The organism is Streptomyces sp. NPDC006476, assembly GCF_040612015.1.
GTDB classification, from domain to species: domain Bacteria; phylum Actinomycetota; class Actinomycetes; order Streptomycetales; family Streptomycetaceae; genus Streptomyces; species Streptomyces griseorubiginosus_B.
Genome location: NZ_JBEXPK010000064.1, coordinates 1 through 46775 on the forward strand (window position 1 = coordinate 1; position 46775 = coordinate 46775).

A 46775-nucleotide genomic window follows, 5' to 3' on the forward strand; every position below is an offset into this window, starting at 1 on the left:
ACCAGGGCATCATCCACGACTTCGTGATGCTCAACGCCCTGCGCGAGACCCACGCCGCCGAGGCCGCCATCAACCAGGCCGTCGCCACCCTGCGCACCGCGCTCGGCACCGCCTGACCACCGCCGCACCGGGGTACCCGGGGCCCGGACGGCGACGACCGGCGTCGCCGTCCGGACATCGATCCCAAGGCGAAGGAGAGGTACCCCATGCCCCAGCACGTCAGCGACATCATGACCGCCGACCCGGTCACGGTGGAGCCGCAGACCTCCGTGACCGCGGTGGCCCGCCTCATGCGCGACCAGGATCTCGGCGCCGTCCTGGTCACCGACGGCGACCGGCTGCGCGGCCTGGTCACCGACCGCGACCTCGTGGTGCGCGCGCTCGCCGAGGGCGGCGACCCCGAGCAGACCACCGTGGCCGGCGCCTGCAGCGACGACCTGGTCACCGTCGCCCCCGACGACGACCTCGACCGCGCCATCCGCCTGATGCGCGAACACGCCGTACGCCGGGTCCCGGTCGTCGACCACGGCCGGCCCGTCGGCATCGTCTCCCTCGGCGACGCGGCCATGGAACGTGACCCCCAGTCGGCCCTCGGGGACATCAGCGTGGCGAAGCCCAACGACTGAGCAACGCCCGAACGGGGGTTCCGCCCGACACCCACGGGTGTTTTCCGCCTCCCCGCTGCTCGCCACCGCCTCCGCGTGGGACGTACACCACGGCGGCGCGGAGCAGGGAGGCGGTCGGCCGTGGAGCGCACGAGGAGACATCCCGGGGAGCGGCTGGTCGATGCCGCCGACGCCCGCCTGCCCGTCCTCGACGGCGGCGGCGCCCTCCTGCGCAAGGCGTTCCCCGACCACTGGTCCTTCCTGCTCGGCGAACTCGCCCTCTATAGCCTCCTCGTGCTGCTCCTGACCGGGGTGTGGCTCACGTTCTTCTTCCACCCGGGGATGCGTGAGGTGGTCTACGCCGGCTCGTACGTCCCGCTGCGGGGCGTGCGCGTGTCGGAGGCCTTCGACTCCACCCTGCACATCAGCTTCGACATCCGCGGCGGGCTGCTGATGCGGCAGACGCACCACTGGGCGGCCCTTGTCTTCGTCGCCGCGATCGGCCTGCACCTGCTGCGGATCTTCTTCACCGGCGCCTTCCGCAGGCCCCGCGAGGCCAACTGGATCATCGGCCTCACCCTGTTCGTGATCGCCCTCGCCGAGGGCTTCGCGGGCTACTCGCTCCCCGACGACCTGCTGTCCGGGACGGGGCTGCGCATCGCCCAGGGCATCATGCTGTCGATCCCCGTCGTCGGCACGTACGTGGCCCTGTTCGTCTTCGGCGGCCAGTATCCCGGCCACGAGATCATCGGCCGCCTGTACTCCCTGCACATCCTCCTGCTGCCGGGCCTGCTGGTCGGCCTCGTCACCGTGCATCTGATCCTGGTGTTCCACCTCAAGCACACCCAGTGGCGTGGCCCGGGCCGCACCAACGGCAACGCCGTCGGCAAACCGCTCCACCCGCGGTTCGGCGCCTCCTCCGGCGGCCTGTCCCTGATCGTCTTCGGCGTCCTCGCCCTGCTCGGCGGCCTCGCCCAGATCAACCCGGTGTGGACCTACGGCCCCTACCTCCCCGACCAGGCGTCCACCGGCTCCCAGCCCGACTGGTACGTCGGCTTCCTGGAAGGGGCGCTGCGCCTCGTACCCCCGTGGGAGACCGACCTCTGGGGCCACACCCTGATGTGGAACGTGCTGCTCCCCGCCGTCGTCCTGCCGGCGCTGCTCTTCCTCGTCCTGTACCTCTACCCGTTCGCCGAGCAGCGCCTGACCGGCGAGGGACACCAGGAACGGCACCTGTGCGACCGCCCCCGCGACCGCCCCGTCCGGACGGCACTGGGCGTCGCCGGCATCACCTTCTACGGCGTGCTGCTGCTGGCCGGCGGCAACGACGTCGTGGCGCAGTCCTTCCGCGTCTCCGTGAACACCCTGACCTGGATCCTGCGCATCGCCCTCGTCCTGGCGCCCTTCGCCGCCTTCCTGGTGACCCGGCGGCTGTGCCACGCCCTCACGGACGCCGAACAGCAACGGCTCGTGCACGGCGTGCAGAGCGGCGAGGTGCGCCAGAGTGTCGAGGGCGGCTACGAGAGCGACCACCACCCGGTCACGGCCTTCCGGCCCGGCGCCCCGCGAGCCCCCCTCACTCCTGCGGACCGGAGCCCCGGTCCACGTACTGGAACACGAAGCCCGCGACGCCCCGGGCCAGCACCGCGAGGCCGATGAGGAACAGCCACAGCCCGTAGACCACGCCGGTCGCCGCCAGCGCGAAGCCGAACGCCGTGACGACCGGCCACCGGGAATCCGGCGGGAAGAACTCCAACGGCCCGGCGCCCTCGGCGACTTCGGCATCGGCGCGGTCCTGGGGCCGCCGCCCCTTGCGCCGGTACTGCACCGCGGTGAAGAACGAGATCAGCGCGGCCATCAGAAAGGCGACGACGAGCACCGCCGAACCGGCCGGCTCCCGCGCCCACCAGCCGTACAACGCGGCGCTGCCCGCGAAGAACAGCGCGACGCCCCCGAAGAACAACGACTCGGTCTTCACCGCAGGCCCTTCTCGCTCGCCGCCACGAAGTTGTGCCGCGGCGGCGGGCAGGCCGTCGCCCACTCCAGCCCGCGCCCGTAACCCCAGGGGTCGTCCACGGTGACCCGCCGTCCGTGCCGGGCGGTGCGCCAGACGTTGTAGAGGAACGGCAGGGTGGAGACGCCCAGCAGGAACGCCCCCACGGACGACAGGGTGTTGAGGAGCGTGAATCCGTCGGTGGGGAGGTAGTCGGCGTACCGGCGCGGCATGCCCGCCTCGCCCAGCCAGTGCTGCACCAGGAAGGTCAGCTGGAAGGCCGGGAACAGCAGCCAGAAGTGCACCTTGCCCAGCCGCTCGTCCAGCATCCTCCCGGTGAACTTGGGCCACCAGAAGTAGAACCCGGCGAACATCGCGAACACCACGGTGCCGAACAGCACGTAATGCAGGTGCGCCACGATGAAGTAGCTGTCGGTCAGGTGGAAGTCGAGCGGCGGGGACGCGATGAGCACCCCGCTCAACCCGCCCAGCAGGAACGACACCAGAAAGCCGAACGCCCACAGCATCGGCGTCTCGAAGGACAGCGAACCGCCGCGCATGGTGCCGATCCACGCGAAGAACTTGATGCCGGTGGGCACCGCGATCAGGAACGACATCACCGAGAAGAACGGGAGCAGCACCGCCCCGGTGGCGAACATGTGGTGCGCCCACACCACCGCGGACAGCATGGTGATCGCGATGGTGGCTCCGATCATCGGCAGATATCCGAACAGCGGCTTGCGGGAGAACACCGGGATGATCTCCGAGATGATCCCGAAGAACGGCAGTGCCACGATGTACACCTCGGGATGCCCGAAGAACCAGAACAGGTGCTGCCACAGCAACGCCCCGCCGTTCGCCGCGTCGAAGACGTGCGCCCCGAACTTCCGGTCCGCTTCCAGGCCCAGCAGCGCCGCCGTGAGGACCGGAAAGGCGGGCAGCACCAGGATCGACGTGAACAGCACGTTCCAGGTGAAGATCGGCATCCGGAACATCGTTATGCCCGGAGCCCGCAGACACAGGATGGTCGCGATGAAGTTGACCGCGCCCAGTGTGGTCGACACACCGGTCACCACCAGGCCCATCACCCACAGGTCACCGCCCGCGCCTGGGGAGTGGTAGGCGCTGTTGAGCGGGGCGTACGCGAACCAGCCGAAGGCGGCCGCGCCCCCCGGCACCACGAAGCCCGAGACGACCATCAGACCGCCGAAGAGGTACATCCAGTACGACAGCGCGTTCAGCCGCGGGAACGCCACGTCCGGGGCGCCGATCTGCAGCGGCATCACCGCGTTCGCGAACCCGGCGAACATCGGCGTCGCGAACAGCAGCATCATGACGGTGCCGTGGATCGTGAAGAGCTGGTTGTAGGTCTGCTCGTTCATGAACTGCATCCCCGGACGGGCCAGTTCGGCCCGCATGGCGAGCGCCAGCAGCCCGGCGAAGAGGAAGAAGCAGAAGCCCGTGACCATGTACAGGCGTCCGATCACCTTGTGATCGGTCGTCGAGGTCCAGCGCAGCAGCGAGGCGCCGAGCGCGTGGTCGGAGGCGCCGGCCTCCTGGGCGGAATGTTCCGACAGGTGCGTCATTGTCCTCCTCCGGCGGCCGCGGCGACGCTACCGCCGTGGCGCTGCGGCACCTTCGCGCCACGCCTTGCTGTGGGCCGTCAGCGTGGCGTTTGGGGGCCCGCGCCGCCGGGGACCCGGTCCGGGATCAACGAGTCAGAAGGAAGATGAACCGCCGTGACGACGCAGACGAGTGAGAAGGCCGTACCCCGCCGCCCCGAGACCGGCTGGTCGAAGGCCCGGCGACTTCGCGGGAAGGCCGTCCTGCGCACCTGTGTCCCGGCCGTCCTCGACGCCGGGGCCACCCGAACGGACCAGTGCGGGCCGGAGGGGAACATCGTGCGGGGCGAGGACTGAGCGGCCCGTAGAGCAGCGCCGACGAGCGTCACGACGTGGGAAACCGGCCATCTTGCCGACGGTCGCCGTACAGCGGCCGACACTAGTCTCGGACAGATGAAGGCTCTCGTGCTGTCCGGCGGTGCCGGTACCCGCCTCAGGCCGATCACCCACACCTCGGCCAAGCAGCTGGTCCCCGTGGCCAACAAGCCCGTGCTCTTCTACGGCCTGGAGTCCATCGCCGCCGCCGGGATCACCGAGGTCGGTGTCGTCGTGGGCGACACCGCCGCGGAGATCGAGGAAGCGGTCGGTGACGGGTCCAAGTTCGGCCTGGAGATCACCTACATCCCCCAGGAACGGCCCCTCGGGCTCGCCCACGCGGTGCTCATCGCCCGCGACTGGCTCGGGGACGACGACTTCGTGATGTACCTGGGCGACAACTTCGTGGTCGGCGGCATCACCGCTCTCGTCGAGGAGTTCCGCGACAGCCGGCCCGACGCCCGGATCCTGCTCACCCGGGTGGCCGATCCTCGCTCCTTCGGTGTCGCCGAACTCGACGCGGCCGGCCAGGTCGTCGGTCTGGAGGAGAAACCGGAGCACCCCAAGAGCGACCTCGCGCTCGTCGGCGTGTACCTGTTCACCCCGCTCATCCACGAGGCGGTACGCGCCGTCCGGCCCTCCTGGCGCGGCGAACTGGAGATCACCCACGCCATCCAGCACCTCATCGACACCCGTGCCGACGTGCGCTGCACGGTCATCGAGGGCTACTGGAAGGACACCGGCAACGTCGTCGACATGCTCGAGGTGAACCGGACCGTCCTGGAGGGCGTCGAGCCCAGGATCGACGGCGAGGTGGACGTCGAGTCCGAGACGATCGGCCGGGTCGTGGTGGAGGAGGGCGCGCGGGTCGTGCGTTCACGGATCGTCGGGCCCGCGGTGATCGGCGCGGGCAGCGTCGTCGAGGACTCCTACGTCGGCCCCTTCACCTCGGTCGCGGAGAACTGCCGGATCACCCACAGTGAGCTGGAGTTCTCCATCGTCCTGCGGGATTCGTCGATCGTCGGAGTGGGCCGGATCGAGAGCTCCCTCATCGGCCGGCACGTCGAGGTGACCCCGGCGCCGAGCGTGCCCAGCGCCCACCGGCTCGTGCTCGGCGACCACAGCAAGGTGCAGATCCGTCGGTGACGGGGGGTTCGACACGAGGTGGCCGACGAGTTTCATGAAGAAGGCATGATTGGGCGGAACAGCTTGGCTCACAGCGCGTACAGAGGTAGGTTCGTCGGCACGATGATCGCCCTGGAGCCCCGCCGCGAGCCCCGGGGTGTCGTCGACGACCTGCGCGGGCCGCCGGCCTGGAGCGGCGCCGGTGCCCCTGTTGCACCAAGCACTTTCCCGGATCCGCAAGGAGTCCCTTCGTGAATCGCCATGAGTTCCTGCGGGAGCTGCACAAGGCCACAGCCAACCGCAACTACCTGGAGATCGGAGTCAACGACGGCCGCAGTCTGAAGCTGTCGCGCGTACCGAGCATCGCGATCGACCCCGCGTTCAAGGTGGTCACCGAGCTCAAGGTCGACGTCCACCTGGTGCGGGCGACCAGCGACGACTTCTTCGCCCGCGAGAACCCCCTCGCCCACCTCCGCAGCGGCCGCCACCCCGTGCGCAACCTCCGCCGTGGCCGCAGCCCGCTCGGCTACTGGCGGCGCACCACCCTCGACCTGTCGTTCATCGACGGCATGCACCTGTTCGAGTACGCGCTGCGCGACTTCATGAACGTCGAGAAGCACTCCGACTGGGCCAGCGTGATCGCCTTCGACGACATGCTGCCGCGCAGCGTCGACGAGGCGGCCCGCGACCGGCACACCCAGTACTGGACCGGCGACGTCTACAAGGTCATCGAGATCCTGGGCCGCTACCGCCCCGACCTCACGATGGTGCTCGTCGACACCCAGCCCACCGGTCAGCTGGTCGTCTTCGGCGCCGACCACGAGAACACGGTGCTCAAGGACAAGTACGACGAGATCATGGCCGAGTTCAACGTCCCGGACCCGCAGAAGGTGCCCGAGGCGATCCTGGAGCGGGTGAAGGCGGTCAAGCCGGAGACGCTGCTGGAGGCGGACTTCTGGGCCCCGCTGGTGCGTGCCCGCAACCTCGGCCTGAGCCGCAAGCGCGGCCTGGAGGCGCTGCGCAAGGCCCTCGAGCCGTTCGCCGTCAGCCGCTGACCCGGTCGGGTGTCCGCTCCGCGCCGCGCCCCAGGATCGCGGCGAGTGCGCGCTTCGCCCTGCGGATAAGTCGGCGCAGGGGCGAGGCACGTGGGGTGCGGACCGCCCTGACCGTGTGCGCGTCCGCGTGCAGCGCGAGCGGCAGCGGCAGGAAGCGCGGGTCGGCGGCCCCGGGGGTCGCGCACAGGGCGGTACGCCAGAGCGCGCCGCTCAGCTCGCCGGTCGGCAGGTCGGCCTCCAGCAGGGCCCCGTCCGTGGCCGGCGAGAGCAGGGCCGGTGTGTCCAGCGACCGGTGCGCCGAGGTGAGCCGCAGCACCGCCCCGGTGTCGCCGGGGACGTGCAGTGGCAGCGGGGCGCGCAGCCGACCCCCGGAGACGGTGACGGTCTCGGGGGCGAGCCGGTCCAGGCCGAGCCTCCTGCTCGCGCGGTCGACGTCCAGGGACAGGTTGCCGTGCTGGTCCGTCCAGTACGGCAGCACCATGTGCCCGCCGGTCACCGCGGCCGACGTGGCGGCACGGGCCCTGCGCGGACCCGGGCCGATGCGGGCCTCCATGGTCCAGCCGCCCAGCCTGACCCGGGCGTAGGTGTCCCACAGCCCGGCGTGCAGCGGGCGGCCGGACACCGCGCGCGTCGGGTCGACGGCGGCCGTGGCCCGCAGCACCAGCCGGACGTTCCGGCTGTCCTCGACCGGCACGATCTCCCGGGTGACCTCGACCGGCTGGAAGTACTGGGCACCGCTGGAGCGCTCCCGCACCAGCAGGTCGAAGGAGGCCCTGCCGAACCGTCCGACGACGGCGGCACCCACCCAGCCCACCGCCGAGGGTACGTCCGGAGGGGGTCCCTCCAGCGGGGCGCCGATTCCGGCACCGGGGAACACCAGCGGCGCACCGTCCGCGGTGAGCTCGGCGGCGACCTCGACGCGCAGCACACCTTCGTGCCACTCGAGGCCGGCGGGAGCGGCCGCCAGGGCCAGACGCGCCTCCCACTCGGCGAAGGCCACGACGTCGTCGTACCGGTCGGCGGCGATCAGCGCGGCGACCACCTGCTGGGTCGGCGGCAGGCCCGCGGCGACCCCCGGGCCGAAGCGCTCGGTGGTGATGTGGTGGATCTCCTCGAACAGCCTGCGCCGGTGGTCGTCCGGCTGGGCGAGGAAGCGACGGCCGCGCAGCCGCTCCACCATCTCCACACGCAGCCACCGCCGGTGCAGCGAGTCCCGGACCCGGCCCGGTCCGGTGTACCGCTCCACGACGTCCAGGGCGTCCCGCAGGTCCTTGAAGTAGCCGACGGGGTCGATCCGCCGGGCGCTGTCGTCGGCCGCCGGATCGCGGTGGACGTAGTAACAGACGTAGTCGCCGAGCACCGAGACGTTGGCGGCCCGCAGATACGCCTCCACCACGAAGACGTGGTCCTCCAGGCGCCTGCGGCCCTCGGGGAAGCGCAGACCGGTCTCCTCGACGAACGCCTTCCGGAACATCTTGTGCGCGCTGAGGCTGTCGATGAGCGGGGCGTCGGCGACCGAGGCGCGCGGCCGGTCGCGGCGGAACAGCTCCACCGGCACCGAGCGGCCCCGTCCCGCCATCTTGCCGACGACCACGTCGGCGCCGTTGGCCACCCCGTAGTCGTACATCCGCTCCAAGGCCTCGGCGCCGAGGGAGTCGTCGGTGTCGACGAACATCAGGTACTCGCCCCGGGCGGCCGCGATGCCGACGTTGCGCGGCTTGCCCGACCAGCCGGAGTTCTCCTGATGGAGCACCCGGACCCGCGGCTCCGCGGCGGCGAGGGCGTCGAGCCGGGCCGGGGTGGGGTCGGCGGAACCGTCGTCGACCAGGACCACTTCGTACTCGTCCGGGGGGAGGGACTGGCCGAGCAGCGAGGCGACGCAGTGCTCGAAGCGGGGCCCGGGATCGTGGACCGGGACGATGACACTGACCTTGACCTGCATCGGGCTTCCGAGCCCCCTCGGGTCGTTCGCCGTGTGTGGTGCGGTGGCCAGATGCTAACCCGATCGGGGGCCCCGTCCCACAGCGCCCCGCCCGCTGATCGTTTCGCCGGATCGGCTCAACTGTGGGTCTTGGCAAGGCGTTCCAGGATCTCGTCCGTGGCGCCGGTCTCGCCCAGGGGGGAGCGCCTCAGTTGCGCCGGCCTGGAGGTCGATCACGACGAGGGTGCTTACGGCTTGGTGAGCCGCTCCAGCAGTGTCAGCCCTTCGAGGACCGTGCGCCGTTCGTCCTCGGTGTACCGGTCCTGCAGAGCACGGGCCAGCCACTCCTCGCGCGCCTGGCGGTCGCCCTCCACCCGCAGGCGCCCGGCCTCGGTCAGGGTGACGAGCTGGCGGCGGCCGTCGTCCGGGTCGGGACTGCGCCGGATCAGGTCCTGCCGGTCCAGTGCGGCGAGCGTGGTCGCCATCGACTGAGGCCGCACGCCCTCGGCTTTGGCGAGCGCGCTGGCCGTGGCCGCACCGTGCTTGGCGACCAGGGTGAGCGCGGAGACCTGCGGGGGAGTGAGCTGGTCGTCCTCCGCGACCTCCCTCAGACGCCGCCGCAGGCGGCTGAAGACGACCCGCAGATCCCGCGCGGCACACGCGGCGGACTCGGAGATGCCCTCGGGAGCGCCGGTGGGCTGTGCATCCATGCCCTCACCTTAGAACTACGCTGGTCGCGTGCGTCTTCTGCTGATGTCCGACACCCACCTCCCGAAGCGCGCCAAGGAGCTCCCCGCCCCGCTCCTCGCGGAACTCCCGCGCGCGGACGTCGTCTTCCACGCCGGGGACTGGGTCGACACCGCCACCCTCGACCTGCTGGAGAGCCGAAGCCGACGTCTCGTGGCCGTGTACGGCAACAACGACGGGCCCGAACTGCGCGCCCGGCTGCCCGAGGTGGCGTACGCCGGGATCGGCGGCCTGCGTTTCGGCGTGGTGCACGAGACGGGAGCCGCCCAGGGCCGCGAGACGCGCTGCGCCGCCCGCTTCCCGGACCTGGACGTGCTGGTCTTCGGGCACAGCCACATCCCGTGGGACACCACCGCCCCCGGCGGCCTGCGCCTGCTCAACCCGGGCTCCCCGACCGACCGTCGTCGCCAGCCCCACTGCACGTATCTGACGGCGGAGGCGGCTGACGGGCGGCTCACGGACGTGGAACTGCACCGGCTGCCACCGAGGTGACGGACGGTTTCACCGCGAGGGCGAGGGGCACCCGCCACCCTTGCCCGGCAACGGCGTACGGGCCACTGTCAGACCCCCCTGTTACGACAGAAGCATGGCTGATACAGCGGTAACGCTCCTCCGTCGCGCGGTCGGGACGGCTCGGCACGCCGGTTCACCGCGCACCGTCCTCGTCGTGATGTGCGCCGGGTACTTCCTGGTGCTGCTAGACGTCACCATCGTCAACGTCGCCCTGCCCGGTATCGGTTCGGCCCTGGGCACCGATGTGGGCGGCCTGCAGTGGGTGGTCGACGGCTATGCCCTGGCCCTCGCCTCCCTCATGCTCACCAGCGGGACGGCCGGAGACCTCTATGGGCACCGGCGGGTGGTGCTGGGCGGCCTGGTCGTCTTCGGTGCCGGCTCGCTCGCCTGCGGACTCGCCCCCGGGGTGCCGGTGCTGGTCGCGGCCCGGGTGGTGCAGGGCGTCGGGGCGGCCCTGCTGCTGCCGGGCACGCTGGCCGTCATCAGCCGCGCCTTCCCCGACGACGCGGCCCGCGCGCGGGCGATCGGCGTCTGGGCGGGCATCGGCAGCCTGGCCCTCCCGGCCGGCCCGCTCCTCGGAGGCGCGCTCACCGACGCCTTCGGCTGGCGGGCGATCTTCCTGCTGAACGTGCCGATCGTGCTGGTGGCCCTGGTGTGGGCGGCGGCGGTCGTCCGCGAGAGCCGGGAGGAACGGGCCCGCCGCCTCGATCTGCCCGGCGTACTGCTGGGCAGCGTGCTGCTGCTGGCCACGACGTACGCCTTCATCGAGGGCGGCCGCGTGGCCGCCGGCGCTCCGCAGGTCCTCGCGGCCGCGGCCGTGGCCGTCCTCGCCGTGCCCGCGCTGGCCGTGGCGGAACTGCGCCGCGGGGACGACGCGATGCTGCCCGTCCCGCTGCTGCACAGGCCCGCCTTCGACGCGGCGAATGTCACCGCCGGGATCATGAACCTGGGCACTCTCGGCACCCTGTTCGTGCTGATGCTGTTCCTGCAGTCGGTCCAGCATCGCTCGGCGCTGCTCGCCGGTCTGGCGGTGGTCCCGCTGTTCGCCCCGCTCGCGGTCATCGCGCCCTTCGGGGGCCGCGTCACCAGCCGGATCGGCGCCCGCCTGCCGGCCACGGCGGGCCTGCTCGTGGCGACTGCGGGCCTGGCGCTGCTGGCCCGCGCCGGGGCGCACTCGGGCTACCCGGTCCTGCTGCCGGCGTTCCTGCTGTGGGGCCTCGGCATGGGCCTGCTGACCCCGGCGGTCGTGGCCGCGGCCATCGCCGCCGTTCCCGGTGAACGCGCCGGGCTGGCCTCCGCTGTGAACAACACTGCACGTCAGACCGGCGGCGCGATCGGCATCGCGGTGGCCGGCGCGATCGCCGGGCAGCCCGGCGACGGGGAGCGGTTCGTACGGGGATTCCACACCGTCGCGCTGGGAGCCGCCGGTCTGTACGCGGCCGCCGCGCTGGTGGCGCTGCTCATGCTTCCCGGGGCGCTGGTCCCGGGCCGGGAACGGTGATCCGCGAGGCGTGTCCCGACAAGGGTCCGGGCCGCTTCAGGCGTTGGGAAGCGGCCCGGGCGCTGCGAGTGTGCGCTGTCACGGACCTCCTTCCCGCAGAGGTGCTGTGCCATGGGAGGCGACAAAGCCTCCGTTGCGCGGCGACTACCCATCCAGGCGCGGCTCACACATGGAAATTCGGTGGAATCCCATCCGTCGCCCCGGTGAACTGGTCCGTGTGCTGATCGACGAGACGCTCATACGCCGTCTGCTCACCGCCCAGTTCCCGCAATGGCCCCACCTCCCCGTCGCACCGGTGCCGCAGTCCGGCATGGACAACGCGACCTTCCGGCTCGGCGACGACCTCTCCGTACGACTGCCCCGCTACGCCCACTGGGCCGGACAGGTCGACCGCGAGCACCGCTGGCTGCCACGCCTGGCACCGCAGCTGCCGCTGCCCGTCTCCGAGCCCGTCGCCAAGGGCGAACCGGGCGAGGGCTACCCGTACCCCTGGTCGGTCTACCGCTGGCTGGACGGCACGACCGCGACGCCCGAAGCCGTCGACGACCCGATCGGTGCCGCCCACGACCTCGCCGGATTCCTCACCGCTCTCCAGGCCGCCGACGCCACCGGCGGACCGGGCCCCGAGCAGAGCAACGCCTTCCGCGGAGTGCCCCTGGGCGACCGGCGCGACTCCATCGCGGCGGAGGCCCGCGTCCGCCCCAAGATCGAGGCGCTGCGGACCACGGGCCTCGTCGACGCGGACGCGGTCACCGAGGTGTGGGAGGCGGCCCTCGCCGCACCCGCCTGGCACAAGCCGCCGGTGTGGATCCACGGCGACCTCGACGCGGGGAACATGCTGCTGAACGACGGCAGGCTCAGCGCCGTCATCGACTTCGGCACGCTGGCGGTGGCCGACCCCGCGGTCGACCTGGTGCCCGCGTGGAAGTTCCTGCCCGCCCGGGCCCGGGACGTCTTCCGCGAGGCCGTCGGTGCCGACGACGCGACCTGGGCACGCGGCCGCGGCTGGGCCCTCGCGGGATCCCTCCCGGTCCGCGACGACCCCTACTTCCGGGACCACCCGGCCCGCATCACGGCGGCCGTCCACCACGTGGAGCAGATCATCGCCGACCACCGGCTCGACGCCGGCCGACGCCGGGCGTCAGTGGCGCCGTAGCCGCTGCAACCGACGCCGGGCGTCAGTGGCGCCGTAGCCGCCGCAGCCCCAGGAAGGCCAGGACCGCCAGCCCGAGCGCCGCCGCCCCGGCCGCTGCCCGCTTGGCCACCGGCACCCCGGCCGTGCGGAGCAGGTCGAGGGGTTCCGTCTCCGCCGGCTGCGTCTCCGCTCCCGGCGGCTCCTCGACCGCCGGGGCGGCGGGCCCGGTGATCTTCTCCGACAGGCACTGCGCGAACTGGCCGACGAGCCGGTCGCCCACCTCCGCCAGCACCCCACGCCCGAACTGCGCCGGCCGTCCGGTCACCGTCAGGTCGGTGCGCACCGACACGGCCGTGCCGCCGTCCCGCTCGCTCAGCGTGCCGGTCACGGTCGCGCGGGCGGTGCCCTGACCGCGGGTCTCCCGGCCGCTGGCGATCAGCACCATGCGATGCGCCGCCTCGTCCTGCTCCTCGAAGACGGCGGTGCCCTTGTAGGTCACCGTGATCGGTCCGACCTTCACCTTCACCGCCCCGGTGACGGTCTTGCCGTCGTACTCCTCGACGGTCGCCCCCGGCATACAGGGCGCGACCCGCTCGATGTCGAGGAGCGTCCGCCAGGCGTCGTCGACCGGGACCGGCACGCTGAACTCGTGGTGCAGTTCCATGACTTCCTCCAACGGGCGTTACGTCGACGGATGGATGGCCCCTCCGGTGGCCGCCAGCGGAGCCCCGGTGCCGCCCCAGCGCAGGGCGACGATCTCCGCGGCGACGGACACGGCGACCTCCTCGGGCGTCCGGGCCCCGAGGTCGAGGCCGACCGGTGAGCGCAGCCGGGCCAGCTCGGCCTCGGTGAGCCCGGCGTCGACCAGGCGTTTCATGCGGTCGTCGTGGGTACGGCGGCTGCCCATCGCCCCGATGTACGCGGCCGGGCGGCGCAGCGCCTCCTCCAGCAGCGGCACGTCGAACTTGGGGTCGTGGGTGAGCACGCAGATCACCGTGCGCTCGTCGGTGTCGGTGCCGCGCAGATAGCGGTGCGGCCAGTCGACGACCACCTCCACGGCGTCCGGGAAGCGCTTGGGGGTGGCGAACACCGGACGGGCGTCGCAGACGGTGACCCGGTAGCCGAGGAAGCTGCCGATGCGGGCGACCGCGGCCGCGTAGTCGATCGCGCCGAAGACCAGCATGCGCGGGGGCGGCGCGAAGGAGTGCAGGAACACGGTGACGTTGTCCTCGCGGCGTTCGCCGTGCGGGCCGTAGTGACGCAACCCCGTGGCGCCGAGGGCGAGTTCGCCGCGCGCGTCGGCGGTGACGGCCACGTCCAGACCGGTCGAGCCCAGCGTGCCGGAGACCTCCTCCGGCCAGACGGCGAGCGTCGCGCCGACGGCCGCAGGCCCGTCCGTCACCGTCGCCAGCGTCACGGGACGGCCCGCCTCGACGGACTCGGCGACGGCCGCGAAGGCCGGGTCGGTCTCCCGCGTCACCGGCCGGACCAGCAGGGTGATCTCACCGCCGCAGGTCAGCCCGACGGCGAACGCGTCCTCGTCGCTGTAGCCGAACGTCTCGAGACGCGCCTCGCCGCTCTCCACGACCTCCTTGGCGAGCTCGAACACCGCGCCCTCGACACAGCCCCCGGAGACACTGCCCACGACCTCGTCCCCGGGCCCGACCGCCATGGCGGCGCCGGGATCGCGGGGGGCGCTGCGGCTGACGCCGACGACCGTGGCGAGCCCGAAGGGGACCCGCGCCGCGTACCACTCGCTGAGTGTCGGCAGGATCTCACGCACGGTCCGCTCCTTCCCTCGGGGCCCGCTCGGCCCCTCGTACCACCGCCGCGAGTCGCTCCAGGGCCGCCAGGCTGTGCCCCTCGACGAACGCGTCCACGCTCGGCAGCGCCGCCGCCATCCCCGCCGCGAGCGGCGCGTAACCGGGCCGCGCCTTGCGGGGGTTGGCCCAGACCACCCGGTGCGCCAGCCGGTGCAGCCGGCGCATCTGGGCGCCCAGCAGCTCCGGGGCGCCCCGCTCCCACCCGTCCGACAGCAGCACCACGACCGCGCCGCGCGCCATGCCCCGCTGCCCCCAGCGGTCGAGGAACTCCCGCAACAGCTCCCCGAGCCGGGTACCCCCGCGCCAGTCGGGCACCGCCTCGGCGAGCGCGCTCATCGCCAGGTCGGGGTCACGGTGGGACAGCTCGCGCGTCACCCGGGTCAGCCGCGTGCCGATGGTGAAGACCTCCGTGCGGCTGCCTCGGGCGGCCGCGTGCGCGAAGCGCAGCAGGGCGTCTGCGTACGGCGCCATCGAACCGCTGACGTCCACGAGGAGCACCACCCGCCGGGGCCGCTCCGCCCGGCTGTGCCGCCGCAGGCGGGCCGGCTCGCCGCCGCGTCGCAGCAGCTCACGCACCGTCCGGTGGGGATCGACCTCACCGCGCCGGGCGGGCCGTCGCCGCGCGCTGCGCCGCGTCTCGCCGGGCAGGGTGAACGCGGCGAGCAGCCGGCGCAGTTGCTCGCGCTCGGCGGAGCCGAGCTCGGCGACGTCGCGGTGACGCAGGACCTCGGTGGAGCTGGCGAGGGCGGCGGAGGGCGGGGCGTCGTGGTGCTCGTCCCGCGCGGCGGTGCCGGGCGCGGGGCCCTCCCGTACGACGAGCCGCAGCCGGGGCGGGGGAGTGGTGGGCGCGGTCCGCCCGGCGCGCGGAGCCTCACCGAAGTAGGCGGCGAACACCCGCTCGTAACGCTCCAGGTCGTCGTGGCCGCCGCACAGCGTCAGCCGCCCCGCCCAGTACACGTCCGCCCGCATCCCGGGCCGCAGCTCGTCCACCGCGCGCAGGAACGTGTGCACGCGCTCGGCGCTCGCGTCGACACCGGCGGCGCGCAGGGCACGGGCGAAGCCGAGCAGAGCGGCGTCGGCCCCGGGACGCGCCGACGCGTCCCGCGGCTGCGGGGCGCGAGCCGGCCCACCGTGCCCGCCGCCCGTCACCCGCCCCGCGCCGCCCGAGCCCGTGCCGTCCACGGCCCTCACGCCCCCCGGGCCGCGAGCACCGACGCCAGGTCCAGGCCCCGCGCCCGCTCCGCGTCCTCCCGGTACTTCAGCACCGAGCCCAGCGTCGCCACCGCCAGCTCCGCGTCCACCTCCGTCGCGCCCAGGGCGTCCAGGGCCTGCGCCCAGTCGATGGTCTCCGCGACGCCCGGGGGCTTGAGCAGGTCCTGCGAGCGCAGCGCCTGCACCAGGGCGGTCACCTGTTCCGCCAGCCGGACCGAGACCCCGGGCAACCGCCGCCGCACGATGGCGAGTTCGCGGGCGAAGCCGGGATGGTCGAACCAGTGGTACAGACAGCGCCGCTTGAGCGCGTCGTGCACCTCGCGGGTGCGGTTGGAGGTCAGGACGACCACCGGAGGGACCTCGGCACGCAGCGTCCCCAGCTCCGGGATGGTCACCGAGAACTCCGACAGCAGCTCGAGCAGGAATGCCTCGAACTCGTCGTCCGCCCGGTCGATCTCGTCCACCAGCAGCACCGACGGATTGGTCTCCAGCGCCTTGAGCAGCGGCCGGGCGACCAGGAAGCGCCGGTCGTACAGCTCGCTCTCCAGCCGGTCCGCGTCCCGCACGCCCGCCGCCTCGGCCGCCCGCAGATGCAGCAGCTGACGGGGGAAGTCCCAGTCGTACAGGGCCTGCGAGGCGTCGATGCCCTCGTGGCACTGCAGCCGGATCAGCGGGGCGTCCAGCGCCTCGGCGAGGGCGGAGGCGAGCGCGGTCTTGCCGACGCCCGCGTCGCCCTCGCAGAAGATCGGCCGGTGCAGCCGCAGGGCCAGGAAACAGGCGAGGGCCAGTCCGTCGTCGACGAGGTACCCCGTCGCCTCCAGACGGGCCCGCACCTGGTCCGGGCCGCTGATCTCACCGATCGCCGTTCACCCCATTCCGGCGGCGGCCAGCACCGCGCGCCGGGTGAGCACCCGGGCCAGATGCTCCCGGTACTCGGGCGAGGCCGCGGTGTCCTGCGCCGGATGCGTGCCCTCCGCCGCCGACTCCACGGCCCGCGCCACCGACCCGGTGTCCCCGGCGCCGGTCAGGGCCGCCTCGGCCGCCGTGGCGCGCAGCGGGGTCGCGCCCATGTTGGTCAGGCCGATGCGGGCCTCGGCGATGTGCCCGTCGTCGCGCCGCACCAGCGCGGCCACGCCGACGGTCGCCCAGGACTGCGCCACCGGGTGGAACTTCTCGTAGTGGAAGCCCCAGCCGTCCGCCTTCGGCAGCCGCACCTCCACCAGGAGCTCGTCGGGTTCGAGGGCGGACTGCAGATAGTCGACGAAGAAGTCGCCGGCCGCGACGGTGCGTCGCCCGCGCGGCCCCTGGGCCACCAGTTCGCCGCCCAGCGCCAGGATCACCGCGGGCAGGTCCCCGGCCGGATCGGCGTGCGCCAGCGAACCGCCCAGGGTGCCCCGGTGCCGTACGGCCGGGTCCGCGACCGTCGCCGTGGCGGCCGCCAGCAGGCCCGCGTGGCGGCGGACCAGCGGGTCGGTGACCACGTCGTGGTGCGTGGTCATCGCGCCGATGACCAGCGTGTCGCCGTCCTCGCGTACCCCACGCAGCTCCGGGATGCGGCCCACGTCCACGACCAACTCGGGGAAGGCCAGCCGCAGCCTCAGCAGCGGCAGCAGGCTCTGCCCGCCGGCCAGCACCTTGGCCTCCTCGCCGGCCTCGGCGAGGGTGCGCACCGCCTCGTCGACGGAGGCCGGACGGGCGTATTCGAACGCCGGAGGAATCATGACCGGGCCTCCCTCACCGCTCGCCACACCCGTTCGGGCGTACAGGGCATCCGGACGTCGTGCACGCCCAGCGGTCGCAGGGCGTCCACGATCGCGTTGACGACCGCAGGCGTGGACGCGATGGTCCCCGCCTCGCCGACTCCCTTGACGCCCAGGGGATTCGAGGTCGCCGGCGTCTCCGTCCGCTCGGTCACGAATTCGGGCAGGTCCGCCGCCGAGGGCACCAGGTAGTCGGCCATCGTGCCGGTGACCAGGTTGCCCTCGTCGTCGTAGACGGCCTCCTCGAACAGCGCCTGCGCGATGCCCTGCGCGAGCCCGCCGTGCACCTGGCCCTCGACGATCATCGGGTTGACCACCCGGCCGACGTCGTCCACGCAGACGTACGACCTGATCTTCGTCTGCCCGGTCTCCGTGTCGACCTCGACCGCGCACAGATGGGTGCCGTGCGGGTAGGAGAAGTTGTCCGGGTCGACCAGGTGTTCGGCGTTGATGGTGGGCTCCATGCCGTCCGGCAGGTCGTGCGAGGTGAACGTCTCGAACGCGACCTCCTGGATCGTCTTACGGGCCTCCGGGGAACCCTTCACGGAGAAGACGCCGTCCGCGAAGTCCAGGTCCTGCTCGCTCGCCTCCAGCAGGTGCGCGGCGATCTTCCGGGCCTTCGCCACCACTTTCTGCGCCGCGTGGTGCACGGCCGCCCCGCCCACGACCAGGGACCGCGAGCCGTAGGTGTCCATGCCCTGCGGCGCTGCCTTGGTGTCGCCGTGCACGACCTCGACGTCCTCGAAGGGCACCCCGAGCACGTCCGCGGCGATCTGGCTCCAGGAGGTGACATGGCCCTGCCCGTGCGGACTGGTGCCGGTCACCACCTCGACCTTGCCTGTGGGCAGCATCCGGATGGTCGCCGCCTCCCAGCCGCCGGCCGCGTACCGCAGATCGCGCAGCACCCGGCTCGGGGCGAGCCCGCACATCTCGGTGTACGTCGAGACACCGATCCCGAGCCGGACCGTGTCCCCGCGCGCGGTGCGGTCGGCCTGCTCGGCGCGCAGCTTGTCGTACTCGAACAGGGCGAGCGCCTTGCCGGTGGCCGCCTCGTAGTTGCCGCTGTCGTAGGTCAGACCGGCGATCGTGGTGTACGGGAACTCCTCGTGCCCGATCCAGTTCCGCCGCCGCAACTCCACCGGATCCAGGCCGACTTCGGCCGCCAGCTCGTCCATGATCCGTTCGATGGCGTACGTCGCCTCGGGGCGTCCGGCGCCGCGGTAGGCGTCGGTGGGCGTGCGGGTGGTGAAGACGCCGGTGCAGGTGAAGTCGTAGGAGTCCATCTTGTAGATCGCCGGGTACATGAACGCGCCCAGGATCGGGATGCCCGGGGTGACGAGCATCAGGTACGCGCCCATGTCGGTCAGCAGGTCGACCTTGAGGCCGAGGAGCCTGCCGTCGCGCATCGCGGCGATCTCGACGTCCTGGATCATGCCGCGGCCGTGGTGGGTGGCGAGGTAGCCCTCGGAGCGGGACTCCGTCCACTTCACCGGGCGGCCGATGCGCCGCGCCACGGCGAGCGCGATGGCCTCCTCGCCGTACACCTGCAGTTTGGAGCCGAAGCCGCCGCCCACGTCGGGGGCGATCACCCGCAGCTTGTGCTCGGGGATCCCGGTGACGACCGCCAGCATGATCCGCAGGATGTGCGGGATCTGGGTGGACGAGTACAGCGTGTACTCGCCGGACGCGGCGAGCGGGGTGACGACGACCGCGCGCGGCTCCATCGCGTTGGGGATGAGCCGCTGGTGGACGTAGCGGCGCTTGACGGTCACCTCCGCGCGCTGCCGTACGGACTCGAAGTCCTCGCCGGTCTTCAGCGGCCAGACGTAGGAGCGGTTGGTGCCCTTGTCGGAGTGGACCAGCGGGGAGCCCTCGGCGAGCGCGGCCTCCAGGTCGAGCACCGGGGGCAGCGGCTCGTAGTCGACCTCGATCGCCTCCAGGGCGTCGGCGGCCGCGTACCGGTCACGGGCGACCACGACCGCCACCGGGTCGCCCGCGTAGCGCACCTCGTCGACCGCGATCGGCGGGTGGTCGGGCAGCACGATGTCCTCGGTGACGGGCCAGGCGCAGGGGAGGGAACCGAGTCCGTCGAGGTCGCGTCCGCTGAACGCGGCGACGACGCCCGGGCGTTCGAGGGCGGGGGAGACGTCGACCCGCTCGATGCGGGCGTGGGCCATGGGGCTGCGCAGGATCGCCAGATGGAGCAGTCCGTTGACGCTGATGTTGTCGGTCCAGTTGGTCTGGCCGGTGATCAGCCGGGCGTCCTCCTTGCGGGGCCGGGAGCGGCCGACCTCGGATTCGACGGCCTGATCGGTCATGTCGTCACCTCCTGACCGGAGGCGGCCATCACGGCCCGCACGATGTTCTGGTAGCCGGTGCAGCGGCACAGATTGCCCTCCAGGGCGTGCCGCACCTCGTCCGACGAGGGGTGGGGGTTCTCCCGCAGCAGATCGCGGGCCGCCATCAGCATGCCGGGGGTGCAGTAGCCGCACTGCAGCCCGTGCTTCTCGTGGAACGCCTTCTGCAGCTCGGTCCACTCGCCGTCGCGGGCCAGCCCCTGGACGGTGGTGACCTCGCCCCCGTCCGCCTGCACCGCGAGGACCGAGCAGCTCTTCACGCTCACACCGTCCAGGTCCACCGTGCAGGCCCCGCAGTTGGAGGTGTCGCAGCCGATGGGGGTGCCGGTCAGGCCCAGGCGGTCACGCAGGTAGTGGATCAGCAGGAGACGGGGTTCCACCTCGTCCTGGTATGTCGTGCCGTCCACTTTCACCGAGATACGGGTCATCTGCCCTCCCAGGAGACGGGGCGTGATGTAGGTCACTCTAGGACCGTCGCGGGGAGGGGGCGAGTGCTGCGCCGGGTTCGTTGAGCGTTAATCCATTGCTGTCGGCGGCGGCCGTCTGCTGCACTTCACGGGTACCTGTCACCGCACGTCCCAGGAGCAGCAATGCGAGCACCGCTCATGTCCGCCCAGGAAGGAACGATCCCCTCGTCGAAGGGCATGACGCTTCGTGCACCTGCTCAACCTCGGAATTCTCGCCCATGTCGACGCCGGTAAGACCAGCCTGACCGAGCGGCTGCTGCACTCGGTCGGAGTGATCGACGAGATCGGCAGCGTCGACGCCGGCAGCACCCGGACCGACACCCTCGCGCTCGAACGGCAGCGCGGTATCACCATCAAGTCCGCCGTCGTCTCGTTCCCGATCGACGACGTCACGGTCAACCTCATCGACACACCCGGCCACCCGGACTTCATCGCCGAGGTGGAACGCGTCCTCGGCGTCCTCGACGGCGCCGTCCTCGTCGTCTCCGCGGTGGAGGGAGTCCAGGCCCAGACGCGGGTCCTGATGCGGACCCTGCGACGGCTGCGCATCCCGACCCTGCTGTTCGTCAACAAGATCGACCGCCGCGGGGCGCGCTACGACGGCGTGCTGCGCGCGATCGCCCAGCGGCTGACGCCGGCGATCGTGCCGATGGGGACGGTTGAGGGGTTGGGGGCGGCGGGTGCCCGGGTTGTGGCTGGGCTGGGAGCGGGGGCGCTCGAAGTGCTGGCGGAGCATGATGAGGAGCTGCTGGCGACGTATGTGGAGGGCAGTGGTATGTCACATGCCACTCAGCGCTCCACTGCTATGTCACATACCACTGAGAATTTCAGTGGTGTGTCACATGCCACCCTCCACGCCGCCCTCACCGCCCAGACCCGCCAATCCCTCGTCCACCCCGTCTACTTCGGCTCCGCCATCACCGGCGCCGGCATCGACGCCCTCGTCAACGGCATCAAGGAGCTCCTCCCCACGTCCGACGGCGACCCCGGCGGCCCGCTCTCCGCCACCGTGTTCAAGGTCGAGCGGGGTCCGGCGGGGGAGAAGGTGGCGTACGCCCGCCTCTTCTCCGGCACCCTGCGCACCCGTGACCGCGTCCCCTTCGGCGAGGCCCGCCAGGAGGGCAGGATCACCGCGATCAGTGTCTTCGATCACGGCACCGACGCCCGCGCGGACGCCGTCCCCGCCGGACGCATCGCCCGGCTGTGGGGTCTCGCGGACATCCGGATCGGCGACGCGATCGGCGAACCCCGCAAGGCGTACGAGCACGTCTTCGCGCCGCCGACCCTGGAGACGGTGGTCGTCCCGGGCCCGGACACCAACCGGCGCGCACTTCATGTCGCGCTCACCCAGCTCGCCGAGCAGGACCCGCTCATCGACCTGCGCCACGACGAGGTGCGACAGGAGATCTCCGTGTCCCTGTACGGCGAGGTGCAGAAGGAGGTCATCCAGTCGACCCTCGCCGACGAGTACGGACTCGATGTCGGCTTCCGTGAGACCACCCCCATCTGCGTCGAGCGGCCGGTCGGCTCGGGCTCGGCGGTGGAGTTCAACAAGAAGGACCCGAACCCGTTCCTGGCCACCGTCGGCCTGCGCGTCGATCCCGCGCCGACCGGAGCGGGCGTCGACTTCCGCCTGGAGGTGGAGCTCGGCTCCATGCCGTACGCCTTCTTCAAGGCGGTCGAGGACACCGTGCGCGAGACCCTCGGTCAGGGCCTGCACGGCTGGCAGGTCACCGACTGCACCGTGACCATGACCCACTCGGGTTACTCGCCCCGGCAGAGCCACGCCCACCAGGGCTTCGACAAGAGCATGTCGAGCACCGGCGCCGACTTCCGCGGGGTCACCCCGCTCGTGCTGATCGAGGCGCTGCGCCGGGCGGGGACGCGGGTGTACGAGCCCCTGCACCGCTTCCGGATCGAGGCCCCGGCCGACACGCTGGGCGCGCTGCTGCCGGTGCTGGCCGCGCTGCGGGCCGTGCCGCGGACGACGGTGACGCGGGGTGCCGGCTGCGTCCTGGACGGTACGGTCCCGGCCGGCCGGGTGCACGAGCTGGAGCGACGGCTGCCCGGACTCACCCGTGGCGAGGGCGAGTTGGAGACCGCGTTCGACCACTACGCACCGATCACCCAGGGAACCGTTCCCCAACGCCCGCGCACCGACCACAACCCCCTCGACCGCAAGGAGTACCTGTTGAACGTGACGCGTCGAGTGGGGAGGTGAGGCTGCAGAGGGAGAACGTACCCGAAAATCCTGAAACTTACTCAAGAGTCAGAAGTATTGACGGTGTCCGGAAATCCCCGGACTGTAGTGGACATGCCGAATATCCGGACACGTCTGCTCGTTGTGCTGGTTGTCCTCTTCGGATCCCTGGCGATGGCGGGCGTGCCGTCCCCCTCCGCCACCACCACCGTCCCCGACTCCCTCTGGTTCGACGGATCGACCCTGGCCGTGCAGAACGGCAGGTTCGTCGACGGCAACGGCCGCGAGATCGTCCTGCGCGGCTACAACGTCTCCGGCGAGACCAAGCTGGAGGAGAACAGCGGTCTGCCCTTCGCCTCGGTCGCCGACGCGAAGAAGTCGGCCACGGCGCTGCGGGCGCTGGGCGGCGGCAACTCGGTCCGCTTCCTGCTGTCCTGGGCCCACGCGGAGCCCACCCGGGGCACGGTCGACACCACCTACCTGGCCGCCGTCACCGACCAGATGCGGGCCTTCCTGGACGCGGGCATCCGGGTCTACCCGGACTTCCACCAGGACCTCTACTCCCGCTACCTGTTCAACTCCGGCAGCTGGTACACCGGTGACGGCGCTCCCAAGTGGGCCGTGGAACTGGGCGGTTACCCCCAGGAGTCCTGTGGGATCTGCCTGTTCTGGGGCCAGAACATCACCCAGAACCAGGCCGTGACCAAGGCCCAGTACGACTTCTGGCACAACACCTACGGTCTGCAGGACTTCTTCCTCGACACCGCGCAGAAGACCATGGCGTACGTCCAACAGCACGTGACCGACGAGGAGTTCGCGGGAGTCGTCGGCTTCGACCCGTACAACGAGCCGTACGCGGGCAGCTACGACTCGGGCCAGAGCAGCCGCACCTGGGAGCAGAACCTGCTGTGGCCCTTCTATCAGAAGTTCCGGGCCCGGATGGACGCGGCCGGCTGGCAGGGCAAGCCCGCCTTCGTCGAGCCGAACCTCTTCTGGAACTCCAACATCAGCTCCCAGAAGCAGGAGGGCGGTCTTCTCGACGCGGGCACGCTCGGTCCGCGGTACGTCTTCAACACCCACTTCTACGACCAGAAGGCCATCTCCGGGATCCTGATGTGGGGCAACGCGTCCGACGGCCAGTACGCGACGGACTTCTCCGCCGTCCGTGACCGTGCCTCGGCCGCCGGAACGGCCGCCGTGGTCAGCGAGTTCGGGCATCCGCTGTCCGGCACGGTCTCCGGCAAGGCCCCGACCGTCGACAAGGCGATGTACCAGGCCCTCGACTCCCGTCTGCCGGGCGCGAGTTGGTGGAGCAACCCGGCCGCCTCCGGATCGGTGCTCTCCGGCAACCAGTGGCAGTGGGACATTTACAACGGACGCCACCACGAGCTGATGAACGACAACCCGGACAAGGTGCAGACGTCCGGCGACGCCTGGAACGACGAGGACCTCTCGGTGGCCAGGCTCGACGGCTCGGGAGCTGTGACGCTCCGTCAGGACGCCCGGCTTCTCGACCGCGTCTACCCGAGCGCCACGGCCGGCACCACCCTCGCGTTCACCTACGAGGACCGCTCACGCGACGGCTCGACGACCCTCACCTGGAACCCGGTGCCGAGCTCACTGCCGAACGTGTCCCAGCTGGTCGGCTCCGGCCAGTACGGGCTGCTCGTATGGCGTTCGGGCTCCGGAACCGCGCCCACCGAACTGCACCTCCCCGCCTCCATCCCGACCGCCACGACCACCGTGGTCTCCGACCTCGGCACGGTGTACGGCCCCCCGGCCTACACGACGTCGACACCGGTCGCCGCGGCCCCCGAACCGGGCGGCACGGGCAGCCGCCGTCTGCTGCTCACCGACTCCGACTCGGGCGTCCTGCACTACGCCCTGGTGACCAACGGCGCGACCTCCCCCTCGGCGAGCCTCCTCGCCGCGGCGAAGTCCGAACTGGCGGCCTGGGCGACGTCCCACTTCTGACCGGAACCGATGATCCGGGTGGGCGCCTGGCCGGGCCCTCTCCGACCCGCCCGCCCGGCACTTCACGACGGCCTTGCCGCCCCCGCACGTGGGTGGTGAGGGGGCTCGTCCGGCAACAGGACGGCGCCGGACCTCGTTGGTCCGGCGCCGTCACCCGGAGGTCAGCTCGTGGGGCCGGTCCAGTCGGCCAGGACATGCCCGAGCCGCACCCGCTGCGGGTGGTCGCCGACCGGCACGGACAGCACCTTCTGGCCCGTGGCGAAGTCGATCGCGGTGACCTGGTCGGCGCCGCTCTCGGAGATGATGCAGTCCTTGCCGTCACCGCTCACGGTCGCCCAGTACGGGGTCGACGCCGTGACGAGCGGGCCCTCCTGGAGGGTGGCCCGGTCGACGACGGTGGCGTAGTTGTCCATCGTCCCGGCGACGCACAGCTTGGTGCCGTCGGGGCTCATCGAGATGCCGTGGTGGCGCGAGTCCAGCAGCCAGGTGGTGCGGTCGGTGCTGGTTGCCGGGTTCGCCGGCAGCGTCTTCACCCGGGTGATCTTGTCGGTGGCGATGTCGTACTCCAGGAAGCCGTTGAAGAACGACACCTGGAAGTACATCTTCGACCAGTCCGGCGTGAACGCGGCCGGTCGCACCGCGTCGGAGAAGTCCTTCAGTCCGATCGCGTCGAGGCGGTCACGCATGTCGATCGTCTTGACCGTCTTGTACGTGGTGGCGTCGACGACGGTGATGTGCCGGTCGCCCTTCGTCCAGTCCCAGGCGGGGTCGTCGAGGGAGGTGGTGACCTCGCCGATCGCCATGTTCCAGATGTACTTGCCGCCGTTGGTGAAGACGTTCTCGTGCGGCTTGTCACCGGTGGCGAACTCGCCGAGTTCCTTGCCGGTGTTGATGTCCAGCACCTGCACCTTGTTGGCGGTGGAGGCGGACACCGCCACCCGGGTGCCGTCGGGGGAGACGGCCATGTGGTCGGCGCGGTAACCGGCCACCGGGAAACGCCAGTTGATCTTGTCGGTGGCGAGGTCGATGGAGACGACGTCGGCGAAGCTGGGCCGGGAGACGACCACGGACCTGCCGTCCGGCGTGGAGTACATGTCGTCGACGTACTGGTCGTGGCCCTGCCCCACCTCGTTGCGGATGGCCGTGTAGTAGATCCACTTGATGGGGTCGGCGTTGATCTCGGCGATGCGCTGCGCCTTGTCGGGAACGACGTTGATCTCCCCGACCTTGGCGAAGTCGCCGGAGGACTTGAGGACGGTCGCGGTGCCGTCCCAGTTGTTCCCCACGAACAGCACCTCGCGCAGCGCGGCGGCGGAATCCGCGGTGGCGGCGGTCGCGGGGGCGGCGACGGTCAGGACGAGGGCGGCGGCTACGGAGCAAAGGTGCCTGGATCTGATGGCAGGCATGAGTGCTCTCTCCTCTGTGGACGGGGCGTGGGCGTGATGCGGGCATGCCAATGGAATCGACGGTCGAATCTGAAAAGGAGCGCGTTCAGACTCTTACTTACTGGAAAGTAAGGAGCGGGCACCCTTCTCCACAAGACTGCGTACACGACAAAATCGAGGGATCACGTAACGAGGGAGGCTCAGTGGCGGGCAGGCTCAGGGCGCCGACCGGGCGATACGGCGGCAAGACCGCCGAGCAGCGGCAGGCCGAGCGGCACAGGAGATTCCTGGACGCCGCGCTCGAACTCTTCGGTGCCGACCCCGGATACCGGGCCACCACCGTCGCGGCGCTCAGCGAGGCCGCGGGGCTGTCGACCCGTCAGTTCTACGAGGAGTTCCGCACCCTCGAGGATGTGCTCGCGGCGCTGCATCTGCAGGTCAACGCCTGGGCGGAGGAGGCGGTGCTGGCCGCGTTCGCCGAGGCGGAGGGCCGGCCGATCGCCGAGCGGGTCACCGCGATCTTCCGGGCCTACGCGGCGAACGTCACCGGCGATCCGCGCCGGATCCGCATCACCTTCGTCGAGATCATCGGCGTCAGTCCGCGGCTGGAGGAGCAGCGCCTGGACCGCCGTTCCCGCTGGGTGGACCTCATCTGCGCCGAGGCGGAGGCGGCCGCCGCGCGGGGGGAGGCGGCCCGACGCGACTACCGCATCGCCGCGACCGCCTTCATCGGCAGCGTCAACGGCCTGCTCCACGACTGGAGCGCGGGCTGGGTGAAGGCGACGCTGGACGAGGTGGTCGACGAACTGGTCCGCCAGCTACTGGCGATACTCCAGCCCCCGGGCTGGAAACCACCGGACGCGTGAGGGGCGGGACACCGGCAGGCGGTGACGCCGCCTGTGTTTGCGGGTGGGTGCTTGCGAGGCGGTGACGTCGGCTGGTTGCGGCGTGCGGTGCCGCGAAGCTGTGCCGACTGTGACGTCGGTCGGGCCTCTGACGTCGGTCGGGCTCTCTGCCCAGCGCGGTCGTCTGAACCAGCCGCTGCCCCGACGCTCGCTGCCCTTAAGGCCTATGCCCCCCGAACCGCAGATCGGCCCACGGCACACCCGTGGAGATGGCTGGGAGGGCCGTGTCGTCCCGTGCCTCCTCCGCCCAGTTGCTGCCTCCCAGGGCCTGCCGTAGCTCCGGGCTCTGCGTCCCGGCCTTCGTCGCCCGCGCCCACTGTCAGGCCCTATGGCTAAGCCGTCGACGCACGGGTCCTGCCGCCCCTCAGGTGCCCCACCTTTCGCCGTCGGTCGGCAGCAGACACTCCCGTCGTGACACCGGTCAGGACCTGGGCCGTCGCGCGCGCAGTTCGGCCAGGCTCTCCGCCCCTGTCACCGCCCCCACACCTGCCGTTCCGGCTGTCTTCCCCAGATCTGCCGCTCCCGAGCCCTCCGCCCGCCCGTCCTCTCCGTGGCGCCCCGGGCCCAGGGCGCGGCCGCCGCTCCAGCCCAGCCGTCCTAGGCCTGCCGTCCCCAGGCCTTCGCTCCAGCCCAGCCCTCCCCAGCCCTCCCCAGCCCAGCCGTCCCCAGGCCTTCGCCCCGGCCGTTGTCCTCAGATCCGTCACCTCCACGCTCCCCGCCCACCCGCCGTTCCCCGGGCTTGCCAGCCCCCAGGCCCCACCAGCCCGCCGTCGCTCCAGGTCGGCCGACCTGAGGGCTGCTCCCGGTCCCGGCGCCCTCAACCGCACGCACTCCGCCCTTCCCTTCGTACGCCAGCCGTCTGGCCGCCTGGACAACCCGGTCACGCCGCGTGATCCCTCCAACGGCTCAACAACGTCGTGCCGCAGGAGGCGGAGATGTGTGAGCGGTGTGACCTTGGTGGGAGGCATGGGACTGCACATGGAGTCGAGGAGGCGCGATGGCGGACGGATCGGTCGTGGGCGGCAGGGCGGCGTCCGCTGTCACGACGGGCGCCACGGAACCGACTCCCGACCGGACCCTGGACGCCTTCGAGGAACTGGGCGCCGTGGCCGACGCGGTTCTCTACGAGGGCTACCTGTTGTATCCGTACAGGCGCTCGTCGGCCAAGAACCGCGTCCGGTGGCAGTTCGGGGTGCTGTTCCCCAAGGACTGGGTGGAGCGGGACGGCCCCGTCGTCCCCGGCGTGTCCGGCTCCGCCGACTCCTGGTACCAGCAGACCGAGTGCCTGCTGAGGATCCGCCGGCCCGACGCGCTGCTGAGGGTGCGCCTTCGGTACCTGCAGATGCAGCGCAAGCAGGTGGAGGCGGCCGACGCCGATGGTGGACACCGCGCCGTCGAGTCGCTGCCCGCCGATGACGGCACGGTGCACCTGACCTTCGACGAGGCCGTGCCGTGCGAGGCGGACATCGTCATTCCGGTGGACGACCTCCTCGACGCCGAACACACCGTTGCGACGGGAGCCGCGGCCGGTATCGACATCGAGGTACTGCCGCGGGACGCCGGGCGGGTGGTCCGCCGTCGCGAGGAGCTGCGGGCGAGTACCACCGTCAGTGCCGAGCGGCTGGGGCAGAACCTCTGCCGCCTCCGCGTCCGAACCGTCAACTCCGGCCCCGCGCCTGATCCGCGGGCGTCACGCGACGAGGTGTTGCGCCGCGCGCTCATCGCCGCCCACACCCTCATCGGCGGTGACGGCGTCGAGTTCGCCTCACTGATCGATCCGCCCAAGGGCCTGCGCTCTCACGCGGACGCGTGCCGCAACGAATTCGCCTTCCCCGTCCTCGGCGGCGAACCGGCAGGCGAGACCCCCGCCGGCGCGGGCGCCGTCGGACACGTCCTGCTGGCCTCGCCGATCATCCTTCCCGACCACCCCCAGGTGGCCCCAGAGAGCCCCGGCGACCTGCACGACGCGGGTGAGATCGACGAGATCCTCACCCTGCGCACGATGTTGCTGACCGACGAGGAGAAGCGCGAGGCACGCGCCACCGATCCGCGGGCCGCCGCGATTCTCGACCGGGTCGACACCATGCCCCGCGAGGTCTTCGAACGGTTGCACGGCGCCATCCGCTCCCTGTCCCCGGTCACCCCGCCGGCCCCGTCCACCTCACCCGCCGGACGTGCCGCCTGGTGGCAGGAGGGCGCCGATGACGGTCTCTCCCCGTCCACCGACACGGTGCTCGTCGACGGCGTGCTCCTGGGCGGCGGCAGCCGCGTCCGGCTTCGCCCGCGACGCCGGGGCGCCGACGCGCAGGACATGTTCCTGGACGGGCGGAGTGCCGAGGTGGCCGCCGTCTTCCACGACGTGGACGGCAGCGTCCACCTCGCCGTCACCCTCGACGACGATCCCGCGGCCGAACTGCACAGCTGGTACGGCCGGTTCCACTACTTCCGTCCCGACGAACTCGAACCACTCGAACCATTCACCCACGTGAGCCCGACCGACTCCGACACCCCCCGCAGCGGAGGCCGTTGACATGACAACCCACAGCAGCACCACCGAGGTCAGCGGCGAACCCGACCGCGCCGAGGACCGGCAGGGCTTCGACGAGATCCACATCCTCTGGATCTCCGAGGGCATGAGCTGCGACGGCGACACCGTCTCGCTGACGGCCGCCGACCAGCCCTCCATCGAGGACCTCGTGCTCGGCCTGATCCCGGGCCTGCCGAAAGTGAACCTGGTCAACAAGGTGCTCTCACCGAGCCTGGGCGGCGAGGACTTCCTCGCCCCCTACCGGGCGGCCGCACGCGGCGAACTGGCCCCGTTCATCCTCGTCATCGAGGGTTCGATCCCCAACCAGAACATCATCAAGGGCGACGGCTACTGGACGTCCTTCGGCAACGACCCGGAGACCGGTGAGCCGCAGACCCTGAACTGGTGGATCGACCAACTCGCCCCCAAGGCCTGGGCGGTGGTGGCCGCCGGCACCTGTGCCACCTTCGGCGGCATCCACGCGATGGCCGGCAACCCGACCGGCTGCATGGGCCTCGCGGACTACCTGGGCTGGGACTTCAGGTCCCAGGGCGGCCTGCCCGTGGTGAACGTACCCGGCTGCCCGATCCAGCCCGAGAACTTCATGGAGACCCTGATCTGGGTCCTCTACCACGCCGCCGGATCCGCCCCGCCGCCCCCACTGGACCACATGCTGCGTCCGCAGTGGCTGTTCGGGAAGACGGTCCACGAGGGCTGTGACCGCGGCTCGTACTACGAGCAGGGCACCTTCGCCAAGGACTACAACTCACCCAAGTGCCTGGTGAAGACGGGCTGTTGGGGGCCGGTGGTCAACTGCAACGTCCCCAAGCGCGGCTGGATGGCCGGCATCGGCGGCTGTCCGAACGTCGGCGGCATCTGCATCGGCTGCACGATGCCCGGCTTCCCCGACGCGTTCATGCCGTTCATGGACGAGCCGCCCGGCGGAACCCTGTCCTCCATGATCGTCAAACCGTACGGCGCCGTCATCCGCCGGCTGCGCGGCTTCACCAACGAGCTGGTGAACCACGAACCCAGATGGCGTCACAACAAGCGGAAGCTGACCAGCGGTTACGACCCCTACTGGCGGCCCTGACACCGCGCGAGACCACCCACCACGGACCGACGCAGCACCGACAGCAAGGGGCAGAAACAGCGATGACCACAACCGAGTCCCGGCCCACGGGACGCAAGCCGCCGCAGCTCGTGGACATGTCCTGGGACCCGATCACCCGCATCATCGGCAACCTGGGCATCTACACGAAGATCGACTTCGCCAACCGGGAAGTCGTGGAGTGCCACAGCACCTCGTCGCTGTTCCGCGGCTACTCGGTGTTCATGAAGGGCAAGGACCCGCGCGACGCGGGCTTCATCACCTCGCGCATCTGCGGTATCTGCGGCGACAACCACACCACCTGCTCCGACTACGCGCAGCAGATGGCCTACGGGGTCAAGCCGCCGAGGCTCGCCGAGCACATCGTCAACCTCGGCGAGGCGGCCGAGTACATGTTCGATCACACGATCTTCCAGGACAACCTGGTGTTCGTGGACTTCTGCGAGGCCATGGTCAAGGCCACCAACCCCGGAGTGCTGGCCCGCGCCGAGCGCACCGACGCGCCCCGCGGCGACATCCACGGCTACCGGACCATCGCCGACATCATGAAGGCCTTCAACCCCTTCGAGGGCGAGGTCTACAAGGAGGCCCTGAAGGTCAGCCGGGTCACCCGCGAGATGTTCTGCCTGATGGAGGGGCGGCACGTCCACCCGTCCACGCTGTATCCCGGCGGCGTCGGCACTTTGCCGCAGCCGACCGTCTTCACCGACTACCTCAGCCGGCTCATGCGGGTCATCGACTTCGTCAAGAAGGCCGTCGCCATGAACGACGACGTCTTCGACTTCTTCTACGAGGCGCTGCCCGGCTACGAGCAGGTCGGCAACCGCCGTATCCTGCTGGGCTGTTGGGGAGCCTTCCAGGACCCCGACGTCGTCGACTACCGCTACGAGAACATGAACGCCTGGGGCAAGGCGATGTACGTGACTCCCGGCATCGTCGTCGACGGGCAGCTGGTCACCAACAACCTCGTCGACATCAACCTCGGACTGCGCATCATGCTGGGCAGCTCCTACTACGAGGACTGGGTGAACGAGCAGCCCTTCGTGACCCACGACCCGCTCGGCAACCCGGTCGACATGCGTCACCCCTGGAACCAGACCACCGTGCCGGTGCCGCAGAAGCGCGACTTCGCCGACAAGTACAGCTGGGTGATGAGCCCGCGCTGGTACGACCGCCGCACCGGAGACCACCTCGCTCTGGACACCGGCGGCGGCCCGCTCGCCCGGCTCTGGTCGACCGCGCTGAGCGGCCTCGTCGACACCCCGTACGTCAAGGCCACCGGCAACAGCGTGCGCATCTCGCTGCCCAAGGGCGAGTCGCTGCCGGAGACGACCCTGGAGTGGCGCATCCCGAAGTGGAGCAACACCATCGAACGGGACCGCGCCCGGCCGTACTTCGTCGCCTACGCGGCCGCCATGGCCCTGCAGTTCCTGGAAGAGGCCATGGGCCTGGTGCGCGCGGGCGACACCAAGGTGTTCGAGAACTTCGAGGTGCCCGACGAGGCCATCGGCTGCGGCTTCCACGAGGCGGTACGCGGTGTCCTCTCCCACCACCTGGTGATCAAGGACAAGAAGATCGCCAACTACCACCCGTACCCACCCACCCCGTGGAACGCCAGCCCCCGCGACAAGTTCGGCACCCCCGGCCCGTACGAGGACGCCGTCCAGGGCCAGCCCATCTTCGAGGAGAACGGGCCCGACGACTTCAAGGGTGTCGACATCATGCGCACCGTTCGCAGCTTCGACCCCTGTCTGCCGTGCGGGGTGCACATGTACGTCGGCAAGGGCAAGACGCTGACCACCCTGCACTCGCCGACCTACGGCGCGAACCATGGCTGAGGCCGGGGCCGTGGAACGGCTCGCCGACCCGGCGGTGGAATCCCGGCTCGCCCGCCTCGACCAGCTGCTGGAAGGGCTCGAGTCCGCCCCGGGCCCGGCCACCCGCTCCGCGATCGAGGCGGTTCGGCTGCTCACCGAGGTCTACGGCGAGGCGCTGGCCCGGGTCATGGACCACGCGGACGCGCGGCTGTCCGAACGCCTGGCCGACGACGAGTTGCTGGGCCACCTCCTGGTGCTGCACGGGAGCCACCCGGAGCCCGTCGAGCGCCGGGCGGCCCGCGCGGTCGAGCGGCTGCGGCCCGCCGTCCAAGAACGCGGCGGCGACGTGGAGTGGGCCGGCGTGGACGGGGAGGTGGGCCGCGTGCGGCTGACGACCGGCGGCTGCGGCTCCGGGTGCGGCGGCGGCACGAGCGACGTGACCGCCGCGGTCCAGGAGGCGGTGCTCGCCGTGGCTCCGGAGCTGACGGCGGTGGAACCGGTGCCGGTCACGGCGCCCGCCGCCTTCGTACCACTGACCACGCTCACCCACCGGGGCTCACCGTGAGCAAGGACGGCGCCCTGGCCCGCCTCATCCGCTCCTCCGCCGACGGCACGGCGGAGCCCGAGGCAGAACGGTGCGACCTGTGCGCCGCGCCGGTCGCCGACGAGCACCCGCACCTCTACGACACCGCGGACGACCAGGTGTGCTGCGCCTGCGGCCCCTGCTCGGTGCTGTTCGCCGACGGTGGTGCCGGGGACGGACGCTATCGGCTCGTCCCCCGCAGGCGGATCCGCCTGCCCCGGGTGGACACTGATGTCCTGGGCGTGCCCGTCGGCCTGGTCTTCTTCGTGCCCCGGTCCGACGGCACGGTCACCGCCGAGGGCCCGAGCCCGGCCGGAGCCATGCGCTGGGAGGTCGACGCCGAGGCCTGGCAGCGGCTGGCCGCGGAGTGTCCGCGGCTCGCGTCCATGGAACCCGACGTGGAGGCACTGCTCGTGAACACCGTCCACGGCAACGACCACCACTGGATCGTCCCCGTCGACGACTGCTACCGGATGGTCGCGGTCGTACGCCGCGAATGGCGGGGCCTGTCCGGCGGCGGCCGGATCTGGCCCGCCGTCGACCGGTTCTTCGAGGACCTCACCGAGCGGCCATGAGCCCGCACTCCGCTGCGCGGAGGCGAGGAAGGAGAGCATCCATGGGCAGCATCAGAGTCGGCCGAGCCCAGGCCAAGCCCGACTCGACCGGGCACGTGCCCGGCATGCACCAGGGCAACATCGGGCCGTACGACCACCAGACCGGGCATCACGAGGACGGCACCGCCGACGCGCGCCGCTCCACCGGGATCCATTGGAAACGGCACGACGCCCTGCTGGACGTCATGCCGAACATCCCGCCGGGATGAGGAACAGCAGGGAGACGGAATGAAGGTGCAACGAAGCGGGAGCGCACAGGACGGGACGTCGGGACGGCGGTTGCTGATGGCCGAGGCCGTCCTGGCCGGCGCGGTGGCCCTGGCGGTGCTCGTCCGGGAGTTCCCGAGCGTGCGGCGCGAGATGCGGATCTACCGGATGGCCGGCGGCCTGCGCGCGGGCCACCGGTATCCGTGAGCCGGCCGTGCACGAACTGTCGATCGCGACCGCGATCATCGAGCGGGCCGACGAACTGGCCCGGGCGGACGGGACGGACGCGGTCGCGTCGGTGACCGTGCGGGTCGGCGAGCTGTCGGGAGTCGTCCCCGACGCGCTCGACTTCGCCTTCGAGGTGGCCCGCGACGGCACTTCCCTCGCCGCTGCCCGGCTCGTGGTCGAGCAGGTCCCCGCGCAGGCCTACTGTGGCCCGTGCGCCGAGGAGTTCCCGGTGGGCATGCCGCCGTTCTTCTGGTGCCCGCGCTGCGACCAACCCTCCGCCGAGCTGCGCAGCGGCCGGGAACTGGAGATCACCGGGATCGAGGCCCGGAGCTGACACGAGCGGGGCCCCGCCGACACCCATGAGGGTCGGTGGGGCCCCGCTCGTGTCCGGGGTCAGCAGATGCGCGGCAACTGCTCACCGAGCGGCAGGTCCACCACCCGGGTGCCGCCGAGTCCCGTCGCCACCACGACCATGCCGGGGTGGTCGGCGACACACTCACCGATCAGCGTGGCCCCGGCGCCCTGCGGGTGGGCGCGCATCGCCGCGAGGACGGCCTCCGCCTCCGTCGGCGGCACGAAGGCGACCAGCCGGCCCTCGTTGGCGACGTAGAGCGGATCGAGCCCCAGGAAACCGCAGGCGTTCGCGACCGCGTCCGGCACCGGAATGGCCCGCTCGGTAAGTCGGACACCGGTTCCGGAAGCGCGGGCGATCTCGTTGAGGGACGCGGCCAGACCTCCGCGGGTAGGGTCGCGCAGGACATGGATGTCCGGGGTGACCGCCAGCATGGACGCGACCAGGTCCGCCAGCGGCGCGGTGTCGCTGGCCAGCTCGACCCCGAACTCCAGCCCGTCCCGGACGCTCATGATCGCCACCCCGTGCAGGCCGATCGGCCCGCTGACGATGACGGCGTCACCGGGCCGCGCCCGCTGGGGCCGGATGTCCACCCCGTCCGGGACGAGCCCGACCCCGGCGGTGGTGACGTACACGCCGTCGCCGTGCCCCGACTCCACCACCTTGGTGTCGCCCGTGGCGATGGTGACGTCGGCGGTCTCGGCCGCGGCACCCATGGCGCGCGCGATCCGTTCGACGACGGTCAGCTCCACGCCCTCTTCCAGGACGAAGGCGGCTGACAGGTAGGCGGGCCTGGCTCCGCTCATCGCCAGGTCGTTGACGGTGCCGTTGACCGCCAGGTCACCGAGACTGCCGCCGGGGAAGAACAGCGGCCTGACCACGTAGGAGTCGGTGGAGAACGCCAGTCTGGCGCTGCCCAGTTCGAGGACGGCGGAGTCGGCGAGGCCGGCCAGGGTGGCGTTGCCGTACGCGGGGACGAAGACCTGTTCCATCAGCTCGGCCGACAGTGCTCCGCCCCCGCCGTGCCCCATGACCACGACGGGCTGGTCGCGCAGGGGGGCCGGGCAGGTCCAGTTCGCGGGGTCGACGGTTTCGACGAGATCAGCCAACGGGGTTCATCTCCTTGCCCGCCGCCCCGGCAGCCTGGGGCGTCGCGGCGTTCATCCGGCGGTACAGGTAGTACGCGGCGCAGGCGCCCTCGCTGGAGACCATGGTGGCGCCGAGCGGGGTGCGCGGGGTGCAGGTGGTGCCGAAGGCCGCGCACTCGGTGGGCTTGATCAGGCCCTGGAGCACCTCGCCCGCGCGGCACTCGGCGGGTTCCTCGGTGCGGATGTCGGTGACCTGGAAGCGGTGCTCGGCGTCGTACGCGCGAAACGCCTCGGTCAGCCGCCAGCCGCTGTCGGGGATGGGCCCGATGCCGCGCCAGTTGCGGTCGGTGACCTCGAACACCTCCTCGATCATGCGTACGGCGGCGGGGTTGCCGTCCTCGCGCACGGCACGTGGGTAGGCGTTCTCCACCCGGTGCTCCCCGCGCTCCAGCTGACGCACCGCGCGGCGGATGCCCTCGAGGATGTCGAGCGGTTCGAAGCCGGTCACCACGAGCGGTACGCCGAACCGCTCGGCCAGCCGCGGGTACTCGGCCGTGCCCATCACGCTGCACACGTGCCCGGCGGCGAGGAAGCCCTGCACCCGGCAGGACGGCGACGTCATGATGGCCTCGACGGCCGGGGGCACCCGGACATGCGACACCAGGAGGCTGAAGTTGGTCAGGCCCAGACGGCGCGCCTGGTGCACGGCCATGGCGTTGGCGGGGGCCGTGGTCTCGAAGCCGATGGCGAAGAACACCACTTCCCGCTGCGGGTTGCGGCGGGCGAGCTCCAGGGCGTCGAGCGGTGAGTAGACCACCCGTACGTCGCCGCCCTCGCCCTTGACACGGAACAGGTCCCGGCCGGTGCCCGGCACCCGGAGCATGTCACCGAAGGAGCAGAAGATCACCTCGGGACGCGAGGCGATCTCCAGCGCCTTGTCGATGACGTCCAGCGGGGTGACGCACACCGGACAGCCGGGGCCGTGGATCAACTCCACCTGTTCGGGCAGGAGTTGGTCGATGCCATGGCGGATGATGGAGTGGGTCTGGCCGCCGCACACCTCCATCAGGGCCCAGGGTCGGGTGACGGTGGAGCGGATCTCGTCCAGCAGCCGCCGGGCGAGGTCCGGGTCGTTGAACTCGTCGATGTACTTCACGCGGTTCCCGCCTCCTTCGCCGCCTGTTCCCAGGCGTCACCGAACTCCTCCTCCAGCAGCCCCAGTTCCTCGAAGAGCTTCAGGGAGGCCAGGGCCGATTCCTCGTCCAGTCGCTGGAGTGCGAACCCGACGTGGACGATGACGTACTCACCCACCCGCACGTCCGACACGTACTCCAGGCACGCCTGCTTCTGCACACCGCCGAAGTCGATCAGCCCGGTGAGCGGGTCGGCACTGTCGTCGATCGAGACGACCTTGCCGGGCACTGCCAAACACATGGGTCACTCCTCCTGTCGTTCGTGCGCCGCGACCACGAGTTGTCCAAGGGCCAAACCGCCGTCGTTCGGGGGGACTTCGCCGTGCAGCAGCACCGCGAAGCCGTCCTGGGCGAGAAGCCGCGCGCACTCCTCCTCCAGCAGTGCGTTGGCGAACACCCCGCCGCTCAGCGCGACGGTCGCCACTCCGGTCTCCCGGCGCGCCCGCCGGCAGATCTCCGCCACGGCCCGCGCGACGCCACGGTGGAAACGCGCGGCGAGCACCGGGACCGGTGTGCCGCGACGCAGGTCGGCGACGAGTGCGCCGAGCACGGGTGCCGGGTCGCACAGGCCGGAGACCAGGCCGAAGGTGTACGCCGTGTCGTCGGCGTACCGGGCCGCGGCGGCCGCGGCCTCCAGCTCCAGGGCAGCCTGGGCCTCGTATCCCGCGCGATGGCACACACCCACCAGGGACGAGACCGCGTCGAAGAGCCGGCCCATGCTTGAGGTCGCCACGCAGGCCACTCCGCGCGTCAACTGGCGCTTTAGGACGCTCAGTTCGGCGGGAGAGCAGGCGGCGACGCAGGGCAGGTCCGGCTCCCACGCCAGCCCCGCGGCCCACAGCCGGGCCAGGGCCAGCCGGCACGGGTTGGCCACCCCCGCGTCACCGCCGGGCAGCGGGGCCGGGGCGAGGTGGGCGAAGCGGCGGTGGCCCGTGTAGTCGGCGAGCAGGAACTCGCCGCCCCAGACGGTGCCGTCGTCGCCGTAGCCCGTGCCGTCGAAGGCCACGCCGATCACGGGTGTGGTGCCGTCGAGGCCGTGCTCGGCCATCGCCGAGGCGATGTGCGCGTGGTGGTGCTGCACGAACACCGGTGCTGAGAGGGGCGGTTGGGCGGCGCGACGACGGGCCCAGCGGGAGGAGTGGTAGCCGGGGTGGCGGTCGGCGGCGACGAGCTCGGGGGTGACGCCACTGAGCCGCCGCATGTGTCCCTCGGCCCGCTGGGCGGCCTCCAGCGTGGTCAGGTCACCCATGTCGCCGATGTGCGGGCCCAGCCAGGCCTGGTCGCCCTCGCCGACACAGAGCGCGTTCTTGAGGTCGCCGCCCACCGCGAGCGTGGGCCGCACGGCGACCGGCAGGCGCAGCGGGCGGGGCACATACCCGCGGGAGCGCCGCAGCACCTGTTCCGTGCCGTCGGCGCGCACCCGCAGCAGGGAGTCGTCGCACGGGGAGGCGATGACCCGGTCGTGGGCGAGCCAGGCGTCGGCCAGCCCGGCGAGGCGGGTCAGTGCCTCCTCGTCGTCCGTGACGATGGGTTCGCCGGAGCGGTTGCCGCTCGTCATGACCAGCACCCGAGGGCCCGGAGGGTCACCGGGCAGGCCCAGCAGCAGCGTGTGGACGGGGGTGTAGGGCAGCATCACACCGAGGTGCGGGCTGCCCGGGCAGACGCCGGTGGCGAGGGGGAGGCCCGCGGCCGCCGTCCGCCGGCGCAGCAGGACGATGGGGCGGCGGGGGCCGGTGAGGGCGGTCCGCTCGGCCGAGGAGACCTCGGCGATCCGCTCCACGGTGTCGAGGTCGGCGCACATGACCGCGAACGGCTTGCCGCCGCGTTCCTTGCGTGCGCGCAGGGTGTCGACAGCCCGTGCGTCGGTGGCGTCGCAGGCCAGGTGGTAGCCGCCGAGACCCTTGACGGCGAGGATCCGTCCGGCCGCCAGCAGAGCCCGCGCCGCCGCCAGGGCGTCGCCGTCCCGTGCGGGGCGCTGCCCGCTGCCGGGGGCGGGCACCAGGCGCAGCCGGGGGCCGCAGTCCGGACAGGCGACGGGCTGGGCGTGGAAGCGGCGGTCGGCGGGGTCGCCGTACTCCCGGGCGCAGGCGGGGCACATCGGGAAGCCGGTCATCGTGGTGAGCGCCCTGTCGTAGGGCATCCCCGTGGCGATGGTGAAGCGGGGGCCGCAGTGGGTGCAGGTGACGAACGGGTGGCGGTGGCGGCGGTCGGCCGGATCGGCCAGTTCCCGCAGACAGTCGGCGCAGGTCGCGGTGTCGGGCGGGAGCTGGGTGCGCCCGGAGGAGTGTTCGGTGGCACGGATGGTGAAGGAGTCGTCGACGCCGGTGACGGGCAGCTCCTCGACTCCTACGCCGGTGACGGTGGCCAGCGGCGGGGGCTCGGCGGCCAGCCGGTCGCAGAAACGATCGACCTCTTCCGGCAGGCCCTCCACCTCGATGAGGACGCCGCTCGCCGTGTTGCTCACGAAGCCGGAGAGCGCGAGGCCGGTCGCCAGACGGTGCACGAACGGGCGGAAGCCCACGCCCTGCACGGTGCCGCGCACGGTGACGCGACGGCGCACCGCCTGTGCGGCGGGCGCGGTCACGAGGCGTGGCCGGCCGTGAGGCCGGGGTCCTTCCGCACATGCCGGTGGGGGTGTGGGGCGAGGGGCGGACGGTGCACGGGAGCCCCGTCCCGCGCGGCGAGCACCCGTTCCAGTACGGCGCCGACGCCGTCGCCGTCCCGCGCGCAGGACCGGACGACCTCCACCCCCGGGTTGACCCGCTGCACATGCGCGAGGAAGGCGGCCTCGTCGAAACCGGCGGCCTCGGCCAGGTCGGTCTTGGTCAGCACGACCAGATGGGCGGAGCCGAAGGCGGTGGGGTACTTCAGCGGCTTGTCCTCGCCCTCCGTCACCGCCATGAGCACGATGCGCAGGCTCTCGCCGAGGTCGTAGGAGGCCGGGCAGACGAGATTGCCGACGTTCTCCACGAACAGCACCGCGGTGTCCTCGGGCAGCCAGTCGCGCACATGGCTGCTCAGCTGCCGGGCCTCCAGATGGCACAGCCCGTCCGTCAGCAGCTGCTTCACGGGTGCCCCCGAGCGGGCCAGCCGCTGGGCGTCGTTCTCGGTCGCCAGGTCGGCGGTGAGTGCGGCCACCGGGACGCGCCGCTGCACCGCGAGGGCCAGCACCCGTCCCAGCAGCTCCGTCTTTCCGCTGCCCGGGCTGGACAGGAGGTTGACGACGCCCACCCCGCGCCGGGCCAGTTCCTCGCGCAGGCTCGCGGCCAGGCCGTCGTTCTTCGCCAGGACGGCCTGGGTGACGTCCTCCATGGACTCGCACATGGGCGGTGCTCCTCGCGGTCGGTGTGGGGAGGGACCGGGATGTCGGTGCGTCACCGATCCTCGGCGCCGCCGGCCACCGGCAGCGGGAGCCCGGCCGCGGACGGGCCCGTGGATTCGTCCGGGCGGCCCAACGCAGGTGTGGCCAGGGGGTCGGCGAGCAGGACCGGGACCAGGGTGTGCAGGGCCTCGACGGCTCGCTCGACCGCGTCGCGGACCGTCGCGCTGATGCCCGGGGTGATGTCCTCGTCGCCGCTCGGCCGCAGCTCGGGCTCGCAGGCGAGGACGAGGACGCGCGGCAGCGGCTCGTCGCCGAGGTGGGCGGCGAGGGCCAGCACCTTGGCCGGATCCATGCCGTGCGCCTCGGGCGGGGCGGCGCCCTCGCCGCCGTCCGGGAGGTCCGGTTCGATCAGCGACAGGGTGCCCGGCCGGTGGCCCCGCACGGCCGCGTCGACGAGGACGGCGGTGTCGTAGCCGTCGAGCAGTTCGTACGCGAGATCCAGGCCGCGGATGCCGAAGTCCCGCACCCGCACCTCGGCGGGCAGCGGCCGCCGGTCCAGGGCGCGGATCACCTCGGGGCCGAAGGCGTCGTCGGCGAGGAAGATGTTGCCGACGCCTGCCACCAGCAGGCGGGTGCCGGACCCGGTCACCGGTCACCCCCGGCGACGGGCTCGCCGACCGGGGCGAGGGGCCGGGCCGAGCCGCCCGGCAGCTTGCGCACGAAGGCCGAGCGCAGGGCGTGGTAAGGGGCCCGCGCATCGAAGAAGATGGCCCGCATCCGGGCGAGTTCGGCCCGCCGGTGGTCGGAGAGCGGTCGTCGTTCCTCGTCGGCCCGGCGTGTCGCGGCCTTCGCGGCGATCTGCCGGGCGAGGTCCGGGGCACCGGCGAGCGCGGTGGCCAGCTTCTCCACCTCGGCGGCGAACGCCTGGGCCGGCACCGGCAGCAGACGGTCCACCATCCCGAGCCGTGCGGCGGTGGCCGCGCTCACCGGCAGCGCCTCGGTGGTCAGCCGCCGCGCGATCTCGCCTCCGACGCGGCGCGGCAGCGTGTACGTCCAGAACTCCGAGCCGTACAGGCCCATCCGCCGGTAGTGCGGGTTGAGGACGGTGCCCGTGCGGCACCACACCTGGTCCGCGGCCAGCGCGAGCATGACGCCGCCCGCCGCCGCGTTGCCGCCGAGCGCCGCCACCACCAGCCGGTCGGTGGTGCGCAGGACCGCCTCGACCAGGTCGTCCATGGCGTTGAGGTTGGACCAGGACTCACCGGCGGGATCGGTGGCGGCCTCGATGACGTTGAGGTGGATGCCGTTGGAGAAGAAGTCGCGGCATCCGCCGAGCACCAGCACCCGGGTGGGCCGGGTGAGCGCCTGCCGGTAGGCGGCGAGCAGCCTGCGGCAGTGGTCGGTGCTCATCGCTCCGCCGGGGAAGGAGAAGGTCAGGAAGCCGATGTCGCCGTGTTGCCGGTACCGGATGTCGGTCCAGGTCCTGCGGCCGGCGGGCAGCTCGAGCGGGGCCGGTACCTCCGGCAGTGACGGAGCGGAGAAGGCGGCGAGCACGGAGGCTGCGGGACGGCGGAACGGCGCCGGGTCGCCGGAGCTCTTGCGGGGCCGCAGTTCCGGAATCCACACCGCGCCGTCCCGGGTGGCCCGGCAGACCGCCCCGGCGCGGGTGGCGAGCAACTCCCCGGGGGCTCCGCGCAGTTCGTCCTCGGGGTGGCCGCCGTGCAGGAACACCTCGTGGCCGAGGAGTTCGTCCAGGACGCCCGGCTGCGAGTCGGCCCCACGGAGCTTGCGCAGCACCGTCCCGGTGCCGTCGTTCTCCCAGTCGATCCCGCGCCGCTCCTGGCGGAAGAAGTCGCGCCACACCACGCGGACCGAGGGATCGCTCTGCGGCTGCGGCTTGAACGCCCCCTCGGCGTAGCGCCGTACGGCCAGGCGGACGGCGGCCGCGGCGGCGTCCGAAGTCTCGTTGCGGTACAGGTCGCTCTTGCCGACCGGCGCCGTCGGGAAGGACTCGGACGCCCACACGTCACCGGCGTCCATGCCCGCCTCCGCCTGGAGCACCGTGACGCCCCATTCCGGCGCCTCCTCGGCGACGGCCCAGTCCAGGGAGGACGGGCCGCGGTCGCCGGGCGGCCCCGGATGCACGACGAGGCAGGTGTGCGCCCGCCAGACGTCCTCCGGCAGCGCCGTCCTCAGCATCGGGGCGATGATCAGTTCCGGACGCACCTCCTGTACGGCGGTCCTGATCGCCTCGGTGCCGTGCGAGGCGAGAACGACGTCGACCCGGTGCCCTTCGTCCGACAGTTCCGCGTACACGCGCTGGGACAGGCTGTTGAACGCGCTGGCGACGAGCAAGATGTCCATGACGCGGCATGATCGTCGGTGCGCCGGGGGGCGAGAAGGACCCGGGCGGCGTTTCGCCGTCCTCCGCGGGCTTGCTTCCTCCATCCGGAGCGCATCCGGGGTTCTGGGACGCCTCGCTGACCTCGGTCAGCCCGCCGTGCCGCACCGATCGACCGCGGACAGCACCGGAGCCACCCCGTCCTCCCCGCGGATGCGCGCCCCCAGATCGGCGGCGCGCCGTGCGAACGCCGGATCGCGGGTGGCCCGCATCAGGGCGGTGGCCAGGGTGTCGGCCGTCAGGCGGCGCAGCGGCAGGGCGCGGGGGGCGACGCCCAGGGCGACCAGGCGCGCGGCCCAGAAGCCCTCGTCGAACTGGATCGGTACCGGCACCGTCGGCACGCCGGCGCGCAGGGCGGCCGCTGTCGTACCCGCGCCCGCGTGGTGGACCACGGCGGCCATGCGGGGGAAGAGCACCGAATGGGGGACCTCGTCGATCGTCATCATGTCCGAGTCGGAGGCTTCGAGACCGGCCCAACCGCGCTGGATCACGCCCCGCAGCCCGGCCCGGCGCAGGGCGCGCACCACGGCCCCGCTCAGCCGCTCGGGGTCGGGCACGGTCGCGCTGCCCAGGCCGACGTACACGGGCGGTGGTCCCGCTTCGATGAAGTCCCGTAGCGCGGAGGGGAGTTCACTGTCGCCGTCGTACGGCCACCAGTAGCCGGCCACGGTGAGGCCCGCACGCCAGTCGCCCGGTCGGGGCACCACCAGCTCGCTGAAGCCGTGCAGCACCGGCCGCGCCTGCCGCTCCCGGTCCCGCCATGCCGCGGCGGCGCTCGCAGGGGGCAGCCCCAGCCGCTGCCGTACGGCCGGCAGCGCCCCGGCGAAGACCTGCTCCACGGCCAGGGTCACCCCGTGCCCGGCGATCCGGTTGCCCACCGCTCCGAGCGAGCGGACTCCGAGCATGGGCGGACCGAACTCCCGTGTCGGGGCGAGCGGTTGCAGGGGAACGTCCAGATACGGCAGGGACAGGCCCTCGGCGATGGTGCGGCCGAGGGGGCCCACGGAACCGGACAGGAGCAGCAGCTCGCTGGACCGGGCGGCCGTCACGAGGTCGTCCGCCATGCGTCCGACCAGCGCCCGCGCCATCGCGACCACGCGTACCAGCTTGCCCACCCCGGTGGCGCTGCGGTGCAGCCCGCGTCCCCGTGCGGACTCCAGCTCGGCCCGCGGGTCGACGGGCAGGGGATGGAAGCGGACGCCCGAACCGGCCACCAGCGGCTCGAACCGGGCGTGGGTGACCAGGGTGACCTCGTGCCCGGCACGGACCAGTCCGTGCCCGAGTCCGGTGTACGGGGCCACATCGCCCCGGGATCCCGCCGTCATGATCGCTACGCGCACGACGGCCAGTATGACGCCGTGTCAGGTCGTACGGCGACAACGACCCGTGCACAACGGCCACTTCACCCCTGTCGCATCCGTTGACTTCACTCTCCCGGTGGCTCTACTTTCGGCGCGCGATGCGTTCGGTTAACCGATCCTCGTTCGGTATCTCGAATAAGTGCCTTGGTCTGCTGAGATCCCCTCACACCGGAGGAGCCGCATGTTCCCCCCGCCGCACCCGCTCCGCAGAGGTGCCCACGTGCGCCTCAGATCCGCCGCCGTACGCCTCCTCGCCCTGCTCCTCACCGCGACCGCGGCCCTGCTGTTCGCCGGCCCCGGCCCCGCTCAGGCGGCGACGAGCCGTCAGATCGCCGTGCCCACCGCCCCGATGGGCTGGGCGTCCTGGAACAGCTTCGCCGCGAAGATCGACTACAACGTCATCAAGCAGCAGGTCGACGCGTTCGTGGCGGCCGGCCTGCCGACGGCCGGATACAAGTACATCAACATCGACGAGGGCTGGTGGCAGGGCACCCGCGACAGCGCGGGCAACATCACCGTCGACGAGTCCGAGTGGCCCGGCGGCATGAGCGCCATCGCCGACTACATCCACAGCAAGGGCCTCAAGGCAGGCATCTACACCGACGCCGGCAGGAACGGCTGCGGCTACTACTACCCGACCGGCCGTCCCGCCGCGCCCGACACCGGCAGCGAGGGCCACTACGACCAGGACATGCTGCAGTTCTCCCAGTGGGGCTTCGACTTCGTCAAGGTCGACTGGTGCGGCGGTGACGCGGAAGGGCTCGACGCCGCGTCGACGTACCAGTCGATCAGTGACGCGGTCGCCAGGGCGACGGCCACCACCGGCCGTCCGCTCACCCTCTCGATCTGCAACTGGGGCAAGCAGAACCCCTGGAACTGGGCGCCGGGACAGGCCCCCATGTGGCGGACCAGCACCGACATCGTCTACTACGGCGACTCGCCCTCGATGACGAACCTGCTGTCCAACTTCGACCAGACCCTGCACCCCCTCGCCCAGCACACCGGGTACTACAACGACCCCGACATGCTGATGGTCGGCATGGACGGCTTCACCGCCGCCCAGAACCGCACCCATATGAACCTCTGGGCGATCTCCGGCGCCCCCCTCCTCGCCGGCAACAACCTCGCCACCATGACCTCGGAGACCGCCGGCATCCTCAAGAACCCCGAGGTCATCGCCGTCGACCAGGACCCGCGCGGCCTCCAGGGCGTCAAGGTCGCCGAGGACAGCAGCGGACTGCAGGTCTACGGCAAGGTCCTGTCCGGCACCGGCAACCGCGCCGTCGTCCTGCTCAACCGCACCTCCTCCGCCCAGAACATCACCGTGCGCTGGTCGGACCTGGGCCTGACCAACGCCTCCGCGACCGTCCGTGATGTGTGGGCCCGCACCAACCTCGGCTCGTACGGCACGAGTTACACCACAAGCGTCCCGGCGGGCGGCTCGGTGATGCTCACCGTCACCGGGGGTACCGAAGCGGCGAGCAGCACCTACACCGGCACGGCGAGCTTCTCGGGCGTGGCCGCCGGAAACACCGGCGTCAAGGTCGTGGACGTCGCCTACACCAACAACACCTCCAGCGCCCGCACCGCGACCCTCAAGGTCAACGGCCAGGGCTCGACGACTGTCTCCTTCCCGCCCACCGGCTCCTCGCAGGGCACCGTCTCGGTGATGGTCGGCCTGTCCAAGGGCTCGGCCAACACCCTGGCCTTCACCGGCGCGCCGACCCTCGCGGACATCACGGTCCGTCCGCTGCCCGGAGCCAACGGCACCCAGGCCGTCGGCAAGCAGTCCGGCCGCTGCCTCGACGTCTACAACAACACGATCACCAACGGCACCCAGGCCGAGCTCTGGGACTGCAACGGCGGTCAGAACCAGGCCTGGACGTACACCTCCCGCAAGGAACTCGTCGTGTACGGCGACAAGTGCCTCGACGCCTACAACCTCGGCACCACCAACGGCACCAAGGTCGTCATCTGGGACTGCAACGGCCAGAACAACCAGAAGTGGAACGTGGGCAGCGACGGCACGATCACCAATGTCAACGCCGGGCTGTGCCTGGACGCCTACAACAACGGCACCGCCAACGGGACCTTGCTGGACCTGTGGAGCTGCAACGGCGGCGACAACCAGAAGTGGACGCTGAACTAGCGCCGGCCCAGGTGCATTGCCAACACCACCAGACCCGCGGCCACGACACCGGCACAGGCCAGCAGCCAACCGGCCAGCAGTCGGTTGCGCAGGCCGCGGTAGGCCGCCTCGTACTCGCCCCGTATCTGACGGGCACGCTCCGCCGTGTGCTGCCAGGAGGCGCGAGCGAGTGCGAGGTACTCCGCCTCGAACCGCCCCTCCACCTCCTCCCGTTGGGCCCCGGTCAGCCAGTCGAAGGGAGCACTGAAGCGGGCGGCGGCGCTTCGACCATCCTGCCGGGCGGCGGCGATCAGGAGGTGCCCCTCGATCTCGTTGAGAAGCGTCCGGGTGTCCTCGCTGCTCATGGGGCGGTCAACTCCCTCTCTGCAATGGGTGTCCGGCCGTGGTGGAGGTCGAACGCCGGGGATTCGCTGCGGATCGGGGGGAGTCGGCCGAAGTTGTGCCGCGGAGGCGGGCAGGAGGTCGCCCACTCCAGCGAGCGGCCGTAGCCCCACGGGTCGTCGACCTCGACCTTCTCGCCGTACTTGGCGGTCTTCCAGACGTTGTGGAAGAACGGGAACATCGAGGAGCCCAGCAGGAAAGAGGAGATGGTCGAGACCGTGTTGAGCGCGGTGAAGCCCTCGGCCGCCAGGTAGTCGGGGATACGGCGCTGCATGCCCTCGGCGCCCAGCCAGTGCTGGACCAGGAAGGTGCCGTGGAAGCCGATGAACAGCGTCCAGAAGGTGATCTTGCCGAGCCGCTCGTCGAGCATCTTGCCGGTCATCTTCGGCCACCAGAAGTGGAAGCCGGAGAACATCGCGAACACCACGGTGCCGAAGACGACGTAGTGGAAGTGCGCCACCACGAAGTACGAGTCGGAGACGTGGAAGTCGACGGGCGGAGAGGCGAGCATCACGCCGGTCAGACCGCCGAAGACGAAGGTCACCAGGAAACCCATGACCCACAACATGGGTGTCTCGAAGCTCAGGGAGCCCTTCCACATGGTGCCGATCCAGTTGAAGAACTTCACGCCGGTGGGGACGGCGATGAGGAACGTCATGAAGGAGAAGAACGGCAGCAGCACACCGCCGGTGACGTACATGTGGTGCGCCCACACCGTCACGGACAGACCCGCGATGGCGATGGTCGCGCCGATCAGGCCCATGTAGCCGAACATCGGCTTGCGCGAGAAGACCGGGATGACCTCGGAGATGATGCCGAAGAACGG

Annotated in this window: 42 protein-coding genes and 1 pseudogene; 21 read left to right on the plus strand and 22 right to left on the minus strand. The window is 71.6% G+C overall.

Features of this window, described 5'->3' with window-relative positions; translation table 11 throughout:
* The 3 genes and pseudogenes from ABZZ74_RS41670 to ABZZ74_RS41680 all read left to right on the plus strand — a co-directional run.
* Positions 1–116 (plus strand): annotated as a pseudogene (locus ABZZ74_RS41670) (esterase); the annotation flags it as partial.
* A gap of 90 nt (positions 117–206) precedes the next feature.
* A complete protein-coding gene (locus ABZZ74_RS41675) occupies positions 207–626 on the plus strand; it encodes a CBS domain-containing protein (protein ID WP_133043665.1) in 420 nt (139 codons plus the stop codon).
* 120 nt (positions 627–746) lie between these two features.
* On the plus strand, positions 747–2264 hold the full coding sequence (locus tag ABZZ74_RS41680; RefSeq protein ID WP_356949349.1) for a ubiquinol-cytochrome c reductase cytochrome b subunit: 1518 nt from the start codon (positions 747–749) through the stop codon (positions 2262–2264).
* Here the strand turns inward: ABZZ74_RS41680 and ABZZ74_RS41685 are convergent.
* On the minus strand, positions 2182–2583 hold the full coding sequence (locus tag ABZZ74_RS41685; RefSeq protein WP_356949350.1) for a cytochrome c oxidase subunit 4: 402 nt from the start codon (positions 2581–2583) through the stop codon (positions 2182–2184). The two genes, ABZZ74_RS41680 and ABZZ74_RS41685, sit on opposite strands and share 83 nt — an antisense overlap.
* Complete coding sequence (ctaD, locus tag ABZZ74_RS41690) at positions 2580–4184, minus strand: cytochrome c oxidase subunit I (protein ID WP_356949351.1); 1605 nt, start codon at positions 4182–4184, stop codon at positions 2580–2582. The genes ABZZ74_RS41685 and ctaD overlap by 4 nt, the downstream gene beginning before the upstream one ends.
* A 153-nt stretch (positions 4185–4337) precedes the next feature.
* Here ctaD and ABZZ74_RS41695 point away from each other — a divergent pair, with 153 nt between their 5' ends.
* The 3 genes from ABZZ74_RS41695 (at position 4338) to ABZZ74_RS41705 (ending at position 6715) form a co-directional block, all read left to right on the plus strand.
* Positions 4338–4517 carry a hypothetical protein gene (locus tag ABZZ74_RS41695; protein ID WP_356949352.1) on the plus strand — a complete coding sequence of 60 codons (180 nt, stop codon included), beginning with the start codon at positions 4338–4340 and terminating at the stop codon, positions 4515–4517.
* A 96-nt stretch (positions 4518–4613) separates the two neighbouring features.
* The gene (locus ABZZ74_RS41700) at positions 4614–5681 is read left to right on the plus strand and encodes a glucose-1-phosphate thymidylyltransferase (protein WP_356949353.1); all 1068 of its coding nucleotides are present in this window, start codon (positions 4614–4616) and stop codon (positions 5679–5681) included.
* A 230-nt stretch (positions 5682–5911) separates the two neighbouring features.
* Complete coding sequence (locus tag ABZZ74_RS41705; RefSeq protein ID WP_133043669.1) at positions 5912–6715, plus strand: class I SAM-dependent methyltransferase; 804 nt, start codon at positions 5912–5914, stop codon at positions 6713–6715.
* Here the strand turns inward: ABZZ74_RS41705 and ABZZ74_RS41710 are convergent.
* Both ABZZ74_RS41710 and ABZZ74_RS41715 read right to left on the minus strand, forming a co-directional pair.
* Positions 6705–8657 (minus strand): glycosyltransferase, encoded by a 1953-nt coding sequence (locus ABZZ74_RS41710; RefSeq protein ID WP_356949354.1) that lies wholly within the window; start codon positions 8655–8657, stop codon positions 6705–6707. The genes ABZZ74_RS41705 and ABZZ74_RS41710 overlap by 11 nt on opposite strands.
* Positions 8658–8884: 227 nt before the next feature.
* Positions 8885–9346, minus strand: a complete 462-nt coding sequence (locus tag ABZZ74_RS41715) for a MarR family transcriptional regulator (RefSeq protein ID WP_356949355.1) — start codon at positions 9344–9346, stop codon at positions 8885–8887.
* A gap of 28 nt (positions 9347–9374) precedes the next feature.
* On the opposite strand from ABZZ74_RS41715, the gene ABZZ74_RS41720 reads away from it, so the two are divergent.
* The 3 genes from ABZZ74_RS41720 (at position 9375) to ABZZ74_RS41730 (ending at position 12553) form a co-directional block, all read left to right on the plus strand.
* A complete protein-coding gene (locus ABZZ74_RS41720; RefSeq protein WP_356949356.1) occupies positions 9375–9875 on the plus strand; it encodes a metallophosphoesterase in 501 nt (166 codons plus the stop codon).
* A 94-nt stretch (positions 9876–9969) separates the two neighbouring features.
* Positions 9970–11397, plus strand: coding sequence for an MFS transporter (locus tag ABZZ74_RS41725; protein ID WP_356949357.1), 1428 nt, complete (start codon positions 9970–9972; stop codon positions 11395–11397).
* A gap of 217 nt (positions 11398–11614) precedes the next feature.
* Positions 11615–12553 carry an aminoglycoside phosphotransferase family protein gene (locus tag ABZZ74_RS41730; protein ID WP_356949358.1) on the plus strand — a complete coding sequence of 313 codons (939 nt, stop codon included), beginning with the start codon at positions 11615–11617 and terminating at the stop codon, positions 12551–12553.
* 22 nt (positions 12554–12575) lie between these two features.
* Here the strand turns inward: ABZZ74_RS41730 and ABZZ74_RS41735 are convergent, their stop codons facing one another.
* The 7 genes from ABZZ74_RS41735 to ABZZ74_RS41765 are packed head-to-tail and all read right to left on the minus strand — an operon-like array spanning position 12576 to position 20112.
* The gene (locus tag ABZZ74_RS41735) at positions 12576–13196 is read right to left on the minus strand and encodes an SRPBCC family protein (protein WP_356949359.1); all 621 of its coding nucleotides are present in this window, start codon (positions 13194–13196) and stop codon (positions 12576–12578) included.
* A gap of 18 nt (positions 13197–13214) precedes the next feature.
* On the minus strand, positions 13215–14315 hold the full coding sequence (locus ABZZ74_RS41740; RefSeq protein WP_356949360.1) for an XdhC/CoxI family protein: 1101 nt from the start codon (positions 14313–14315) through the stop codon (positions 13215–13217).
* Entirely contained in the window at positions 14308–15546 is a 1239-nt protein-coding gene (locus ABZZ74_RS41745; RefSeq protein ID WP_356949361.1) for a VWA domain-containing protein, read from the minus strand. Before ABZZ74_RS41745 ends, ABZZ74_RS41740 begins: the two co-directional genes overlap by 8 nt.
* Positions 15543–16427, minus strand: coding sequence for a MoxR family ATPase (locus ABZZ74_RS41750; protein ID WP_356949387.1), 885 nt, complete (start codon positions 16425–16427; stop codon positions 15543–15545). The genes ABZZ74_RS41745 and ABZZ74_RS41750 overlap by 4 nt, the downstream gene beginning before the upstream one ends.
* A gap of 6 nt (positions 16428–16433) precedes the next feature.
* Positions 16434–17288, minus strand: a complete 855-nt coding sequence (locus tag ABZZ74_RS41755) for a xanthine dehydrogenase family protein subunit M (protein ID WP_356949362.1) — start codon at positions 17286–17288, stop codon at positions 16434–16436.
* Complete coding sequence (locus ABZZ74_RS41760; RefSeq protein ID WP_356949363.1) at positions 17285–19645, minus strand: molybdopterin cofactor-binding domain-containing protein; 2361 nt, start codon at positions 19643–19645, stop codon at positions 17285–17287. The genes ABZZ74_RS41755 and ABZZ74_RS41760 overlap by 4 nt, the downstream gene beginning before the upstream one ends.
* Positions 19642–20112 (minus strand): (2Fe-2S)-binding protein, encoded by a 471-nt coding sequence (locus ABZZ74_RS41765; RefSeq protein WP_356949364.1) that lies wholly within the window; start codon positions 20110–20112, stop codon positions 19642–19644. Before ABZZ74_RS41765 ends, ABZZ74_RS41760 begins: the two co-directional genes overlap by 4 nt.
* Positions 20113–20338: 226 nt before the next feature.
* Between ABZZ74_RS41765 and ABZZ74_RS41770 the strand changes: the two genes are divergently transcribed.
* Together ABZZ74_RS41770 and ABZZ74_RS41775 are read left to right on the plus strand one after the other, a co-directional pair.
* Positions 20339–22372, plus strand: coding sequence for a translation factor GTPase family protein (locus ABZZ74_RS41770; protein WP_356949365.1), 2034 nt, complete (start codon positions 20339–20341; stop codon positions 22370–22372).
* 93 nt (positions 22373–22465) lie between these two features.
* Complete coding sequence (locus ABZZ74_RS41775) at positions 22466–24325, plus strand: cellulase family glycosylhydrolase (protein ID WP_356949366.1); 1860 nt, start codon at positions 22466–22468, stop codon at positions 24323–24325.
* Between the two features lie 161 nt (positions 24326–24486).
* Here the strand turns inward: ABZZ74_RS41775 and ABZZ74_RS41780 are convergent, their stop codons facing one another.
* On the minus strand, positions 24487–25731 hold the full coding sequence (locus tag ABZZ74_RS41780; protein ID WP_356949367.1) for a YncE family protein: 1245 nt from the start codon (positions 25729–25731) through the stop codon (positions 24487–24489).
* Positions 25732–25913: 182 nt separating this feature from the next.
* Here ABZZ74_RS41780 and ABZZ74_RS41785 point away from each other — a divergent pair, with 182 nt between their 5' ends.
* The 9 genes from ABZZ74_RS41785 to hypA all read left to right on the plus strand — a co-directional run bounded on the left by ABZZ74_RS41785 (position 25914) and on the right by hypA (position 34036).
* A complete protein-coding gene (locus ABZZ74_RS41785) occupies positions 25914–26576 on the plus strand; it encodes a TetR/AcrR family transcriptional regulator (RefSeq protein WP_356949368.1) in 663 nt (220 codons plus the stop codon).
* A gap of 1036 nt (positions 26577–27612) precedes the next feature.
* Positions 27613–29145: a hypothetical protein gene (locus tag ABZZ74_RS41790; RefSeq protein ID WP_356949369.1), complete on the plus strand. Its 1533-nt coding sequence runs from the start codon at positions 27613–27615 to the stop codon at positions 29143–29145.
* Position 29146: 1 nt separating this feature from the next.
* Complete coding sequence (locus ABZZ74_RS41795; protein ID WP_356949370.1) at positions 29147–30235, plus strand: hydrogenase expression protein HypE; 1089 nt, start codon at positions 29147–29149, stop codon at positions 30233–30235.
* Between the two features lie 62 nt (positions 30236–30297).
* Positions 30298–32091: a nickel-dependent hydrogenase large subunit gene (locus tag ABZZ74_RS41800; RefSeq protein ID WP_356949371.1), complete on the plus strand. Its 1794-nt coding sequence runs from the start codon at positions 30298–30300 to the stop codon at positions 32089–32091.
* Positions 32084–32635, plus strand: a complete 552-nt coding sequence (locus ABZZ74_RS41805; protein ID WP_356949372.1) for a NifU family protein — start codon at positions 32084–32086, stop codon at positions 32633–32635. The genes ABZZ74_RS41800 and ABZZ74_RS41805 overlap by 8 nt, the downstream gene beginning before the upstream one ends.
* On the plus strand, positions 32632–33228 hold the full coding sequence (locus tag ABZZ74_RS41810; RefSeq protein WP_356949373.1) for a DUF5947 family protein: 597 nt from the start codon (positions 32632–32634) through the stop codon (positions 33226–33228). Before ABZZ74_RS41805 ends, ABZZ74_RS41810 begins: the two co-directional genes overlap by 4 nt.
* A 41-nt stretch (positions 33229–33269) precedes the next feature.
* Positions 33270–33476, plus strand: a complete 207-nt coding sequence (locus tag ABZZ74_RS41815; protein WP_356949374.1) for a hypothetical protein — start codon at positions 33270–33272, stop codon at positions 33474–33476.
* A 19-nt stretch (positions 33477–33495) separates the two neighbouring features.
* Entirely contained in the window at positions 33496–33681 is a 186-nt protein-coding gene (locus tag ABZZ74_RS41820) for a hypothetical protein (protein WP_356949375.1), read from the plus strand.
* Positions 33682–33688: 7 nt separating this feature from the next.
* Positions 33689–34036, plus strand: a complete 348-nt coding sequence (hypA, locus tag ABZZ74_RS41825; protein ID WP_356949376.1) for a hydrogenase maturation nickel metallochaperone HypA — start codon at positions 33689–33691, stop codon at positions 34034–34036.
* Between the two features lie 59 nt (positions 34037–34095).
* On the opposite strand, the gene hypE is transcribed toward hypA, so the two are convergent.
* The 8 genes from hypE to ABZZ74_RS41865 all read right to left on the minus strand — a co-directional run bounded on the left by hypE (position 34096) and on the right by ABZZ74_RS41865 (position 43383).
* Entirely contained in the window at positions 34096–35163 is a 1068-nt protein-coding gene (hypE, locus tag ABZZ74_RS41830; protein ID WP_356949377.1) for a hydrogenase expression/formation protein HypE, read from the minus strand.
* Positions 35156–36298, minus strand: coding sequence for a hydrogenase formation protein HypD (hypD, locus tag ABZZ74_RS41835; protein ID WP_356949378.1), 1143 nt, complete (start codon positions 36296–36298; stop codon positions 35156–35158). Before hypD ends, hypE begins: the two co-directional genes overlap by 8 nt.
* Positions 36295–36576: a HypC/HybG/HupF family hydrogenase formation chaperone gene (locus ABZZ74_RS41840; protein WP_356949379.1), complete on the minus strand. Its 282-nt coding sequence runs from the start codon at positions 36574–36576 to the stop codon at positions 36295–36297. Before ABZZ74_RS41840 ends, hypD begins: the two co-directional genes overlap by 4 nt.
* A gap of 3 nt (positions 36577–36579) precedes the next feature.
* Positions 36580–38919: a carbamoyltransferase HypF gene (hypF, locus tag ABZZ74_RS41845; RefSeq protein ID WP_356949380.1), complete on the minus strand. Its 2340-nt coding sequence runs from the start codon at positions 38917–38919 to the stop codon at positions 36580–36582.
* Entirely contained in the window at positions 38916–39659 is a 744-nt protein-coding gene (hypB, locus tag ABZZ74_RS41850) for a hydrogenase nickel incorporation protein HypB (protein WP_356949381.1), read from the minus strand. The genes hypF and hypB overlap by 4 nt, the downstream gene beginning before the upstream one ends.
* Before the next feature lie 50 nt (positions 39660–39709).
* Positions 39710–40306, minus strand: coding sequence for a hydrogenase maturation protease (locus ABZZ74_RS41855; RefSeq protein ID WP_356949382.1), 597 nt, complete (start codon positions 40304–40306; stop codon positions 39710–39712).
* Positions 40303–42021 carry an enoyl-CoA hydratase-related protein gene (locus ABZZ74_RS41860; RefSeq protein WP_356949383.1) on the minus strand — a complete coding sequence of 573 codons (1719 nt, stop codon included), beginning with the start codon at positions 42019–42021 and terminating at the stop codon, positions 40303–40305. Before ABZZ74_RS41860 ends, ABZZ74_RS41855 begins: the two co-directional genes overlap by 4 nt.
* A 126-nt stretch (positions 42022–42147) precedes the next feature.
* Entirely contained in the window at positions 42148–43383 is a 1236-nt protein-coding gene (locus tag ABZZ74_RS41865) for a glycosyltransferase (RefSeq protein ID WP_356949388.1), read from the minus strand.
* A gap of 217 nt (positions 43384–43600) precedes the next feature.
* On the opposite strand from ABZZ74_RS41865, the gene ABZZ74_RS41870 reads away from it, so the two are divergent.
* On the plus strand, positions 43601–45568 hold the full coding sequence (locus ABZZ74_RS41870; RefSeq protein ID WP_356949384.1) for a ricin-type beta-trefoil lectin domain protein: 1968 nt from the start codon (positions 43601–43603) through the stop codon (positions 45566–45568).
* Here the strand turns inward: ABZZ74_RS41870 and ABZZ74_RS41875 are convergent.
* The gene (locus ABZZ74_RS41875; protein WP_356949385.1) at positions 45565–45912 is read right to left on the minus strand and encodes a hypothetical protein; all 348 of its coding nucleotides are present in this window, start codon (positions 45910–45912) and stop codon (positions 45565–45567) included. The two genes, ABZZ74_RS41870 and ABZZ74_RS41875, sit on opposite strands and share 4 nt — an antisense overlap.
* The coding region (locus ABZZ74_RS41880) for a cbb3-type cytochrome c oxidase subunit I (RefSeq protein WP_356949386.1) at positions 45909–46775 on the minus strand (867 nt) is incomplete at its 5' end. The genes ABZZ74_RS41880 and ABZZ74_RS41875, both read right to left, overlap by 4 nt.

What these genes read in the sequence shown, in the direction of transcription:
- ABZZ74_RS41675 (WP_133043665.1), top strand. Translation starts at nt 207, where the DNA reads ATGCCCCAGCACGTCAGCGACATCATGACCGCCGACCCGGTCACGGTG.
- ctaD (WP_356949351.1), bottom strand. Translation starts at nt 4,184, where the DNA reads ATGACGCACCTGTCGGAACATTCCGCCCAGGAGGCCGGCGCCTCCGAC.
- ABZZ74_RS41700 (WP_356949353.1), top strand. Translation starts at nt 4,614, where the DNA reads ATGAAGGCTCTCGTGCTGTCCGGCGGTGCCGGTACCCGCCTCAGGCCG.
- ABZZ74_RS41710 (WP_356949354.1), bottom strand. Translation starts at nt 8,657, where the DNA reads ATGCAGGTCAAGGTCAGTGTCATCGTCCCGGTCCACGATCCCGGGCCC.
- ABZZ74_RS41715 (WP_356949355.1), bottom strand. Translation starts at nt 9,346, where the DNA reads ATGGATGCACAGCCCACCGGCGCTCCCGAGGGCATCTCCGAGTCCGCC.
- ABZZ74_RS41725 (WP_356949357.1), top strand. Translation starts at nt 9,970, where the DNA reads ATGGCTGATACAGCGGTAACGCTCCTCCGTCGCGCGGTCGGGACGGCT.
- ABZZ74_RS41735 (WP_356949359.1), bottom strand. Translation starts at nt 13,196, where the DNA reads ATGGAACTGCACCACGAGTTCAGCGTGCCGGTCCCGGTCGACGACGCC.
- ABZZ74_RS41755 (WP_356949362.1), bottom strand. Translation starts at nt 17,288, where the DNA reads ATGATTCCTCCGGCGTTCGAATACGCCCGTCCGGCCTCCGTCGACGAG.
- ABZZ74_RS41760 (WP_356949363.1), bottom strand. Translation starts at nt 19,645, where the DNA reads ATGACCGATCAGGCCGTCGAATCCGAGGTCGGCCGCTCCCGGCCCCGC.
- ABZZ74_RS41765 (WP_356949364.1), bottom strand. Translation starts at nt 20,112, where the DNA reads ATGACCCGTATCTCGGTGAAAGTGGACGGCACGACATACCAGGACGAG.
- ABZZ74_RS41775 (WP_356949366.1), top strand. Translation starts at nt 22,466, where the DNA reads ATGCCGAATATCCGGACACGTCTGCTCGTTGTGCTGGTTGTCCTCTTC.
- ABZZ74_RS41780 (WP_356949367.1), bottom strand. Translation starts at nt 25,731, where the DNA reads ATGCCTGCCATCAGATCCAGGCACCTTTGCTCCGTAGCCGCCGCCCTC.
- ABZZ74_RS41790 (WP_356949369.1), top strand. Translation starts at nt 27,613, where the DNA reads ATGGCGGACGGATCGGTCGTGGGCGGCAGGGCGGCGTCCGCTGTCACG.
- ABZZ74_RS41795 (WP_356949370.1), top strand. Translation starts at nt 29,147, where the DNA reads ATGACAACCCACAGCAGCACCACCGAGGTCAGCGGCGAACCCGACCGC.
- ABZZ74_RS41800 (WP_356949371.1), top strand. Translation starts at nt 30,298, where the DNA reads ATGACCACAACCGAGTCCCGGCCCACGGGACGCAAGCCGCCGCAGCTC.
- ABZZ74_RS41805 (WP_356949372.1), top strand. Translation starts at nt 32,084, where the DNA reads ATGGCTGAGGCCGGGGCCGTGGAACGGCTCGCCGACCCGGCGGTGGAA.
- ABZZ74_RS41815 (WP_356949374.1), top strand. Translation starts at nt 33,270, where the DNA reads ATGGGCAGCATCAGAGTCGGCCGAGCCCAGGCCAAGCCCGACTCGACC.
- ABZZ74_RS41820 (WP_356949375.1), top strand. Translation starts at nt 33,496, where the DNA reads ATGAAGGTGCAACGAAGCGGGAGCGCACAGGACGGGACGTCGGGACGG.
- ABZZ74_RS41840 (WP_356949379.1), bottom strand. Translation starts at nt 36,576, where the DNA reads ATGTGTTTGGCAGTGCCCGGCAAGGTCGTCTCGATCGACGACAGTGCC.
- hypB (WP_356949381.1), bottom strand. Translation starts at nt 39,659, where the DNA reads ATGTGCGAGTCCATGGAGGACGTCACCCAGGCCGTCCTGGCGAAGAAC.
- ABZZ74_RS41860 (WP_356949383.1), bottom strand. Translation starts at nt 42,021, where the DNA reads ATGGACATCTTGCTCGTCGCCAGCGCGTTCAACAGCCTGTCCCAGCGC.
- ABZZ74_RS41865 (WP_356949388.1), bottom strand. Translation starts at nt 43,383, where the DNA reads ATGACGGCGGGATCCCGGGGCGATGTGGCCCCGTACACCGGACTCGGG.
- ABZZ74_RS41870 (WP_356949384.1), top strand. Translation starts at nt 43,601, where the DNA reads ATGTTCCCCCCGCCGCACCCGCTCCGCAGAGGTGCCCACGTGCGCCTC.
- ABZZ74_RS41875 (WP_356949385.1), bottom strand. Translation starts at nt 45,912, where the DNA reads ATGAGCAGCGAGGACACCCGGACGCTTCTCAACGAGATCGAGGGGCAC.